The 57671-nt window shown below is 44.7% G+C and carries 57 protein-coding genes (2 of these 57 cut by a window edge); 56 read left to right on the top strand and 1 reads right to left on the bottom strand.

The features are described 5' to 3' along the window. The 8 genes from AAAT93_RS11840 to AAAT93_RS11805 form a co-directional block, all read left to right on the top strand. On the top strand, positions 1-387 hold the 3' portion of the coding sequence (locus AAAT93_RS11840; RefSeq protein WP_117780285.1) for a CinA family protein. Its footprint begins 285 nt before the window's first position; the window shows 387 of its 672 coding nt (coding positions 286-672); its start codon lies beyond the left edge, outside the window; its stop codon occupies positions 385-387. 172 nt (positions 388-559) lie between these two features. Further along, on the top strand, positions 560-1645 hold the full coding sequence (locus AAAT93_RS11835) for an iron-containing alcohol dehydrogenase family protein (protein ID WP_021984408.1): 1086 nt from the start codon (positions 560-562) through the stop codon (positions 1643-1645). Between the two features lie 323 nt (positions 1646-1968). Beyond that, a complete protein-coding gene (locus AAAT93_RS11830) occupies positions 1969-2670 on the top strand; it encodes an ABC transporter ATP-binding protein (protein WP_021984407.1) in 702 nt (233 codons plus the stop codon). 51 nt (positions 2671-2721) lie between these two features. Then, entirely contained in the window at positions 2722-5301 is a 2580-nt protein-coding gene (locus AAAT93_RS11825) for an FtsX-like permease family protein (protein WP_227573447.1), read from the top strand. A 122-nt stretch (positions 5302-5423) separates the two neighbouring features. After that, positions 5424-6452: a 3-deoxy-7-phosphoheptulonate synthase gene (locus AAAT93_RS11820; RefSeq protein ID WP_021984405.1), complete on the top strand. Its 1029-nt coding sequence runs from the start codon at positions 5424-5426 to the stop codon at positions 6450-6452. A 72-nt stretch (positions 6453-6524) separates the two neighbouring features. Continuing rightward, positions 6525-6908 carry a CBS domain-containing protein gene (locus tag AAAT93_RS11815; RefSeq protein WP_117780288.1) on the top strand — a complete coding sequence of 128 codons (384 nt, stop codon included), beginning with the start codon at positions 6525-6527 and terminating at the stop codon, positions 6906-6908. 1 nt (position 6909) lies between these two features. Further along, positions 6910-7569: an HAD hydrolase-like protein gene (locus AAAT93_RS11810; protein WP_021984403.1), complete on the top strand. Its 660-nt coding sequence runs from the start codon at positions 6910-6912 to the stop codon at positions 7567-7569. Positions 7570-7656: 87 nt separating this feature from the next. Continuing rightward, positions 7657-7836 carry a DUF951 domain-containing protein gene (locus AAAT93_RS11805; RefSeq protein WP_117780289.1) on the top strand — a complete coding sequence of 60 codons (180 nt, stop codon included), beginning with the start codon at positions 7657-7659 and terminating at the stop codon, positions 7834-7836. Between the two features lie 22 nt (positions 7837-7858). On the opposite strand, the gene AAAT93_RS11800 is transcribed toward AAAT93_RS11805, so the two are convergent. Then, positions 7859-10165 (bottom strand): GGDEF domain-containing protein, encoded by a 2307-nt coding sequence (locus AAAT93_RS11800; protein ID WP_227573446.1) that lies wholly within the window; start codon positions 10163-10165, stop codon positions 7859-7861. 266 nt (positions 10166-10431) lie between these two features. Here AAAT93_RS11800 and AAAT93_RS11795 point away from each other — a divergent pair, with 266 nt between their 5' ends. From AAAT93_RS11795 to cobA, 48 genes are all read left to right on the top strand, one after another. After that, positions 10432-10932 carry a CarD family transcriptional regulator gene (locus AAAT93_RS11795; RefSeq protein ID WP_021984400.1) on the top strand — a complete coding sequence of 167 codons (501 nt, stop codon included), beginning with the start codon at positions 10432-10434 and terminating at the stop codon, positions 10930-10932. Between the two features lie 75 nt (positions 10933-11007). Beyond that, positions 11008-11871, top strand: coding sequence for a class II fructose-1,6-bisphosphate aldolase (fba, locus tag AAAT93_RS11790; RefSeq protein ID WP_117780290.1), 864 nt, complete (start codon positions 11008-11010; stop codon positions 11869-11871). A gap of 178 nt (positions 11872-12049) precedes the next feature. Continuing rightward, positions 12050-13624, top strand: coding sequence for a hypothetical protein (locus tag AAAT93_RS11785; RefSeq protein ID WP_021984398.1), 1575 nt, complete (start codon positions 12050-12052; stop codon positions 13622-13624). Next, the gene (locus AAAT93_RS11780) at positions 13624-14337 is read left to right on the top strand and encodes a DUF6063 family protein (RefSeq protein ID WP_021984397.1); all 714 of its coding nucleotides are present in this window, start codon (positions 13624-13626) and stop codon (positions 14335-14337) included. The genes AAAT93_RS11785 and AAAT93_RS11780 overlap by 1 nt, the downstream gene beginning before the upstream one ends. Next, positions 14330-18730 carry a hypothetical protein gene (locus tag AAAT93_RS11775; protein ID WP_227573445.1) on the top strand — a complete coding sequence of 1467 codons (4401 nt, stop codon included), beginning with the start codon at positions 14330-14332 and terminating at the stop codon, positions 18728-18730. The genes AAAT93_RS11780 and AAAT93_RS11775 overlap by 8 nt, the downstream gene beginning before the upstream one ends. 23 nt (positions 18731-18753) lie before the next feature. Beyond that, entirely contained in the window at positions 18754-19632 is an 879-nt protein-coding gene (locus tag AAAT93_RS11770; RefSeq protein ID WP_021984395.1) for an SPL family radical SAM protein, read from the top strand. Positions 19633-19662: 30 nt separating this feature from the next. Beyond that, positions 19663-20340, top strand: a complete 678-nt coding sequence (locus AAAT93_RS11765; RefSeq protein WP_117780293.1) for a hypothetical protein — start codon at positions 19663-19665, stop codon at positions 20338-20340. 31 nt (positions 20341-20371) lie between these two features. Beyond that, positions 20372-20632: a hypothetical protein gene (locus AAAT93_RS11760; RefSeq protein WP_021984393.1), complete on the top strand. Its 261-nt coding sequence runs from the start codon at positions 20372-20374 to the stop codon at positions 20630-20632. Between the two features lie 34 nt (positions 20633-20666). Beyond that, positions 20667-21839 carry an NAD(P)-dependent malic enzyme gene (locus AAAT93_RS11755; protein WP_021984392.1) on the top strand — a complete coding sequence of 391 codons (1173 nt, stop codon included), beginning with the start codon at positions 20667-20669 and terminating at the stop codon, positions 21837-21839. A 30-nt stretch (positions 21840-21869) separates the two neighbouring features. Beyond that, the gene (locus AAAT93_RS11750) at positions 21870-22805 is read left to right on the top strand and encodes an AAA family ATPase (RefSeq protein ID WP_227573444.1); all 936 of its coding nucleotides are present in this window, start codon (positions 21870-21872) and stop codon (positions 22803-22805) included. Positions 22806-22808: 3 nt separating this feature from the next. Beyond that, complete coding sequence (locus tag AAAT93_RS11745; protein WP_227573443.1) at positions 22809-23849, top strand: DUF58 domain-containing protein; 1041 nt, start codon at positions 22809-22811, stop codon at positions 23847-23849. Positions 23850-23857: 8 nt separating this feature from the next. After that, on the top strand, positions 23858-26194 hold the full coding sequence (locus AAAT93_RS11740) for a transglutaminase-like domain-containing protein (RefSeq protein WP_117780295.1): 2337 nt from the start codon (positions 23858-23860) through the stop codon (positions 26192-26194). A gap of 183 nt (positions 26195-26377) precedes the next feature. Next, positions 26378-27304: a cysteine synthase A gene (cysK, locus tag AAAT93_RS11735; protein WP_021984388.1), complete on the top strand. Its 927-nt coding sequence runs from the start codon at positions 26378-26380 to the stop codon at positions 27302-27304. 12 nt (positions 27305-27316) lie between these two features. Further along, entirely contained in the window at positions 27317-28318 is a 1002-nt protein-coding gene (locus AAAT93_RS11730) for a sulfate ABC transporter substrate-binding protein (RefSeq protein WP_117780296.1), read from the top strand. A 19-nt stretch (positions 28319-28337) separates the two neighbouring features. Further along, a complete protein-coding gene (gene cysT, locus AAAT93_RS11725; protein ID WP_021984386.1) occupies positions 28338-29174 on the top strand; it encodes a sulfate ABC transporter permease subunit CysT in 837 nt (278 codons plus the stop codon). A 96-nt stretch (positions 29175-29270) separates the two neighbouring features. Then, complete coding sequence (locus AAAT93_RS11720) at positions 29271-30140, top strand: sulfate ABC transporter permease (RefSeq protein ID WP_117780297.1); 870 nt, start codon at positions 29271-29273, stop codon at positions 30138-30140. A 5-nt stretch (positions 30141-30145) separates the two neighbouring features. After that, a complete protein-coding gene (locus AAAT93_RS11715) occupies positions 30146-31207 on the top strand; it encodes an ABC transporter ATP-binding protein (protein WP_021984384.1) in 1062 nt (353 codons plus the stop codon). Between the two features lie 29 nt (positions 31208-31236). Next, positions 31237-32955, top strand: a complete 1719-nt coding sequence (locus AAAT93_RS11710; RefSeq protein WP_227573442.1) for an adenylyl-sulfate reductase subunit alpha — start codon at positions 31237-31239, stop codon at positions 32953-32955. Continuing rightward, complete coding sequence (locus AAAT93_RS11705) at positions 32939-33253, top strand: 4Fe-4S dicluster domain-containing protein (RefSeq protein WP_021984382.1); 315 nt, start codon at positions 32939-32941, stop codon at positions 33251-33253. Before AAAT93_RS11710 ends, AAAT93_RS11705 begins: the two co-directional genes overlap by 17 nt. 22 nt (positions 33254-33275) lie before the next feature. Next, positions 33276-34175: a sulfate adenylyltransferase subunit CysD gene (gene cysD, locus AAAT93_RS11700; RefSeq protein ID WP_021984381.1), complete on the top strand. Its 900-nt coding sequence runs from the start codon at positions 33276-33278 to the stop codon at positions 34173-34175. 1 nt (position 34176) lies between these two features. Further along, the gene (locus AAAT93_RS11695; protein ID WP_117780299.1) at positions 34177-35802 is read left to right on the top strand and encodes a sulfate adenylyltransferase subunit 1; all 1626 of its coding nucleotides are present in this window, start codon (positions 34177-34179) and stop codon (positions 35800-35802) included. Between the two features lie 12 nt (positions 35803-35814). Next, the gene (locus tag AAAT93_RS11690) at positions 35815-37035 is read left to right on the top strand and encodes an O-acetylhomoserine aminocarboxypropyltransferase/cysteine synthase family protein (RefSeq protein WP_117780300.1); all 1221 of its coding nucleotides are present in this window, start codon (positions 35815-35817) and stop codon (positions 37033-37035) included. 39 nt (positions 37036-37074) lie between these two features. Then, positions 37075-37935: a 4Fe-4S binding protein gene (locus tag AAAT93_RS11685; RefSeq protein ID WP_117780301.1), complete on the top strand. Its 861-nt coding sequence runs from the start codon at positions 37075-37077 to the stop codon at positions 37933-37935. After that, positions 37928-38173, top strand: a complete 246-nt coding sequence (locus tag AAAT93_RS11680; protein WP_021984377.1) for a sulfurtransferase TusA family protein — start codon at positions 37928-37930, stop codon at positions 38171-38173. Before AAAT93_RS11685 ends, AAAT93_RS11680 begins: the two co-directional genes overlap by 8 nt. A gap of 9 nt (positions 38174-38182) precedes the next feature. Next, a complete protein-coding gene (locus tag AAAT93_RS11675; RefSeq protein WP_021984376.1) occupies positions 38183-38503 on the top strand; it encodes a thioredoxin family protein in 321 nt (106 codons plus the stop codon). Positions 38504-38752: 249 nt separating this feature from the next. Beyond that, positions 38753-38962, top strand: coding sequence for a sulfur carrier protein ThiS (thiS, locus tag AAAT93_RS11670; RefSeq protein ID WP_021984375.1), 210 nt, complete (start codon positions 38753-38755; stop codon positions 38960-38962). Further along, positions 38962-39768: a thiazole biosynthesis adenylyltransferase ThiF gene (gene thiF / locus AAAT93_RS11665; RefSeq protein WP_118373935.1), complete on the top strand. Its 807-nt coding sequence runs from the start codon at positions 38962-38964 to the stop codon at positions 39766-39768. Before thiS ends, thiF begins: the two co-directional genes overlap by 1 nt. Positions 39769-39776: 8 nt before the next feature. Further along, entirely contained in the window at positions 39777-40190 is a 414-nt protein-coding gene (locus tag AAAT93_RS11660) for a M67 family metallopeptidase (RefSeq protein WP_118671337.1), read from the top strand. 353 nt (positions 40191-40543) lie between these two features. After that, positions 40544-41704, top strand: a complete 1161-nt coding sequence (gene hemA / locus AAAT93_RS11655; protein ID WP_227573441.1) for a glutamyl-tRNA reductase — start codon at positions 40544-40546, stop codon at positions 41702-41704. Beyond that, complete coding sequence (gene hemC / locus AAAT93_RS11650) at positions 41688-43145, top strand: hydroxymethylbilane synthase (protein WP_227573440.1); 1458 nt, start codon at positions 41688-41690, stop codon at positions 43143-43145. The genes hemA and hemC overlap by 17 nt, the downstream gene beginning before the upstream one ends. A 54-nt stretch (positions 43146-43199) precedes the next feature. Next, positions 43200-43925 carry a hypothetical protein gene (locus AAAT93_RS11645; RefSeq protein ID WP_196021265.1) on the top strand — a complete coding sequence of 242 codons (726 nt, stop codon included), beginning with the start codon at positions 43200-43202 and terminating at the stop codon, positions 43923-43925. 53 nt (positions 43926-43978) lie between these two features. Then, on the top strand, positions 43979-44434 hold the full coding sequence (locus tag AAAT93_RS11640; protein WP_227573439.1) for a hypothetical protein: 456 nt from the start codon (positions 43979-43981) through the stop codon (positions 44432-44434). A gap of 87 nt (positions 44435-44521) precedes the next feature. Continuing rightward, the gene (locus tag AAAT93_RS11635) at positions 44522-45418 is read left to right on the top strand and encodes a Fic family protein (RefSeq protein WP_196021269.1); all 897 of its coding nucleotides are present in this window, start codon (positions 44522-44524) and stop codon (positions 45416-45418) included. Between the two features lie 210 nt (positions 45419-45628). Beyond that, the gene (locus tag AAAT93_RS11630; RefSeq protein WP_227573438.1) at positions 45629-45865 is read left to right on the top strand and encodes a hypothetical protein; all 237 of its coding nucleotides are present in this window, start codon (positions 45629-45631) and stop codon (positions 45863-45865) included. After that, positions 45862-46128, top strand: a complete 267-nt coding sequence (locus AAAT93_RS11625; protein WP_021984367.1) for a YhdT family protein — start codon at positions 45862-45864, stop codon at positions 46126-46128. Before AAAT93_RS11630 ends, AAAT93_RS11625 begins: the two co-directional genes overlap by 4 nt. After that, complete coding sequence (gene panF / locus AAAT93_RS11620) at positions 46118-47605, top strand: sodium/pantothenate symporter (protein ID WP_021984366.1); 1488 nt, start codon at positions 46118-46120, stop codon at positions 47603-47605. The genes AAAT93_RS11625 and panF overlap by 11 nt, the downstream gene beginning before the upstream one ends. Positions 47606-47639: 34 nt before the next feature. Next, on the top strand, positions 47640-48476 hold the full coding sequence (locus tag AAAT93_RS11615) for an antitoxin VbhA family protein (RefSeq protein ID WP_227573437.1): 837 nt from the start codon (positions 47640-47642) through the stop codon (positions 48474-48476). Positions 48477-48723: 247 nt separating this feature from the next. Next, entirely contained in the window at positions 48724-49188 is a 465-nt protein-coding gene (locus tag AAAT93_RS11610) for a GNAT family N-acetyltransferase (protein ID WP_227573436.1), read from the top strand. 454 nt (positions 49189-49642) lie between these two features. Continuing rightward, positions 49643-50980 carry a S41 family peptidase gene (locus AAAT93_RS11605; RefSeq protein ID WP_227573435.1) on the top strand — a complete coding sequence of 446 codons (1338 nt, stop codon included), beginning with the start codon at positions 49643-49645 and terminating at the stop codon, positions 50978-50980. 101 nt (positions 50981-51081) lie between these two features. Further along, positions 51082-51795 (top strand): helix-turn-helix transcriptional regulator, encoded by a 714-nt coding sequence (locus AAAT93_RS11600; RefSeq protein WP_227573434.1) that lies wholly within the window; start codon positions 51082-51084, stop codon positions 51793-51795. 85 nt (positions 51796-51880) lie between these two features. Next, positions 51881-52696, top strand: coding sequence for an MBL fold metallo-hydrolase (locus AAAT93_RS11595; protein WP_196021279.1), 816 nt, complete (start codon positions 51881-51883; stop codon positions 52694-52696). A gap of 23 nt (positions 52697-52719) precedes the next feature. Then, complete coding sequence (locus tag AAAT93_RS11590; RefSeq protein WP_227573433.1) at positions 52720-53262, top strand: CPBP family glutamic-type intramembrane protease; 543 nt, start codon at positions 52720-52722, stop codon at positions 53260-53262. 185 nt (positions 53263-53447) lie between these two features. Then, positions 53448-54245 (top strand): PfkB family carbohydrate kinase, encoded by a 798-nt coding sequence (locus tag AAAT93_RS11585; RefSeq protein WP_227573432.1) that lies wholly within the window; start codon positions 53448-53450, stop codon positions 54243-54245. A 23-nt stretch (positions 54246-54268) separates the two neighbouring features. Continuing rightward, positions 54269-54586 carry a hypothetical protein gene (locus AAAT93_RS11580; RefSeq protein WP_195522934.1) on the top strand — a complete coding sequence of 106 codons (318 nt, stop codon included), beginning with the start codon at positions 54269-54271 and terminating at the stop codon, positions 54584-54586. 107 nt (positions 54587-54693) lie between these two features. Next, positions 54694-55371, top strand: a complete 678-nt coding sequence (locus tag AAAT93_RS11575; RefSeq protein WP_227573431.1) for a hypothetical protein — start codon at positions 54694-54696, stop codon at positions 55369-55371. Positions 55372-55460: 89 nt separating this feature from the next. Then, positions 55461-55967 carry an SMI1/KNR4 family protein gene (locus AAAT93_RS11570; RefSeq protein ID WP_227573430.1) on the top strand — a complete coding sequence of 169 codons (507 nt, stop codon included), beginning with the start codon at positions 55461-55463 and terminating at the stop codon, positions 55965-55967. A 174-nt stretch (positions 55968-56141) separates the two neighbouring features. Continuing rightward, positions 56142-57173: an ATP-binding protein gene (locus tag AAAT93_RS11565; protein WP_021985884.1), complete on the top strand. Its 1032-nt coding sequence runs from the start codon at positions 56142-56144 to the stop codon at positions 57171-57173. Positions 57174-57187: 14 nt separating this feature from the next. Next, positions 57188-57671 carry the start of a uroporphyrinogen-III C-methyltransferase gene (gene cobA, locus AAAT93_RS11560; RefSeq protein ID WP_227573429.1) on the top strand. Its footprint extends 1034 nt past the window's final position, so 484 of the gene's 1518 nt are visible here — the first part of the coding sequence; its start codon is at positions 57188-57190; the stop codon falls past the right edge of the window.

Genomic DNA, 57671 nt, shown 5'->3' with positions numbered 1-57671 from the left:
TCTCTGATTACGGATACAGAAGGGGCATCTGCCATCTTCAAAGGTGCGAGCATTACATATAGCAATGAGACGAAGATCATGCAGGGTGTGTCCGCTGAGGTGATTCATAAGTATACGGTGTATTCGAAGGAGACAGCGGAAGCCATGGCGACCGCCTGCGCGAATATGTATGGTGCGGACATCGGAATCGGTGTCACCGGAACGATGGGAAATACGGATCCGGACAATGCGGATGCATCGGTTCCCGGACAGGTTTATTTTGCGATAAGCCTGAAAGGTACTGTTAGGTCCTATGTTGTCGAGATTCCACAGCAACCAAGCAGGTTAATGTACAAACTGGCGGTGGCGAAGGAAGTCTATGATGTATTGATGAGATTGTTTGAGTAAAAAGAAAGACATGATATACACATCAAAATGTATGTCATGTCTTTTTGGTTGCGCAAAACACAAACAATTCACAAAACAACGCTTGAAAAATATGGATATCCATTATAACATATTATTAGAAGTCTGTACCGCGGGGAAACTTCGGAATCAGGCAGATGATTGGAGACAGAATATGAAATATTACATACCAACAAAAGTATACCAGGAGATAGATGCAGTAAAGGTACATGCAGAGGAATTGGCAGGCTATGGAAGCTACGCACTGATTGTGACAGGAAAATATTCCGCACGCGCGAATGGAGCGCTTGCAGATGTGGAGGCAGCACTTGATGCATATGGAAAGAAACATGTGCAGTATGATGGGATCGAAGAAAATCCCTCTGTGGAAACGGTTATGAAAGCGACCGAGTTTGGAAAAAGAAATGGCGTGGATTTCGTAATTGCGATTGGCGGTGGTTCGCCAATGGATGCGGCAAAGGCGATTGCGATTATGCTTGCCAACCCGGAGAAGGATGCGGATTATCTGTATGAGAATGTCGCGCATACAAAGGCGCTCCCAGTTGTAACGATTCCGACGACCTGTGGAACCGGCTCAGAGGTGACTGGTGTCGCAGTGCTTACCGTCCATGCGAAGCGGACAAAGGCATCGCTGCCACACCGTGTATTTCCGGTGCTTGCATTGGCAGATCCGAAATATCTGAAGACCGCATCGAAGAAAGTCATTGGACAGACCGCGATTGATGCGCTTGGACATATGATTGAGAGTTATCTGAATACGACCGCGACGGATTACAGCCGGATGTTCGTTGATCAGGGCCTAAAGGTATGGGCGAGAAGCAAGGATGCCCTGCTTGGTATGAGGGAGATGACAGACGAGGATTACAGCAATTTCCTGTTGGCATCGACACTCGCAGGTATGGCGATTGCACAGACAGGAACGACGATTCCGCATAGCTTAAGCTATGCGATCACGTATGAACTTGGCGTGCCGCATGGCATTGCAATCGGATATTTCCTGCCGGGATATATCCGTGAAGCAGATGTGGCAGATCAGGAATATCTGTTGTCGACAATTGGATTTTCTTCTGTGGACGAGTTTGCAGATTTCTTTCAGGTGGTGAGCGACTGCGGCATCCTGCCGGAAGAAAACATCCGTCAGGTCGTTGATATTGTAGTAGAAAATAAAGCGAAGCTTGCGCTTTGTCCATATCCACTTGACAAGGAAGTATTGTTAAGAATCGCGAGCTGGAGGAAGTAATATTAGTTATAGATAATTGCAAAATATAATTGGATATGCCTGAGATATAACATGATTGTTCACCTTCAATATATCATTTCATGAAGCATATGATATGTTTGCAACTTAGAAATACTTGATGTTCCATAAATAGAGCCAAGGATGGCGAATTGGCAGCGGCTGCGGAAGCATGAGAGATTGTAGATTGGAACATTTAGTATTTCTTGGTTGCAATACATTATATGCTTCGTGAAATTGATATATCGCAGGGAAACAGTATGTTATACTCGGGTATATCGAATTATTTTGCAATTATCACAGATAAATTAGAAAGGAACACGCAAATGAGTTATGTAGAGTTTAAGAACGTAAGCAAAACCTATAAGACCGGTGATGTCAGTGTTGAAGCCTTAAAGGATGCATCCTTTGAGATCGGGAAAGGCGAGATCTGTGTCATCGTGGGACAGTCCGGTGCAGGTAAGACCACCCTGCTCAATATCCTTGGCGGTATGGATCGCCTGACTGAAGGAGAGGTGTATCTGGATGGCACAGCGGTTTCGGATTACAACAAGAAACAGCTCGCGACGTACAGACGGCGGGATATCGGATTCGTATTTCAGTTTTATAATCTGATCCCGAACCTGACTGCACTGGAGAATGTCGAGATCGCGTCTCAGTTGTCCAAGGATCCGATGAATCCATCGGAGGTGCTTGCCCATGTCGGATTGGAAGAACGTATGAATAACTTCCCGGCACAGCTATCCGGTGGAGAACAGCAGCGTGTGGCAATCGCACGCGCACTCGCAAAGAATCCGAAGCTTCTGCTCTGTGATGAACCGACCGGTGCTCTCGATTATGAGACGGGAAAGGCAATTTTAAAGCTGCTGCAGGATTGCAGCCGGAAGCGTGGCATGACCGTTGTGATCATCACCCACAATCAGGCACTTACGGCTATGGCAGACCGGATCATTAAAGTAAAGAGTGGTAAGATTGCTTCGGTGAAGATGAATGAACAGATTGTACCGGTAGAAGAAATTGAGTGGTGATAGAAGATGCGGGCATATAGAAAAAATATACGTAGAACAATTGGACAGAGTATGGGACGGTACCTGGCAATTCTTGCAATCATTGCGCTGGGCGTTGGATTTTTCTCCGGACTGAAGGTGACAAAGCCGGGCATGGTGGAAACCGGAAATAAGTATTTGCGAGAGCATAACTTCTATGATTTCCGGCTGCTTTCTTCGATTGGATTTGATGCAGATGCGGTAGAGGAAATGCGGAAGCAGGAGCATGTGCTGGCGGCAGATGGCTCTTACTACGAGGATATGATCTATGAAGATGCGGATGGTAAGGAGAAGGTGTTGCGCGCACAGTCCATTACGGAGCATGTGAATACACTGGAACTGCGGGATGGTCGTATGCCGGAAGCAGACGATGAATGTGTGGTGGATGCATATCAGTTCAAGGGACAGGATATCATCGGACAGGAAATTGAGATTGCGGACAGCAACACGCAGGATACAAAAGATGCATTTGCACACAAGAAATACAAAGTTGTCGGTACGGTGAATTCGCCAATCTATATCAATATCGAACGTGGAACGACGGATCTTGGAAATGGACGGATCAGTGCATTTATCTTTATTCCAGAAGGCGGATTTTCCTTTGATGCATATAAGGAAATCTATGTACAAAGTCAGGATTCCTATGATATCTATACGGATGCGTATGATGATTTTATCGATGATGTCACACCGGATATGGAGACTGCATTGAAGGCGGTTACCGATGATCGGTATGACCGGCTTGTGACAGATCTGGGCAGGACACTTGTGGAGGACGCGGTTGAAAAGCAACAGCAAGAATTACAGGCGATGATGCAGGATGCGCAGAGCGGAACGCTCACACAGGAGCAGATAGCCCAGATGGAACAGTTACAGCCTCTTACGCAGGAACAACAGGATGCACTCGTACAGGAATATGGAGAACAGGCGGCGAAGAAAGCATTTGGAGATGTAAAGACGTATGTGCTGGATCGTTCGACGAATGTCGGTTATATGTGCTATGACAATGATACGAACATCGTCGATGGCGTAGCAAAGGTATTCCCGATTTTCTTCTTCCTGATTGCGGCACTTGTCTGTTCGACGACGATGACACGTATGGTGGATGATGAGCGTGGACAGATCGGAACATACCGGGCACTTGGTTATACGAATGGACGCATTATGGCGAAGTATCTGATTTATTCCGGAAGCTCGGCGTTCCTTGGCTGCGTGATCGGATTTTTCGGAGGAAGCTATCTGTTCCCATATGTAATATCTGAGGCGTATAAGATGTTGTATGACTTCGGAACAGGCATTGACTTTTATTTTTCACCAGGACTTCTGGTAATCTGCCTGATCGTGTCGCTGCTTTGCTCAATGGGAACGGCATTCCTTGCCTGCATCAATGAACTTCGGTGTATGCCGGCAGAGCTGATCCGGCCGAAGGCTCCGGCAGCAGGAAAACGTATCTTACTGGAGCGGATTCCATTTATCTGGAAGCCGATGAAGTTCTTACATAAGGTAACCGCACGAAATGTATTCCGATTCAAGAAGCGTATGTTCATGATGCTGCTTGGTATCGCCGGATGCACGGCGCTTGTCCTGACGGGGCTTGGAGTGAAGGATTCAGTATCAAATCTGGCCGAGTTTCAGTATGGTGATATCGATACTTACGATATGGAAGTAACCTTGAATGGCACATATAACGAGGATATACAGCAGGAGGTGGAGGATGCTGTCGGTGATGGCTTTGAGGATTCCACAGCAATCCTCAAAAGCACGGTAGAATATCATGCAGCTTCTGCAATTAAAACAGTGTATCTGATTGCTGCAGAGCCGGAAGATTTAGAAAGCTTTGTGAAGTTTGACATGACAACCAGCAATGGCACTTATCCGGGAAACGGTGAGGTGATGTTGTCAAAGAAGATTGCGGAGATTGCGGATGTGACGGTTGGCGATCCGATTACCTTGCATGATACGGATGCGGGAGATGTGACGCTGACCGTATCGGGAATCTTCGAAAACTATGTATGGCACTACGCATATATCACACCGGAATGCTATGAGCAGTATTTTGACAAAGCATGCGAGGCAAATACAATGTATTTGCATGTCGATACAGACAGTACCGCTTATGAGGCAGGCGGGAAATTATCTGCACTCTCCAATGTGATGAGCGTCTCAGTTGTTGCAGACATCAAAGACCGTGTGGAGAATATGATGAAGATGATGGATGCGGTTGTCGGACTTGTAATTGGCAGTGCGGGTGCGCTTGCATTTATCGTGTTATTCAACTTAAGCAATATCAATATTACGGAGCGTGTGCGGGAGATTGCAACAATCAAGGTACTTGGTTTTTATCCGCGAGAGACAGGATCGTATGTTTTTCGGGAGAATTTCATACTGACGCTGATGGGAATCGTTGTCGGACTTCCACTTGGCTGTTTGCTGCATCGGTTTGTTATGTCCCAGATTCAGGTCGATATGGTGGCATTTGCAACGAGAATCATGAATATCAGTTATCTGTATAGCGTTCTGATTGTACTGGCATTCCTGATTATTGTGGATCTGGTGATGCGCCGGAAAATTGATAAAATAGATATGGCGGAATCATTGAAGTCTATTGAGTAAGTATGTTATAATATAAATTGTGTCTGTGTGTGCAAGTCAGGCTGTGTATGCAATAAAGCAGCTCAGATATGTATTTACGAATATTGACAAAGACGCATAAGTAATATTTGGAGGAAAAAGAAATGGGTTTACATATGGTAAAGGCGGTTCCAACGCCGGAAGAGATTCGCGCAGCGCATCCGATGGACAAAGAGTTACAGGAGATCAAAGCAAAAAGAGATGCTGAGATCAAGAAGATATTTACCGGTGAGTCTGATAAGTTTATTGCGATCATCGGTCCTTGCTCCGCAGATTATGAGAATTCCGTACTTGATTATCTCTGCAGACTGGCAGCTGTTGCAGAGAAGATCAAGGATAAGGTTTTTGTAATTCCTAGAATCTACACTAACAAACCACGTACAAATGGTTCCGGATATAAGGGCATGCTGCATCAGCCGAATCCGGAGGATAAGCCGGATTTCATCGAGGGTGTGAAGGCAATCCGAAAGATGCACATCAAAGCAATCCGTGAGACAGGACTGACTGCAGCCGATGAGATGCTGTATACGGATAACTGGCCATATCTCGAGGATATTTTATCTTATGTGGCAATCGGTGCAAGAAGTGTGGAGAATCAGGCACATCGTCTGACATCGAGCGGTATTGACGTTCCGGTTGGAATGAAGAATCCGACAAGCGGTGATTTCGCTGTCATGCTCAATTCCTGTGTGGCGGCACAGGCAAAACATACATTCCTGTTCTCCGGTTATGAGGCAAAGACCGATGGAAATCCATTGGCACATTGTATCCTACGTGGATCTTTGAGCAAGAGCGGACGTTCCATTCCAAATTATCATTATGAGGATCTGAAGTACCTTGCTGAGGCGTATGGCAAGTATAAGCTTGTGAATCCTGCATGTATTGTGGATGCAAATCACAACAACTCTGGTAAGAAGTGGGATGAGCAGCCTCGTATCGTAAATGAGATTCTGCACAGCAGAAGACACAGTGATGAGGTAAAGCATCTGGTCAAGGGTGTTATGGTAGAGAGCTACATCGAGGATGGAAATCAGCCAATCGGTGGTGGATGCTATGGCAAGTCAATCACAGATCCCTGCCTTGGATGGAAGAAGACAGAGAGACTGCTTCTGGAGATGGCAGAGCAGCTGTAAGCAAAATGAGACTTATGGATAAGCTGCTGGTTCGAATCAATCAGCAGCTTATTTTGAGCCAGGAGGTTACATATGAATATATTTAGTATTTTGATTCCGAAGCACACATTGACGTACTTAAATGCAAATGATCCTCTGGATCAGGCAGTTGCATTTCTGCTTGGTGCCACATATACGGCAATCCCTGTGGTGGATGACCAGGGACGGTATGTCGGGATCGCCAGTGAGGGTGATTTCCTGCGTGCGGTCATGGAACACGGACGTGAGAACCTCGCAAAGTATAAGGTAGCAGATATCGTCAACAAAGACGAAGGCGCGAAAGTATTAAATACTGTAGAAAAAGATGAGATTATGGAAAGGATTCTGGATCGGAATTTCCTCTGCGTGGTAGATGACCGGGATTGCTTTATCGGCATTATCACACGAAAGAGTATCATTCTGTACCTGAAGAACTGATATGTATAAGTATGTATTTTTGGATCTTGATGGGACGATTACGGAACCGGAAGAGGGCATCATCAATGGTGTGTTGTATGCGCTTTCGAAGTTTGGAATTACAGTAGAAGATCGGACGACGTTGTATCCTTACATTGGACCCCCACTTCGGGATTCGTTCCGGGAATTTCATGGACTCTCGGAAGAAGAGGCAGAACAGGCGGTGTTGTATTACCGGGAATATTACAGCACGAAGGGTATCTACCAAAATGGTATTATGCCGGGGATGGAAGCTGCATTTCAGACGCTTCAGGAGCGTGGTTGTCATCTGTATGTGGCAACGTCGAAGCCGGAGCTTTATGCAAAACAGATTCTGGAACATCTGAAGTTGGATGGATATTTTGATATCATTGCAGGCAGTACCTTTGACAAATCAAGAGATACAAAGGCAGCGGTGATTGAGTATCTGCTTGCCGGGATTGCGGCAGATCAGGGAAAACCTTCGATGGACGATATCATTATGGTTGGTGACCGGGAGTTCGATGTAATCGGTGCCAGAGCATTTGGAATCGAGACGATCGGTGTACTGTTTGGATATGGCAGTAAAGAAGAGTTTGAAGCCTGTGATTGCAGATATCTTGCAGAGAATGCGGAAGAGATGGTGCAGATCATCCTGCGATAATACATGAGAATACGGGCGGTTATGTTTCTGTATAGTGTTAATACTGTTGGGGATGATCGATGTAACATAGGAAAGAGGTTATAATAAATGGATTTTCAGATTGGACAGATCATTCGAATGAAGAAGCCGCATCCGTGTGGTGGAAATACATGGGAGATCCAGCGTGTTGGCATGGATTTCCGGTTGAAGTGCCAGACTTGTGGACATATGGTGATGATTCCAAGACGTGTTGTGGAAAAAGGCTTCCGTGGATTTGTAGAGGAATAAAGAAAAAGTAGAGCGGTTGGCTCTACTTTTTTTGCTTTTCTTTCTTCGCTTTCTTTTCGATGTACAGTTTTTTATCTGCCTGTTCCAACACCTCTTCGATATCCAGATCTTTTGTACAGGCAACTTCACAGATACCGATACTCATCTCAATCCGGTATGGCTTTTGAACCATCTGATTATGGCGTTCTGTGATTTCTGCGATACGATGCTTCATGATCTTTTCGTAGTTTGGAATACCAAGCAGTGCGAAAGCTACAAACTCGTCTCCGCCGAAGCGGGAGATAACATCGGTATTTCGGAATGCTTCTTTTAAAATCATACCGATTTCCCGGAGGGCAAAATCACCTTCGTCGTGCCCGTATTTATCGTTGATCATCTTCAGGTTGTCCATGTCTGCATAGAGAACAAGTACCTCTCGGTTCTGGTTCATCGGATTCTCAATGATCGTCTTGACGTAGTCTAAGAATCCCCAGCGGTTGTATAAGCCGGTCAGCTGATCGGTCTTGGAGATCTCCTTTAAGATCAGATTATGCTTGGACATCTGCTCTAAGTTTTGTTGCAGATGTTCACTGATTTCTTTCTGCTGTTCTAACAAAAGCATCGTCTTTAACGCGGCAGAAATATGGATGCCAAGGGATGGAACCATATTGAAATAATCAAGCTCCGTATCACAGACAATCAGACCAAGCAACTGTTCCTGTGAGAACAGCGGTGCAAGGATGTAAGTTCTCCGTTTATCCTGCTGCATCTTTGTGTTGTTGAAAATGCTGTTAATTGTTACAAGCTGTTCGTTCTTCGGTACACCGAAGGACTGGTTTTCAATCGTATAGGCACGTAACAACAGCGAATCCGGTTTGCGGAATACTGTGTCGTGTGGATGATTGATCGGCTGTTTGAACGTATATAAGAACGAAGAGTGGATACCAATCGCACTCATATTTTTCAGGATGGATTCAAATGGAAGATCCATCAGTCTGGATTGTGACAGGTTTGCGCTGATTTCGTCCACCAGATGTGTGATCTGTGCCATACTGCCGTACTGCTTCTGGTAGGTACGGAAGTTGGAGATGGAAAGCTGCTGATACATCGATGAAAAGACATCGACGAACGTAATCCGCTTCTCTGGATCTTCAATCTGACGCTCCAATACAAATTGTAAGGAGAACAGCAGATTCACAAAAAGCTCTACCGAAGTATAGGAGAAAATCGGCTGTTCGATAATCTGTGTGAACAATGTCTGGACATCCATTCGATCTGATGCAATATCGTTTGATGTTGTCAGATCGCAGATCAGACGGAAAAATACGGACAGGTCATCCTTTAACTGGAGGATGATGTTTGTGTCAGCGTAAGTGCTGAACAGATAGTTCATAATATGTTTCAGAATCTCTGGACGTTTCTTCTCGTCGAGAAGTCCAACCAATTGCAGTTTTGCTGCCAGAGAATCATAATCGTAGTTCGCACAGCCACAGGAGCAGCGGTGAATATAATGGGTTGCAACACGCTGTGCGACAGGTGCTGTATTCTCATCTAAGAAATCCGCCATATGGAGGATTGCCTTGTATGCAAGCTCAGCTGCGTTTGCCTCGACGGTTGTGAGAGGTGGATTTAATGTGGACGCGTAAGGCGCATTATCAAAGCCGATTGCTAAGATGTCCTTGCCGACCTTCAGTCCAAGCTTGGCAAATACACGATATCCGCCTTTTGCCATTTCATCATTTGCAAATACGACGGCATCTAATTCCGGATGGGTTGAGACGAAAGCTCCGATCAGCTTTTCACTACTATCCTCGAAATTGCCATAGACAACATAGTTTTCGTTATATGGAATATTCTGTTCTTCCAGAACCTTGCGATAGGCATTCAGACGTTCCATCGCGTCAATATTGGTCTTTGGACCGCTGACGTAACCGATGTTCTTCGCACCGTGATCGACGATCAGATGCCGGATGCCCTGCATGAAGGCGCCCTGATTATCAAAAATCATAGATGGATACCCTGGCATATCGGTGTAGAGGATGACAACCGGAATTCCAAGAAATTGTGCAAGGAATCTGCGGCGGGCGTCAAGATCAATACGACAACCGATCAGTCCCATCATAATATATAAAATATCCAGGTGATTATCATTTGCAAACTGGAACAGGGTATTATACTGATATTCGTACTGTAAATGGTCATCAGAAATAAGGGTATTATCAAGATACATACCCGGAAAGATATACATATTTGCATCGATGGCACGTGCGCCAAGCTCGGCACCTTTGACTGCCTCCGATGTAAATGGAGTATTCAAATCATTGATTAGCAATCCTATATTTTTTCGCAAAGAAAATTCCCCCTTGTTCCATAAAACAAACCACGACCCTTATAATTTCATTATCGACATTTTAACCGAAAATTCAACATAATTTTCAAAAATTGTAAAATTTGTAGCATACTATTGTGAAAAAACACAAAAAAATAGGAAACTATCTTTGCAAAAGTGCTGAAAATCTGGAGATTCAGAAAAACCGACTTACGATTTGCCTGAAAAAGTGATATTATAAATAGGTAGAATATAAGAGGGTTTAATAGAAAGATGGAGGCGAGAGAGTGTTTCATGTAGGCGATTATATCGTATATGGAAGCAATGGTATATGCCGGGTGGAGGAGATCACACATCCGGATATAGCGGGAATTGATGAAGACAAATTGTATTATGTGTTAGTGCCGGAAAAGACAAGGGACAGTCGGTTGTTTTGCCCGACAGACAATAGCCGGGTTGTGCTTCGGAGTGTGATCACAGCCGATGAGGCGGCAGCTTTGATGGAAGAGGTCAAGGAAATCGAACCATTGCAGGTAGAGAGTGAGCGGATGCGGGATGACAGTTACAAAAAGGCAATGAAAAGCTGTGATCTGCGCCAGTGTGTCAAGGTAATCAAGGCACTTCTGATCCGGAAAGAAGAGCGTGAGTCACATGGCAAGAAAGTGACGGTAACTGATGAACGGTATATGAAGCTCGCCGAGGAGGGCTTATACAGTGAGCTTTCTCTGGTTATGGGAAAAGACCGGGAAGAAATCAAAGAGAAATTTTTAGATTATTGTAAGCAATAGTCTTTTATTTTTTCGGATAGTATAGTATAATATGCTTATCTAGGATAAAATTAAAGAAAAATGGAGGAATTACAAATGTTAGTTTCAGCTACAGAAATGTTGAAAAAGGCTAAAGCTGGTCATTATGCAGTTGGTCAGTTCAACATCAATAACCTTGAGTGGACAAAGTCAATTCTTTTAACAGCACAGGAATTAAACTCCCCAGTTATCCTTGGTGTATCTGAGGGTGCCGGAAAGTATATGACAGGATTCAAGACAGTTGCAGCTATGGTTAAGGCTATGGACGAGGAACTTGGAATCACAGTTCCAGTAGCACTTCATTTGGATCATGGAACATACGAAGGATGTTATAAGTGTATCAAGGCTGGTTTCACATCTATCATGTTTGATGGTTCTCACTATCCATTCGAAGAGAACCTTGCTAAGTCTACAGAGCTCGTAAACGTAGCTCATCAGCTTGGTCTTTCTATCGAGTGTGAAGTTGGTTCTATCGGTGGAGAAGAAGACGGCGTTGTAGGTATGGGTGAGTGTGCAGATCCTGAAGAATGTAAGACAATCGCTGATCTTGGCGTAGACATGCTTGCTGCAGGTATCGGTAATATCCATGGTAAGTATCCGGCAAACTGGAAGGGACTTTCTTTCGAGACATTGGATGCTATCCAGCAGAAGACAGGCATTATGCCTCTCGTACTTCACGGTGGTACAGGTATTCCTGCTGATATGATCAAGAAGGCAATTACACTTGGTGTATCTAAGATCAACGTAAATACAGAGTGTCAGCTTTCATTCCAGGAAGCTACAAGAAAGTACATTGAAGCTGGTAAGGATCTCGAGGGTAAGGGATTTGATCCACGTAAGCTCCTTGCACCTGGTGCAGAAGCTATCAAGGCAACAGTAAAAGAGAAGATGGAACTTTTCGGATCTGTTGGTAAGGCTTAATAAGTAACTTCTTTAAAAAAGACTAGATGCGAGTCGCTCTACATCATGTAGGGCGACTTTTTTCAACGTTTTTCTTCTGTATTTCTCTTGTTTCCTGTGTCTGCATGTATTATAATTATTATAATTATGCGGCAGTATGCCCATTTATGTAAACTACTGCCGAACCAGGAGAAAACGCATGGCTTTAAAACACGTAATGATCAACGATATAATTGCAGAACATAGTGCGCGGATGCAGAATCTGAAAAAGTACTATCCGTTTTTCGTGTTGAATGAGACGACTTTTACACAGTACAAGGAAGGTAAGTATGCGTTTTTAGATATGGGATATATCACGATGGCGTCCTTGCGGTTTTTCATCAATGAAAACAATTTCCACGAAAAGGACGTCACGTATGAAGAATATGAGGATTTCCTGCGGGAACTTCTGACGCGGGATTTCAAGCTGGAAGAGGAACTGGTAGAGCTGCGCGAACTGATCTCCTATATTTTTGATAAGATTAAAAATGACGGGCGGGCGTTTGAGTTTCATTTCTATGATCCGGAAGTGCGGGAAAACAAGGTCGCACGCGTGAAGCTGATTGACAGTCATATCGCGCAGGGGACGGTTTATTATACGATTACGCCAGAGGGCATTGAGTTCTATCTGGATACGAAGGAAATCAAAGACGAGAGCAAGATCAATGTATCCCAGTTGTTGCTTGAGAAGATGATCAATGCGAACAACTTCAAGGGCGGTATCGATGTGGTTCGTCGGATCAACAGTCAGGTGATCTCGCTGATTGAGCAGAAGGAGCAGGTCGTAAAGCTGCTTGGAGTGGATGTGTTCGAGGGTGCAAAGGCGTATGAACATTTCATGGACACGACGGCAAAGTGGTTTACCGAAGAGCAGAAATTATTTGTGAAGAACAAGGCGCTGGTCGATAAGGCGATTGAAAAGGCAGAGTTTGAACGCGATACCGATGGAGGTTCACCGACCCTGCATTCGAAGGCACTCTCGGAGATCAGCCAGTTGGAGACAGAGTTAAAGAAAACAATCTACAATCATAGCCGCCTGATCGGTGAGACAACCGAGCTGTCACAGTTGTCCGATCAGATCATCAACCGGGCGAAATTACGGAAATTAAGACCAGTCTTTGATTTTAAGCAGGCGTTAAATACGATCATGAAGCTGGATCAGCCGGATCTGCTGGCACATGTGCTGGAACCGCTGTTTGCGCCGCGGATGGATAAGTATTTCACGATGCGGAACATCGACAATATCCTGACGCTTCGAAGTGATGAGAAGCAGGAGACAGAGAAGATTGAAAAGCGGGAACTGACACCAGATTTCAAGTATGAGGACGAGATTCTGGAGGAGAAGATCGGACGAAACTTCGCCCACCTGTTCTACGAGCTCTGCGATCAGTTGAAGAAGTGGAATCGTGTTACCTTGAAGGAATACAATGGAATCCTTGAAATAAAATTTGGCGAGGAAATCTATACAAACCGCGATTACTATGCGTTCCTGGTACATTTATCCGGGAAGCGGTCGTATCGGGTTGATGAAATGCTCGAGAAGCAGGAAACGATGTTAGAAGAGATGGTCGTCGAACATCTGACAGAGGAAGAAAAGGAACGCATTCGAGATATTCGATTCACAATCACATTTGGAACGGATGAGGTAGAGATCAAACCACAGATGCAGGATATAGAAGCCGTCGAGCCGTTTGTGGTAACGGATATGAATTTTGAAAGGGAGGCAGCCGAGTAATGGAACAGCGAAATCTGGAAAAAGCATTGGATGTATATGCCGCGTTGATTACCGGGCAGGAAATCTCCAGAAGCAATCCGGACACACGGGATCTGTATGAAGAATTTTATGCAAATGCTGCTGTGTACGACATTGTAACCAAGATGATGAAAAAACTGAATTTGAATTTATATGAATATCAGGATGCGGTCTATCTGACTGCCGGTGAGGGAAACCGCGTGTTTGGATATACAAACGATGATATGAAGCGTCTGCTTGGGCTACGGTTAAACCGGGAGCTGTATATGGTATATTTTATCATGTACAATTTCCTGTTACTGTTCTATCAGGATTCCGCATCGTATCAGGTGAAGGAATATGTGCGGCTCGAAGATATTTTAGAGCAGGTAACAACGTATCTTGCGTCAATTACAAAGGATCTGTCTGTGTATTCCATGAGTGATGTGGAAGCGGACAGTTTCAAGTCACTGGCGCTTTTGTGGGATGAGCTTCCACTTGTGACTTCAGATGAGAAGGACAAGAACCGTGCCAGCCGTGCGTCCCGTACCGGATATGTGAAACTGACGTTTAATTTCTTACAGGAACAGAAATTATTTATCGCGGTGGAAGACCGCTATTATCCAACTGACCGTTTTCATGCGATCGTGGAGAACTATTTCGAGGAGTACAAAGGAAAAATCTACAAAGTACTGGGAGGAGAGACAAATGCCTAGTATCAACCGTATTCGTGTCAACAATGTAAAATATAATTTTGGAACGCAGTACTACGATGATTTTACCATGCGGATGTATGGAAAGAACACTTTGTACGATCTGGCAAATGGTGGTGGAAAGAGTGTGCTGATGCTGCTTTTGATGCAGAACATGATTCCAAACTGTACACTCGATGAGAAACAGCCGATTGAAAAGCTGTTTCGTACCGGAAATGGAAATACAACCATCCATTCTCTCGTCGAATGGAAGTTGGACGAGCAGGATCGCAAGGAAGGCTATCGCTATATGACGACGGGATTCTGCGCGCGCAAAGCGAAGGATGTCGAGGGCGAGACGGCGAAGAAGGATGTGGCAGCGATTGAGTATTTCAATTACTGTATTTTCTACCGGGAGTACAATAAAAATGATATTATCAATCTGCCGTTGTCGAAGGACAAAGAGCGCATCACGTTTCAGGGATTGCGGAATTATCTGAAAGAGTTAGAACATCGTGATATGTCACTGAAGGTCTGCATCTTTGACCGGAAGGGTGAATACCAGCGGTTTATCAGCGGATATGGTCTGCATGAGAGCCAGTGGGAGATCATCCGAGGAATCAATAAGACCGAGGGGCATGTGCGTACCTACTTCGAGACGAATTATAAGACGACGCGAAAGGTCGTGGAGGATCTGCTGATCGAGGGCATCATCGAGAAAGCGTATGCAGTAAAGACGATGCGTGACGGCGAGGATTCTGACACAATGGCGAAGATGCTCATGGATATCAAGGAGCAGCTTACGATCCTTGCTAAGAAGAAAAAGGATATTACAAGCTATGACCATCAGGCGGAGCTGATCGAGGTGCTGCGGGATAAAGTCGCGTCATTTATGAGTCTGTATCAGGAGCAGACGAATATGGAGAAGCTTCTGGCGGATATCTGCGTGACTGGAGAAGAGTTTGTAAAAAATGATGCCGAGACGCTGGAAAAGCTGGAGCAGACGCGCAATGGGAAGCGTGCGGCAAAGGACGACCAGAGAAAACGGATGGAATGCCTGAAGGTTGCACGGGATAAACGATATCTCGAACAGCTTTACGGACAGATTAAACAGGCGGAAAAACAGCTTGAAATGGAACAGAGCCGTCTGGAGACTGAGCAGGCGGAGTTCGCAAAAAAAGAGAGTATTAACGAGTATCTCGAATATGTGGATGACCGCAGGAAAAAGGATGAACTGGAGGCGTGGGTAAAGGCGCAGATGAATGCGTCAGCCTTTGATGAGACACAGTTATATACCTATGCCTATAATATAAAGATGCGCATGGATGTGCAGATGACGAACCTGCGCAACCAGATTGTAGCCGATACGGAAGAATTAAAGCGTGAGGTCGCAAAGCAGAAATATAATGAGAAGATGCTTGCTGAGATGCAGGTGCAGCAGGCAGTGTATGAGCATAGCAAGCAGGAGGCTGAGACGCAGATCCGGCAGTTATCCGAACAGCTTTCCGCAATCCGTATGGAGATGAATGAGATCCGGTTTACGAAAGTGGATGAGCAGCTTGCAGAGTCCAAAGAGTTACTGGCATCTTTGCAGGAACAGCAGACACAGGAGGAAGCGCTTGTCGCAGATTGCAGGAAACAGGAAGAAGCGCAGAAGGAACGGCTGATGCAGCTTCGCTTGCAGCAGGCAGAAAATGAGAAGCAGCTTGCGGAGCTTCTGACGAAGGAACAGGCATTTGAGGAAGCAGCAGAAAAACTGCATAAGATACAGACAATTTACGGGGCATCCGAGATGGAAGCACTGTCGGATGTGCTGGCAGATCGTATCCGTGATGCGGTGCTCAAGATAGAGGCACTGAAAAAGCAGGGTGTGGAATGCGCCAAGAATGCGGAGCGACTGGCGGAGGGCAGATTGATCGGAGTATCCGAGGCTGCCAAGAAGGTATTGGATTATATTGAGACACGGCATGGAAGTGCAGCTATGTACGGAATGGATTATGTATCGGCTCTGCCGGCGGACAAGCAGGCGGCGGTACTTTCAGCAAATCCACAGCTTGTTTATGGGATTGTGGCAGAGGACTACGATACCCTGGCAGAAGATCCGAATATCCGCACAATTGATACAGGCGAAGTTCCAGTCTATATTTACGACCGTGACCGGATGGAAGAGATGGCGATGCATCTCGGAGACAATGTGTTTGCGGTGTCGGCAACACCGGAGTATCTGCTGGATGCCGAGACGATCAGCACACTGGTCGCAAAGGAGCGGCAGCGGGAAAAAGAGATTGGCGATCAGCTTGCCATGCAGGAGGAGATGCTTTCTGCATACCGGGAGGATCAGGCATTTTTAATCCGTCTGTCTGACCGGGATCTGTTGGAGGCAGGAAAACGTCTGGCAGATGCAAGAAAGACGGCGACGGAATTAGAGACGCAGCTTACCGCATGCATGGATGAGCTCGAAATAATCCGCAAGAAGATTGCGGCATCGAAAGAAAAACAGGAAAATTGTAAGCAGGAATACGAAGCATGCATACAGGATGTGAACCGGTTATATACCGTGGAGCAGTTAACCTCTGTGATTGCTACACAGGAACAGCGGCAGGCAGAGGCAGAAAAGGCACTGGAGCGTCTGGAAGAACAGAAAGCATCGTTCGTGGCACAGGGCGGAGACAGCCGGCTTGATACAGAGCAAACAGAAGCGAAAATACGTTTCATGCAGGAACAGCTGGATACGCTTGTACGTGAATGGAAAGATAATTATGAGTCTTATTATAATGTCGATCAGGAATACGAAGTATTAACGATTTCGGATGAGGATTTACGGGCGAGATTCCGGACAATGGTTGATGAGAACCGCGGCGATATGCGTGCGATGGAAGATAAGCAGCTCGTGATCGCCACATTGCTTGCTTCGATGGAAAAATCCAGAAAATCAATCGAGCGCAGAGGTGTTGATTTTAAAGAACTGGCAGATCTGGAAAGCCGGAATCTGCTGTATTTCTCGGATGATGCGGTGCTTACCGTATGCCGGGAGAATATTGCACAGACGAAGGAACAGTTAAAGAAAGAGGAACGGCAGCTTTCCGAGATCCGCTCCAAAGCAGATAAGTTAGATGGAAGCATTCAATATGCAATCGAGAATATCCAGAATGGATATGGTTCTTACGAGGAAGTGGATGCAAGTGAGTCAGAGATCATTGCCAGTCTTGAAAGCGGGCAGACATTGCTGGCACGGCTGGAGGCGGAAGCAAAGGCGTGCGACGAAGAGTATCGTACCTATGAGAAACGGCAGCGGTATATGACAGATCTGTATAAGGATGTCAAGCGGATCGTAACGACACATGAGATCAGTCTGGAAGATGCGACACCGATGTTAGAGGATAAAGAGACATTACGGGAGATGTTTGAATCCCAGCTTATGAATTTCGACCGGACATGCAAACAGCTTGACCGTGCGAAAAATGAGCTGCTCAAATTTAAGGGCAATACGGCACAGGCGTTTGATGAGATGCATGCGTATGAGCTTGCGGGAACGATCCGGGACGATGTGCGGATTCCAGAGAATTATGCAGAGGCAAAGGCATTGGTGGACAATCTGGAGTCTATGGTTGGATATGTGCGTCTGGAACGTGACCGTGTGGAGAAGAGTCTGACCGATATGGAGGGGCTCAAAGCAAACTTCGAGGAGCAGTGCCTGCAACGGTGTTTGGATGTGCGGACGGAGCTGGATAAATTACCGAAGCTTTCCCGGATTATCATGGAGGATGAAGTGATCCAGATGGTAGGCTTACAGGTGCCATATGTGAAGGATGAGTTTTTGAAACAGCGGATGTCGGATTATGTAGACCGCATCGTGGCACAGGCAGATGATTATGAGCAGGATCGCGACCGGATGAAATTTATTCGGAACAGTTTGACTTTAAAGAAATTGTTCAGTGTGATTGTAACCGATATGAATGCGATCAAGCTGAGTCTGTATAAGCGGGAAAGAATCAAAGAACAGAGCCGTTATCTGAAATACGAGGAGGCCGTTGGAAGTACCGGACAGTCGCAGGGTATTTATATCCAATTCCTGATTTCCATCATCAATTACATTTCCGGTATGTACCGGATTGGAAATGAGGATACAGGAACAAAGACGATCTTTATTGATAACCCGTTTGGTGCGGCGAAGGATGTGTATATTTGGGAGCCGATCTTCGCATTGCTTGCGGCAAATCATGTACAGCTGATCGTGCCGGCACGTGGGGCAACACCAGCAATCACCGGACGATTCGATGTCAATTATATTTTAGGACAACAGATGGCAGGCGGAAAGCAGCTGACCGTAGTTGTCGATTATACAAGCAAAGTCGAGCAGGAGGAACTTGTTTATCAGGATCTTGAATATGAACAGGTGAGCTTCGATTTTATATAGTAGGGAAAGACAGAGGATAAGTTATGCATTACAAGGAAGTAAAAGCAATTTTATCTCCGCAGAATGGTCTGAATATCTATCGGGGATGCAGTTATTCGTGTGTGTTCTGCGATGCACGCAGTACCTGCCACCGGATGGATCACGAATTTGAAGATATCGAGGTAAAAGCCCATGCTGTGGATATGCTGGAGTATGCATTGAAGAAAAAGCGGACAAGGAGCATGATACAGATCGGTTCTTCGTCGGAGCCGTATATTCCGCTCGAAGAGGAATTGCAACTGGTGCGGCGGTGTCTGAACCAGATCGAGCGGTTTGATTTTGGATTGGTATTACATACACATTCAATGCTTGCACTGCGGGATATTGATATCTTAGATAAGATCAACCGTAAGACCAAATGCATCGTGATCGTGCGGCTGAGTACCTATGATGATTCGCTCGCGAAAAAGTTAGAGCCTGGAACGTCGCTTCCATCAGAGCGGTTTTCGCTGATGCAGCAGCTCACGGAGCGGGGCATCACAGTGATCGTCAACCTGGCACCAATCCTGCCGTTTATCAATGATGACATGGAGAACATACAGGGGTTGTTGTCGTACTGTGTGAAAGCGGGCGTATATGGAATCCTGACGGACAAAATGTGTCCGGTTTTAAGAGAGGGAAACCGGGAGCGGTTTTATCAGCAGCTCTATAAGAATTTCCCGGATATCTACGATCAGTATGAGGCAGTTTACGCAGACGAGAAGACATTGAAGACAAAAAATTATACCGAGATTATGGCGTGCATCCGTGAGACCTGCGAGGCGCATGGAATCCAGTATGATAAGGAAGAACTGCTTCGGTTCACGCGGGAGTATAAGAATAAGACGATTGGAACACAGCTCAGTTTGTTTGACATGATGTAAAAATGGTAGATATATGAGGAGATGGAGAAGATGAGTAAGAGCAAAAAAGAAAGACAACAGGAAAAAAAGGAGCTGAGACAGGCACAGGAGAAGGCGCAGCCAAAACAGCCGCAGGCAGAGAAAAAGCCAGAACCGAAACCAGTAGAAGCAAAGAACGCGCAGCCGGAGACAGCCGCAGATGTGAAGATGAATTTCTATTCCGGCATGTCTATGATCATGACGATTATGGCAGCTGCTTCCGCAGTGGTTGCGATGATTGTAGCAGCAAGAGGATTTTATTATATTCTGCAGACTCTGTATGATGAGACTCAGACCGATATCGTGCTTTTGAGCGATAATCTGGTTGCGGCGGATTTCAGTCCATCGATCCGCATCTTTCTGTATGTGATGGGACTGCTGATGGCGGTACAAGTGGTGTTATCTCTGGTAGGTACGGTAACAGCAATCAATCCAAAGAAGAAACCACTCTTCCCAATCTCCGTTGCGATGACGATACTGGCGGTAGCAACACTGGTGCTTTATTTGATTGGACATTCGAAGACCGGAGATATCGCCAATATGTTCTCCAGAGTGGAGATGCATAAGCAGATCGGACTTTATACGATTTACCTGTATGTGCTGATTGCAAATCTGGTTTGTGCAGTGGTAAATCTGTTTGGACAGATGTATGGTTTGAAGTTGTATAAAAAGACAGGCAGTACCTGTTAGTAAAATAGAAAAAGTGTAGGAGGGTATGAAAATGGCATTTAAGGATTTTGTAAAGACAGTGAAGAGTGAAGCTGGTGACGCAGTGGAGGTTACAAAGCTGAAAGCAAAGATCAGCAAGGAAAAGGCAAATATCAAGGAGACATATGAGGCAATCGGTGAGATCTTCTACAATAAGGTAAAAGAGGGTGCGCAGATGGATCCGGAATTTTCGCCGTTGGTAGAGAAGATTGACGCTGCAAAAGAGTCAATCAAAAACTGCAATGACGAAATTGATCATGTAAAGATGAACTAAAATAAATGAAATAAGAAAGCCGAGGGAAACAAAGATGGACTATAATCAGATGAGCTTGAAGATGCATGAAGAAAATCACGGAAAGCTGGAGGTTGTCTCCAAGGTCGCAATCAATGACCGCGATGACTTAAGCACCGCTTATACACCAGGTGTTGCAGAGCCATGCCGTAAGATTCATGCGAATCCGGCTGACGTATACAAATATACCTGCAAGGCAAATACCGTTGCTGTTGTATCCGATGGTACGGCTGTACTTGGACTTGGCGACATCGGACCGGAGGCTGCGATTCCAGTTATGGAAGGAAAGTCTGTGCTGTTCAAACGGTTTGCAGGCGTGGATGCATTTCCAATCTGTCTGGATACAAAAGATGTCGATGAGATCGTGGAAACAGTAAAGCGGATCGCACCGGTATTCGGTGGTATCAATCTGGAGGATATTTCTGCTCCACGTTGTTTTGAGATTGAGAGCCGTCTGAAGGAAGAGCTGGATATTCCGGTATTCCATGATGATCAGCATGGTACAGCGATTGTTGTATCGGCAGGATTGATCAATGCATTGAAGCTGGTTGGAAAGCCATTTGATAAGGCAAATGTTGTGATCAATGGAGCTGGTTCCGCAGGTATTTCTATCTGCAAGCTGTTGCTCGCACTCGGTATCGGGAATGTTGTACTGGTCGATAAAAACGGAGCACTTTGTCCGGGTGAGGACTGGATGAATCCGGCACAAGCAGCGATGGCAGAGGTGACAAATAAAGATAAGCAGACTGGGGCGCTTGCTGAGATCATGAAGGGCAAGGATGTCTTTATCGGTGTGTCTGCACCGAATATTGTAACTGCAGAGATGGTCGCATCGATGGCAAACGATCCAATCGTATTCGCAATGGCAAATCCAACACCGGAGATCATGCCAGAGGAAGCAAAGAAGGGCGGCGTGCGCGTGATGGCAACCGGTCGTTCTGATTATCCAAACCAGATCAACAACGTGCTTGTATTCCCTGGTATTTTCCGTGGTGCGCTGGATGCGAAGGCAAAGGCAATCACAGAGGAGATGAAGATTGCGGCAGCCAAGGCAATTGCTTCGATCGTAACAGATGAGGAATTAAATGAGGAGTATATCATTCCGGGTGCTTTTGATGAGAGAGTGGCAAAGGTCGTTGCCAAGGCAGTATCGGATGAGGCAAAGAAGCTCGGAATCGTAAAGGAATAAGATAGTTGTAAAGATGCGGGAGGTGTGCAGATGGACGGAATGAGTCAGAAGCTCGAACAGGTGCAGGCGGAAGTAAATAAAGTGATCAAGGGCAAGGAGGATGTTGTAAAGAAGGTTCTTGCTGCCGTGATTGCAGGCGGACATATTCTGATGGAGGATATTCCGGGTGTAGGTAAGACGACGCTTGCAACAACCTTTGCAAAGAGTATGTCAATGCACTATAAGCGTGTGCAGTTTACGCCGGATGTACTGCCGAGTGATATCCTGGGATTTTCCATGTATAACTCTGCCACCAAGGAGTTTGAATACCGGGAAGGTGCGGTATTTACGAATCTGTTCTTAGCGGATGAGATTAACCGAACCTCGCCGAAGACACAGTCCGCATTGCTTGAAGTTATGGAAGAAAAAACGGCGACGGTTGACGGTGTGACCCGGCCGTTGCCAGATCCATTTGTCGTAATCGCAACAGAGAATCCATATGGTTCTTCTGGTACGCAGATGCTGCCGGAATCCCAGCTTGACCGTTTTATGGTGTGTTTGTCCATGGGGTATCCAAGTCATGCAGATGCAGTGGCAATTCTGAAAGGAAATGCAGGGAAACCACTTTCGAAGGTGCAGGAAGTCATCTCGATGGAAGAGGTGCTTGCGTTGCGTGCGATGACAAATGATCTCTATGTGAAAGATGAAATCTATGAGTATATTGTAAATCTGGTGGAGGCAACCCGGACGATGGAGATCTTTTCGATGGGTGCCAGCCCGCGAGGTACGATCGCACTTTTGCGTATGGCAAAGGCAATGGCAGTGATCGACGGCAGAGATTATGTCTGTGCCAAGGATGTGCAGGATGTAGCGCGTGATGTATTAGGACATCGAGTGAAGCTGTCAGCACGTGGAAAGGCACAGGGTATCACAATGCAGCAGGCGATCGGAATGGTGATCGCAAATGTTACAGCACCGAGGGTATAAGGATTGGCAGAATATATTGTTCGGATAATTGGATATGGGTTATTGCTCTTTGTAAATGGGATGATCTACTATTTTCTGCATAGCCAGTTTTATTTTCTGGTGCTTGTGCTGATGGTGGCTGGACCAATCCTTTCCGCAATGTCGGTGTGGGTATTGCGGCATTATTTGCAGGTAGAGATTCATCATGCGCAGGATTCCTATGGGGTACAGGGGGAGACTGCGTATTTTACGATACAGATCAAAAATCCAACGTGGTTTGTCTCGCTGGATACGAAGCTGATCGTAAATGTGGAGAACACTCTGATGGAGACGATCGGGCAACAGGTATTTTCCGTGCCGGTACATGCGGGAAAAGGATATACCCTTACGCTTCCGGTTGTGGCGACGTATCCGGGACTGTTAAAGATCAGTGTGTCACGTGTGTATATCAAAGATCTGATGGGATTTTTTCGATTGAAGAAAAACGTGGAGCAGACGGCGGAGCTTAGTATCCTGCCGCGGGCTGTGACGGATATCGCATATGAAAAGACGGCACTTGAACAGGGCATGTTGGAGAGCGAGGAAAGCTCAAAACGGGGCAATGATTTCTCTGACGTGCAGGAAGTCCGGGAGTATATTCCGGGCGATAAGCTGATGAGTATCCATTGGAAGCTGTCGGCAAAGCGGGATATCCTGATGGTGAAGGATCGCGTGAGTATGTCGGATCACCAGCTTGTGATCGTGCCGGAGCTTTTTATCGATCAACCGGTGAATCTGGCGGCGATTCTGACGATGACGTATTCCGTGATTCTGGAACTGATACAGGAGCAGACGACCGTGCGGCTTTTGTATTGGAGTACAAACCGCTATGAATATGAAGATGTGAGGATTGATTATAAGGAAGAACTAGATGCGGCGTTTGCCCGTTTGTATTATGAGAAGGCATATAAGAATCCGAGTGAAGCGGCAGATCATATGGCACTGGTGTACCCGGAAATGCATGCATATCTGCATGTATTTAGTGATGGACAGGGTGCGCAGATGCAGGTGCGGGAAAATGAGTAGGTTATAATATGGCAAAAAAGAAACATGCAGATACAATTGAATCGATGGAACTGTGCGAGGGTGTGTACCTGCAGGAGGAATTCTTCGAGAAGAAGGAAAACCGGGTGCTTACTCTGTTGTTGAAGGGCTTCATTGTCTATCTTCTTTCGATGGGAAGTATCGGTTTTTATCTGACGGCATTTGACATTTCGTTTCATGTCGGGCTTTGCCATGCTTTGATTTTACTGACATCGCTTGGCTGTGCAATGTTGTATTACCGATTGATGGTGGAAAACCTCGGTTATCTGTTTTTGTTTGTCACCTTTGCATTTCTGGTATTTACATTCCGCGATTACATCAACAGTGGATTTTATGCGATCGTGAACATCACGGTCGATAATGCAGCCCAGTATTTCGATGTGGATATTCAGAGGTTATATGAGGAGAAAATTGGCAACCGGTATGTGACAGTCACGTTTGTGGCACTCTTTATCGGTATTGTGCTTGACATCTTATTAAATGTCTATATTTCCCGACGGATGCAGTATGTGACGGCAATCGTGATTATCATGTGTCTGAATCTGATTCCGCTTTATCTGACGATGGAGCCGGATCTGTTGTATGTGCTTATGATGCTTGCCGGTGTGGCTATGGCGATTATATTTAAGGCGGGAAAGCATTACAGTCCGCAGGTATCAGTCAAGCGGAGCAATGCACAGTTTCAGGTGCAGGGAAAAAAGAAAAAAGAGGTTGCCTATGTCTATGACGTGAAAGCAATGGTGCAGGCAGGGGTACTGGCGGTAGTTACTGCAATACTGGTCGTGACGGCGGCAAGCAGCTTTCGCCCGAAGGAGTCATTTAATGTCGGATACACCGGAAACAAATATAAAGATCTGACAATGGCGGCGATGTCGACGTTACTGGTCGACGGTTTTGAGGGCTTGTATCACAGAACTGGTACCAACGGCGGTGTTGGAGGTGGAAAGCTGGGAGAGGTTTCTACGGTTTATCTGGATAACCAGACCGATCTGGTTGTGAAGATGGCACCATATACATCAAACCGGATCTACCTGAAATCTTTTACTGGCGTCCGATATAACCCATATGCGAACGAGTGGACACCGATGAGTGAAATCCGGAATTATGATGGCATGGACACGAGTGCGGAGGTAAGATCGCTGAAAGAACAATACGAGGAGAACCGTGAGGGCAGTGCCAAAGCAACGATGGAGATTCAGTGTGTGGGTGTGTATCCTCAGTTGTATCAGCCGTATTATACTGCGGACGCAGAAGCGATACGGAACGGTTATACGATCACCTATTATCCGCGTGTGGCAGGAAACCGTGCATCCGTGACGTCAGAGTCTGTGGCGTATAATGATATGGATCTGTATGTGCCGGAGGAGAATTTAGAGGCGGTGTCACAGGTTGCATCGGAGCTTGGAACAATCGGAACGACAGATCATGTGATCGAGGAACTGAAAAATTATTATCAGGAGAATTATCCGTATACCGTCCGTCCGGGAAAGACACCAAAGAAAAAGGATTTTGTCAACTATTTCCTGTTGGAAAATAAGAAAGGCTATTGTTCTTATTTTGCAAGTGCGGCGGTGCTGATCTTCCGATACATGGGAATTCCGGCACGGTATGTGGAAGGTTATGCGATTGATTACGATCAGATATTAAGTGGCGAGCTGGTCGATGGCGCGGATTATGCAGATTATTATGATGGCTATTCTGAGATTGGTGAGACTGCATATGTAAAAGTGGATGTGACTGATGCCGATGCACATGCATGGGTGGAGGTGTACGATCCGGTAATCGGCTGGTATCCGGTGGATGTGACACCGTCGTCAAGCGACGATGAGGATATCACGAATTTCTGGGATGAGTTTGCAGATTTCATGGGCGGCGACGAAAGTGGTTCCGATACGGTTACAGAGAATGGAAATGCACTGACGATTCCGGACAATCTGATGCGGAATATCGTGTATGGACTGGCTGTGATCGCTGCTGGATTTGTTGTATTTCTGCTTGGAAAACAGTTTGTACTATGGATGTTATTCTATATCCGATTTGCCAAAGCTTCCTATAATGATAAGCTGATCTTATATTACAGCCGGATGGTGAAACGTTACGAGAAACGGCATACGGAGTTTGCAACATGTAAAAACTATGAGAATCAAATCCAATATATGCTTACCCATATGGCACAGGGAGAGGCGAGAACAGAGTTGGAACCGCAAGCCGGAACAGTAATTGAAATCTTGAACATCGCGGGCTTCTCGAATCAGTCCGTGGAAGAAGCAACCTATAAAAAGACGCAGGAATATCTGAAGAAACTGCGGCGGGCAGCAGAAAAATAGACATGCAGGAAATTGCATGTCTGTTTTTTTCTAAATTTTTCTAATTTTCCTTTGAAAACCTATTGACTTTGTAGGAATTGAGTAGTAATATCTTCTCAACGAATGCATACTATTCCTACTAAATAGGTATGAAATGTAGGAAATGGCAAAAATAGAAACGAAAAAGAAAAGGAGAAAACAAAGATGAAGATTGCAAAACAGTTAACCGAATTGATTGGAAATACTCCGCTTCTGGAGCTTACAAATTACGAGAAGGAGCAGGACTTAAAGGCAAAGATCGTAGTCAAGCTTGAGTACTTCAACCCACTTGGAAGTGTGAAGGATCGTGTCGCAAATGCGATGATCGAGCAGGGAATCAAGGATGGCAAGATCAATCAGGATACGATCATCATTGAGCCGACAAGCGGTAACACCGGAATCGGTCTTGCATTTGTATGTGCGGCAAAGGGACTGCATCTGATCCTGACAATGCCGGATACGATGAGCGTGGAGCGTCGGAAGATCGTAGGTGCACTTGGCGCAGAAATTGTCCTGACACCTGGACGCGATGGCATGAAGGGAGCAATCGCCAAGGCAGAGAGTCTGAAGGAGGAATATGGAAATGCATTTATTCCACAGCAGTTTGAGAATGCTGCAAATCCAGCCATCCATAAGGCAACGACAGCACAGGAGATCTGGAATGATACAGACGGACAGGTTGACATCTTCGTATCAGCCGTAGGTACAGGCGGAACCGTAACAGGAACCGGACTTGGGCTGAAAGAGAAAAATCCGGATGTGAAGGTGGTTGCAGTAGAGCCTGCAAGCTCCCCGGTTCTTTCCGGAGGAAAGCCGGGTCCACATAAGATTCAGGGTATCGGTGCCGGATTCGTACCAGATGTGCTTCGTATGGATATCTTAGATGAGATCATCCCGGTAGAAAACGATGCAGCATTTGAGACATCCAGAGATGTAGCAAGAACCGATGGCGTACTCGTTGGTATCTCTTCCGGAGCTGCACTGTTCGCTGCAACCGAGCTTGCAAAGCGTCCGGAGAATGAAGGAAAGACAATCGTTGTATTGCTTCCGGATACCGGGGAGAGATATTTATCAACTTCACTCTTTGTATAAAAAAGGAACATTATGAAGAAAAAACTGATGCTCGGACTCCTTGCATTTGCGCTCCTTCTGACCGGATGCGGAAAGCAGGAGGACGGGACAATCCGAATTACAAATGTGTCATATGATCCGACGCGGGAATTCTATGAAGCATATAATCAGATGTTCGAGGAACATTATCAGGATACATATGGCGAGACTGTGGAGGTTATCCAGTCGCATGGTGGTTCCGGTGCACAGGCGCGATCCGTCGTGGAGGGCTGTAATGCGGATGTTGTAACACTCGCACTCGAACATGATATTACACTGATCCAGAATACCGGATTGATCGATGCGGGATGGAAAGAGGAATTCAGCGATGATTCCTCTCCATATACATCGACCATCGTATTCCTTGTAAGAAAGGGTAACCCGAAGCAGATTCAGGATTGGAATGATCTGATCCGTGAGGATGTGGAGGTTATTACGCCCGACCCGAAGAGCAGCGGTGGCGCGTGCTGGAATTTCTTGGCTGCTTTAAGCTATGCGAAGACGGTAAATAAGGAAGAATCTGGGCAACAGGATTTCATGCGGAAGTTATACAGCCGGGTTTCTGTGATGGATTCCGGTGCCAGAGGCGCTACAACGACCTTCGTAGAGAACAAAAAGGGCGATGTGCTTGTGGCATGGGAGAATGAGGCAATCACAATCCAGAATTCTTATGCCGGTGAATATGAGATCATCAATCCTTCCGTCAGTATACTGGCACAGCCGAGTGTGGCAATCGTCGATGACAATGCAGATGCCAACGGCACGCAGGAAGTAAGCAGGCAGTATCTTGAATATCTGTACAGTGATGAGGCACAACGGTTGATCGGAACCTATGGATATCGTCCGGCCGATGCAGAAATCCTGAAGGAATATGCAGATAAATTTGAACTGACTATCGATCTGTGGAGTATCGATGACTTTGGCGGATGGGACAACGCCTATGAAACGTATTTCGATGATGGTGCATTGTTCGATCAGATCTATAACCATTCGTAGAGGAAAGAGTACAAAAGCGATGAAGAAAGCAAAAAAGACGCGTGTGATTCCGGGATATCATCTGACATTTGGAATCGTAATTACATTATTATCCCTGATCGTACTGATCCCGCTTGCATCGGTGCTTGTCTATGCACTGAAGCTTTCGCCGGGGGAGTGGTTCCGGCTTATCATGAAGGAAAATGTGAGAAATGCATTTCTGACAAGTGTTGGATGTTCCTTCCTGGCAGCTGTGATCAATACCGTGTTTGGATTGATCCTTGCATGGACACTTGTCAAATATGAGTTTCCGGGGAAGAAGCTGTTAGATGGATTCATCGAGCTGCCGTTTGCGCTTCCGACTGCGGTTGCAGGTATCACGCTTTCAAAGCTTTTTACGGACAGTGGATTTTACGGGAAGATATTCGCGAAGCTTGGAATCCGGATCGCTTATACGAAGGCAGGACTTGTGATTGCTCTGATCTTTGTCGGAATCCCGTTTGTTGTGCGGGCGGTGCAGCCGGTATTAGAGAAGATGGACGGACAGTATGAGGAAGCAGCATTCATGCTTGGCGCAAGCCGCAGGAAAACATTTCTTGCTGTGATCCTTCCGGAGTTACGACCGGCACTGCTGACCGGATTCGGGCTGGCATTCGCCAGAGGCATCGGAGAGTACGGAAGTGTCATCTACATATCGGGAAACAGCGCGAAGGACAAGACGCAGGTCATCTCGTATGTGATCATGCAGAAGCTTGGAATGATCGATTATGAGAGCGCCACAGCGATTGCACTGCTGATGTTAATTATATCGTTTGTATTGTTGTTATTTATCAATATCGTTCAGGCGAGACAATCTGCCAGAACGAATCTGCTTTAATTAGTGTCCATGGGACGAAGTCCCATATTAGGATGACGCTGACAATCTGCCGCCGAACGGATGTGAGGGGCGATACATTAGGAAGGAGGAACCAGCATGAGTGAAAATGAGAAATTAGAGCGAAGCAGACGCCGGACAAAAATCATACTGATCACAATTACGGTACTGTTTATCGTGTTGATGCTGGTTGTGCCATTACTTTCTGTAATCGTCAATTCCCTGCGGGAGGGATTCACATTTTACATTGAGTCAATCTCGACAGAATATGTGCGTCACTCGCTACTTGTGACGCTGCTTGCAACCGGCATTGCGGTTGTAGTGAATACGATATTCGGAATCTGCGCCGCATGGCTGCTCACGAAGTTTTCCTTCCGGGGCAAACAGATTCTTGCAACTTTGATTGATATCCCATTTTCGATATCGCCGGTCATCGTAGGACTTGCCTACCTGATGACCTTCGGCAGACTTGGATGGTTCTACCCGGTGCTCCGGGCGTTTAATCAGCATTTTGGAACGGATGTGAGAATCGCATTTGCAATTCCGGGCGTAGTGCTCGCCACAGTATTTGTCACATTTCCGTTTGTCTCAAGAGAAATCATCCCGGTATTAAATGTACAGGGAAAGGATGAGGAAGAAGCCGCTGCACTGATGGGCGCAAAGGGATTCACGATATTTCGAAAGATCACATTCCCACATATGAAATGGGGACTGATCTACGGCATCATCCTCTGTACGGTGCGGGCACTGGGAGAGTTCGGTGCGGTGAATGCGCTCTCGAAGACGAGAGGCGAGACATTCACCCTGCCGCTTGAGATCGATGCCCTGTATATGTCAGGCACGAAGACCTCGATCACCGCGGCATTTGCGGTATCTTCGATTCTTGTGATCTTAGCGATCATCTTACTGATCGCAAGAAATATTATCGAGCATAGAGGAAAAGAGAAGGAGCCGAAAGGAACAAGGTAGAGACTATGTATGTGGAAATGAAAAATATCTATAAAAAATATGGTGATTTCCTTGCATCGGACAATGTGAGCTTCGGCGTCGAGAAAGGAAAGCTGGTCGCTCTGCTTGGACCATCCGGAAGCGGAAAGACAACACTTCTTCGGATGATCGCAGGACTGGAGAATCCAAATGAAGGTGATATATTTATTGACGGCAAACGCGTCAATGATATCCCGGCGTCAAAACGTGGAATCGGATTCGTATTTCAAAGCTATGCGCTGTTTCGTTATATGACGGTATATGAAAATGTAGCATTTGGATTGGAGCTTCAGAAGATGCCGAAGAAACAGATTAAGGAACGTGTGACCGAGCTGTTATCGCTGACCGGACTTGCCGGCATGGAGAAGCGGTATCCGAATCAGCTATCCGGTGGACAGCGGCAGCGGGTGGCATTCGCCAGAGCATTAGCTCCGAATCCACAGGTACTGTTGTTGGACGAACCATTTGCAGCGATTGACGCGAAGGTGCGGACCGAGCTTCGGACATGGTTAAAAGAGATGGTTACAAAGCTTGGTATCACAAGTATCTTCGTCACACATGATCAGGATGAGGCGGTCGAGGTTGCGGATGAGATTATCATCACGAACCACGGCGTGGTTGAGCAGATGGGAACACCGCTAGAGATCTACAAATCCCCGGATACCCCATTTGTGGCACAGTTTATCGGACGGTCATCTGTAGTGGAAGATTATGACCGGCTGAAAGGATTTGAACGAATCCCACATGCAGACAAGGCGGTGATCCGGCCGGAGTTCGTGAAGATCTCGAAGAGTGGAAAGCTCGATCAGTATATCAGTGCTGCGGAGCTTGGGACGGTCAAGGAAGTGATCTTCAAGGGAAACCGCATGGATGTGGTTGTGGATATCAACGGAATTGAGTTAACCGGTGAGCGGTCGCTCGAAAAAGATCTCGTATCCGTCGGGGAGACGGTACATGTGCTGATCTACCGGTTATATGTATTTGATGAAGAAAAGACGTATTTGTTAGAGAATAAAGAGATGCAGGAGCAGGATGTATTCTACATCTAGTGCAAAGGAAAACTGGAAGGGAGTCGCTTATGAATATCGAGAACACAGAGCTTCTTCATACGGACGTGCTGATCATCGGTGGCGGAACCGCCGGATGCTATGCGGCACTTACCGTAAGGGAGAATTCCGATTACAAGATCATCATAGCGGAAAAGGCGAACATCAAGCGGAGCGGATGCTTAGCTGCCGGTGTCAACGCAATCAATGCTTATATTGTGAAGGGCAGAAAGCCGGAAGATTATGTGGACTACGCGAAGAAGGACGCGGACAACATCGTACGGGAGGATCTGCTGCTCACAATGTCCGAGGGGTTGAACCGTGTGACGGCGAAGATGGAACAGCTTGGACTGGTCATCTTAAAAGATGAAGATGGAGAGTACGTCGCCAGAGGCAACCGGAACATCAAGATTAACGGTGAGAACATGAAACCGCTTCTCGCATCGGCAGTGGAAGCGCTTCCGGATGTCACGATCTTAAACCGGGTGAATATCACTGATTACTTAATCGAAGATAATGAGATCAAAGGTGCGATTGGATTTTCCATCGAAGAGCACAAAGCCTATGTGATCCGGGCGAAGAAAGTGCTTTGTGCAACCGGTGGTGCGGCTGGCCTGTACCGACCGAACAATCCGGGATTTTCGAGACATAAGATGTGGTACCCGCCATTTAATACCGGAGCGGGATTCGCGATGGGGATCCTCGGTGGTGCCGAGATGACAACGTTCGAGATGCGGTTTATTGCCCTTCGTTGTAAGGACACGATCGCACCGACCGGAACGATCGCACAGGGCGTTGGCGCGAAACAGGTAAATTCCCTTGGCGAGGTCTATGAGACAAAATACGGACTGACAACTTCCGAGCGTGTGTATGGCACGGTGATGGAGAATTTGCAGGGCAGAGGTCCTTGTTATCTTCGTACCGAAGGTATTTCAGAGGAACAGAACGAATCGCTGAAAAAGGCGTATCTGAACATGGCACCGAGTCAGACGCTGAAATGGCTAGAATCCGGCAGGAAGCCGAGTGAGCAGAATGTTGAGATCGAAGGAACCGAGCCGTATATCGTAGGCGGACATACCGCGAGTGGCTACTGGGTTGACACGAACCGCCAGACGACAATCAACGGATTATATGCAGCCGGGGATGTGGCAGGTGGCTGCCCGCAGAAATATGTGACAGGCGCGATGGTCGAGGGCGAGATCGCGGCGAAGCATATCGTGCAGATGCTCGACGAGCAGGAAAGTGCTTCGGATGAGAGATTTGAAGTTGAGACACTTGATGCAAAGCTTCAGACGGTTGTGGATGATAAGATCACCGAATACAGTCATTACCTGAACAATCCATCCGGGATGTTTACAACAGAGGCACTTGAGGAAGCGATGCAGAAGGTCATGGATAATTACGCAGGCGGAATCTCCACCCATTATCAGTTCAACGCGAAGCAGTTAGAACTGGCAAAACAGAAGATCAGGCAGCTACAGGAACTTCTGTCAGATGTGAAAGCGGACGATATGCATGAGCTGATGTTTGTCTATGAGCTGCGGGAGCGATTGGTTGTATGCTTATCCGTGATCGCACATCTCGAAGCGAGAAAAGAGACACGCTGGCACAGCTTCGCAGAGAATCTGGATTATCCGGAAAAGAGCGATGCGTGGTTAAAATATGTAAACTCCAGATACGAGGACGGCGAGATTAAAATCATCTTCCGTGACTTAGTAGGAAGGGAGGACGTCTATGAGCATCTTTATTGATAAAGAAAAATGTAAGAAATGTGGTAAATGTGCAGCCGTCTGTCCAGGCAGCCTGATCGGCAAAAATCCGGATGGAACCGCATGCATGCGCTACCCGAAAGACTGCTGGGGCTGTTCTTCGTGCATCAAGGAATGCAAGTTCGGGGCGATCGCCTTATACCTTGGCGCAGACATTGGCGGCATGGGAAGTAAGATGACCGTGAATGCAGAGGACGGCAAACTTTATTGGAACATCGAGAAACGGGATGGCACAACCGAACAGGTTGTGATCAACCAGAAGGAATCGAACAAGTATTAGATCGAAAGGAAGGTACAAGAGGATGGGACAGTTATCACATCTGGATGAATTGGAAGCAGAAGCGATTTACATTATCAGAGAAGTGGCAGCCGAGTGTGAGAAGCCGGTTATGCTTTATTCCATCGGAAAGGACAGCTCCGTCATGCTGCATCTGGCGATGAAAGCATTTTACCCGGAGAAGCCGCCATTTCCGTTCCTGCATGTCAACACGACATGGAAGTTCAAGGAGATGATCGAGTTCCGCGATTACATGGCGAAGAAGCTCGGAATCGAGATGATCGAATATATCAACGAGGAAGGCGTAAAGCAGGGTATCAATCCATTTGACCACGGCAGTGCTTACACTGACATCATGAAGACACAGGCATTAAAGCAGGCACTCGACAAATACGGATTTACCGCAGCTTTTGGTGGCGGCAGAAGAGACGAGGAGAAATCAAGAGCCAAAGAGCGTATCTTCTCCTTTAGAAATGAGCATCACGCATGGGATCCGAAGAACCAGAGACCGGAGATGTGGAAGCTTTACAATTCCAAGATCAAAAAGAAAGAGGAAGTCCGGGTATTCCCGCTTTCGAACTGGACAGAGAAAGACATCTGGCAGTATATCAAGCGTGAGAACATCGAGATTCCATCGCTGTATTTTGCAAAGGTAAGACCGGTCGTATACCGGGATGGAAATATCATCATGGTAGATGATGATCGTATGAAGCTTCTGCCGGGCGAGAAGATTGAGTACAAGAGCGTGCGTTTCCGTACCCTTGGATGTTACCCGCTGACTGGTGGATGCGAGTCAACCGCAGATACACTGGATGCAATTATAGAGGAAACACTTTCAGCAGTTTCTTCCGAGCGTACAACGCGTGTCATCGACAACGAGGCAGCCGGAAGCATGGAACGAAGAAAACGGGAGGGATATTTCTAAGATGAGCGGATTATTAAAATTTATCACTTGCGGTAGTGTGGATGATGGAAAATCTACATTGATCGGACATATCTTATATGATTCCAAGCTGCTTTACGCAGATCAGGAAAAGGCACTTGAATTAGACAGTAAGGTCGGAAGCCGCGGCGGTGCGATCGATTACTCCCTTCTGTTGGACGGACTGATGGCAGAGCGTGAGCAGGGTATCACGATCGACGTTGCCTACCGGTATTTCACAACAGACAAGCGAAGCTTTATCGTGGCAGATACACCGGGACATGAAGAGTACACAAGAAACATGGCAGTTGGAGCATCCTTTGCAGACCTTGCCGTAATCTTAGTGGATGCCAAGCAGGGCGTGCTTGTCCAGACAAGACGGCATGCAAGAATCTGTGCATTGATGGGTATCCGGTACTTTGTATTTGCAGTTAATAAGATGGACCTTGTCGGTTACGATGAGACACGTTTCCGTGAGATCGAGAAGCAGATCGAGGAGCTTACAAAAGAGCTTTCACTTCCAAATGTAACGATCATTCCGGTTTCCGCAACCGAGGGCGATAACGTTACAACAAAGTCAGAAAATATTCCTTGGTACACAGGCAAGGCATTGCTTCCGTATCTCGAGGATATTGATATTGCAGAGGATGACAGCGAGCAGGGATTTTATATGCCGGTACAGCGTGTGTGCCGTCCGGATCATACGTTCCGTGGATTCCAGGGTCAGATCGAGCATGGAAGCATTCATGTGGGCGATGAGATCACAACACTTCCAAGCAACGAGACAGCGAAGGTAAAGAGCATTTACATCGGTGACAAGGACAGCGAATTCGCAGTGAAGGGACAGCCGGTTACCATCCAGCTTGACCGAGAGGTGGATGTATCAAGAGGTTGCGTTCTGACTGTCGCATCTGGTGCGAAGGTTGCATCTTCCATCACAGCAACACTGCTTTGGATGGATGATGAGGAGCTGCAAAACGGCAAGAATTTCTTCTTTAAGCTCGGCACGAAGATGATCCTTGGTGCCGTGACGGATATCGAATATGCGATCGATGTCAACACCGGTGAGAAAAAGAAGGTTAGCAGCTTAAGCAAGAATGAGATTGCGGTCTGCAAGATCTCTCTGGCAGATAAGATCGTGGTCGACGAATTTAAGAATCATAAGACACTGGGTGAGTTCATCCTGATAGACCGTGTTACAAATATGACTTCTGCCTGCGGTGTCGTAGAGCAGGTACACACCGAAGAAACCGGACTGTACGAGGGCAGAGTTGACAGAAATACAAGAGCCGCATTAAAGAGCCAGAAGGCAATTACAGTGAAGTTCGTGGAAGGAAAGACGATTAACCGTGCGTATGTCGAGGAAGTGGAGAAGGCACTGAGCATCGAAGGACGTCATACATACCTGTACGCACCGGCCGATGGCGAGGCGATTGAGACCGTTGTGAAGCATCTGCACCGTGCCGGACTTGTCGTATTACTGCTTGTCAATGAGAAGCAGGACAAGACACTTACCGGAACCTATGATCTCGTATTTGCAGGTGATACAAATGAGGAAGAGGTCAGCAGGCAGATAAGAACCGCAACCGCATATGAGGGTACGATCGTTGCAGGAAGAGATTATATTTAGGGGGTGCCCATTATGAGGTTTAATACGAAACTTTTACATGGAAATAAAATGGGCGATGCCAATACCGGCGCGACACTCACACCTGTGTATCAGTCAAGTGCCTTTTACCAGTCATCTGCGGAACAGCACGAGAAGCTGTTTCACAATAAGGCAACCGGATTTTCGTATACGCGAATCAACAACCCGACGATCTTTGCCTTTGAGGAACGCATGACGACACTGGAAGGCGGACTTGCATCGGTTGCCTGCGCATCCGGTATGGCAGCCATCACGAACGCTCTTTTGAACATCGTGACATGCGGACAGGAGATCGTCGCATCGACGAGTCTGTATGGCGGTTCGATTGATGTGTTCCATGATTTCGAAGCATTTGGAATCAAGACGGTGTTCGTGGATATCAGCGATGTGAATGCGGTTGAGGCAGCTATCAATGAGAATACGCGTGTGATATTCGCAGAGACGATCGGCAATCCGAAGCTCGATGTCGTGGATATCGAGGCACTTGCCGAACTGGCACATCAGCACAATCTGCCGCTTGTGATGGATAACACCGTGGCAACGGCATATCTGGTAAAGCCGATTGAGAAGGGCGCAGACATCGTTGTCAATTCCACATCGAAGTACATCAATGGTAACAGCAACGCAATCAGCGGAGTGATCACAGAAAGTGGACGGTTCAAATGGAACAAAGAGAAATATCCGGGGGTTGCAGAATACGCGCGATTTGGTAAAATGGCTTATACAGCAAAGCTTCGGAATGGGTTGTTCCGCAATACGGGAGCCTGTATGGCACCGCAGACGGCATTTTACAACCTGATTGGAATGGAGACATTGGGACTTAGGATGGAGCGTGCCTGCAGTAATGCAAAGGCGCTTGCAGAGTTTTTGAATACATACCCGGATATCACGGTGAACTATCCGGGGTTAGCCTGTAGTCCTTGGCATGAGGTGGCAGATAAGGTGCTTGCAAATGGATATGGCGCGATCTTAACAATCCGGGTAGGTTCGAAGGAACGTGCATTTTCCATTATCAACAACCTGAGCATTCCAAAGATCGTATCGAACATCGGAGACACGAAGACGTTGATCATTCATCCGGAGTCAACGCTGAATGCACATAGCACAGAAAAAGAAAAAGAAGATGCAGGCGTCTTCAACGATCTGATCCGAATCAGTGTGGGCATAGAGGATATCGAGGATCTGATCGAAGATTTCAAAGCGGCACTCGCTTAGACGTCGTGGTATGCATTACCAACAGGAGGATGAAAAGAGATGGCAGTTGATTATGCAGCATTAAAAAAAGGTGGATTTATGAGACAGAAGCAGAAGAACAACTTCTCGCTTCGTTTACAGGTAGTCGGAGGAAATCTGACAGCGGAAAATCTGAAGAAGATTGCCGAAGTAGCAGAAAAATATGGAGATGGACATGTCCATCTGACATCGAGACAGAGTGTGGAGATTCCATTTGTCAAGCTTGATGATGTGGAGGAAGTAAAGGCAGAACTTGCCAAGGGCGGCTGTAAGCCGGGCGTGTGTGGACCGCGTGTGCGTACCGTAACTGCATGTCAGGGAAATCAGATCTGTCCGAGCGGAAATATCGACAGCTACGACATTGCGAAGAAATTAGACGCACGGTATTATGCGAGAGAATTGCCGCATAAGTTTAAGTTTGGTGTGACTGGATGTCAGAACAACTGCTTAAAGGCAGAGGAAAATGATGTCGGAATCAAGGGCGCATGTGTTGTTTCTTACGATGAGCCAAGCTGTATCATGTGTGGTGTCTGTGTGAAGGCGTGCCGCGAGAATGCGATCACAATCGAGGATGGCAAGCTGACACTTGATACAAGCAAATGTAACTACTGTGGCAGATGTGCCAAGGCGTGTCCGACAGATGCATGGAAGGGCGAGAGCGGATATCTCGTATCCTTTGGTGGTTTGTTCGGAAATCAGATCTGCAAGGGAGAATCCTTCCTTCCGGTTATTACATCGGAGGAACAGTTATTCCGTGTGACAGATGCAGCCATTCAGTTTTTTGATGATTACGCAAATCCAAGTGAGCGTTTCCGTTTTACACTGGAGCGTGTTGGAATCGATAAATTTAAGGAAGTTATAAAGGAGGCTTATAATGGGTGATTTTGAGATTGATGAGAGAGTTGATATCACAGATGTTGTCTGCCCGATGACATTTGTAAAGGCAAAGGTAGCGATGGAAGAACTGGAGATTGGTCAGGTGCTTGCAGTTACCATGAACGATGGTGAGCCGGTGCAGAATGTACCACGAAGCTTCAAGGAAGAAGGACAGCAGATTTTAAAGCTGATCGACAACGAGAACGGCACATACGATCTGATCGTGAAGAAGGTCGAAGAGTAGGAGGCAGCGATGGCAAAACGAGTAGGAACCGCAGAGTTTGAAGCGGAAGTGCTGAAAGAGAAGCTTCCGGTGATTGTAGAGTTTTATTCTGACAGCTGCATCCCATGTAAGCAGTTATCACCGATCCTTGGCGGAATCGAGGATGATTACGAGGATCAGGTCAAGGTTGTCAAGGTCAATGTGAATTTCGATGCAGACCTTGCCGGGGAATATCAGGTGATGGCATCCCCAACGATACTCTTCTTCAAGGATGGCAGGGAAGTTGACCGTATCCGCGGACTGGTAAAGCGACCGGAGCTGGAAGATAAAGTGAAAACGATATTGGAGTAAGACACACAAAGTTAATTACAAACAATAATGAAGTTTAATTCGGTAAATAGAGTTGTATATAATTACTAATTCTAAAGCAGACCATTGGAACACGCTGGTACTTAATGAATGGCAAACTCGTTTGTCATGAATTTAGTACCACTGCGTGTGGAAGTGAGCGAGAGCGGGTCTGCGTAGAATAGTAATTATATACAACTCATAGATAGGCTAAAAACTTCATAATTGTTTGGAACAAAGGAGGATAAATAAATGACAGTTGTAGTGGCAGGCGTTAAGAAGGAAGTAGAAGCAGGAACAACCATCGCAAAGCTCATCGTAGACGAGAAGGTGGAAAATCCGGATTATGTAACAGTTACCGTCAACGATGACTTTGTTGACAGCGACGCATTTGACAAGACAGAACTGAAGGACGGAGATACGGTAGAGTTCCTGTACTTCATGGGAGGAGGCGCATTTTAATGGCATTTACGAATGAACAGATGGAACGTTACAGTCGTCATATCATTCTGCAGGAAGTCGGTGTAAAAGGACAGAAGAAGCTGATGAACGGCAAGGTTTTAATCATCGGTGCCGGAGGTCTCGGCGCACCTGCAGCAATGTATCTGGCAGCAGCCGGCGTTGGTACGATCGGTATTGTCGATGCCGATGAGGTTGACCTTTCAAATCTGCAGAGACAGATCATTCATGGAACTGCAGATGTAGGCAAAGCGAAGGTAAAATCCGCAAAAGAGACAATGAATGCGATGAACCCGGACGTCACAGTCAATACATACCGTGAATTTGTAACCTCAGAAAATATCATGGATCTGATCAAGGATTACGATTTCATCGTTGATGGAACCGATAACTTCCCGGCGAAGTTCCTGATCAATGATGCCTGTGTTATGGCGAAGAAGCCATTTTCCCATGCAGGTATCATCCGTTTCAAGGGCCAGCTTATGACGTATGTGCCGGGAGAAGGCCCTTGCTATCGTTGTGTATTCAAGAATCCACCACCAAAGGATGCAGTTCCAACCTGTAAGCAGGCTGGCGTCATTGGTGCGATGGGAGGTGTCATCGGAAGCTTACAGGCGATGGAAGCAATCAAGTACCTGATCGGCGTCGGCGATCTGCTCACAGGCAAGCTTCTGACTTTTGATGCATTGAAGATGGAATTCCATACGATCAAGCTTCCGGATAACCATAAGACATGTGCAATCTGTGGCGACCATCCGACGATTCACAAGCTGATTGATTATGAACAGGTCGAGTGTGACGGAAAGTAGGTAGAGCCATGTTAGTGATGACAAAAGCAGATTATGAGAAGATTCTGGAGCATTGCAAGAAGGGGCTGCCGAATGAATCCTGTGGATTGATCGGCGGTGTCGTTGAAGATGGAAAGAGATACATCAAGAAGGTATATCTGCTCACGAATATCGATGCGAGCAACGAGCATTTCTCGATGGACCCAAAGGAGCAGCTTACCGCAGTCAAGGATATGCGCGCAAATGGATACCAGCTTCTTGGCAACTTCCATTCTCATCCGGAATCCCCATCACGCCCGTCCGAGGAGGACAAGCGTCTGGCATATGATTCCAAGGTGAATTATCTGATCCTTTCTTTGATGGATTTAGAGAACCCGGTATTGAACGCATTCAATATTGACGAGGAAAAAAATGTGACCAGGGAAGAACTTGTAATCGAATAAGATTATTTGAGCGGCAGGAAGGGGATTCCTGCCGTTTCTGCGTGGTGAGCTGACAGGATGTGGGCGTAGCGAGCGGGAAACTGGCTGAAAAACCCACGAGTTGGGTTCGGGAGACAGAAAAGCCGGCAGAAAACCCAGAACCGGAAACTAAATCGTAGAAGTGGAGCAGGATGTGGGCGTAGCGAGCGGGAAACGGGCTGAAAAAACCACGACGTGGGTTTCGGAGATAGAAAACCAAGCAGAAGACCCAGAACCGGAAGCAAGAGCAATTTCTAAGGTTGAATGAAAGAAGAATGTCAATTATAATATGTAGTATGTATATGAATAAAAACAGTTAACAGGAAGAAGCACATATGATATGCATCAGTATCACACATAAGAATTTAACAGCGGCGAAGCGGGAGTGCTTTGCCTGCAATGATGAGGAACAGATAAAACTGGCAGGTGCCGTGGCAAAGGCATATCCGGAAGCCGGGTTGGTTTTACTTATGACATGTAATCGAAGCGAGATCTATATGAGTGGCACAGACACGGATTTTGTGTGGCTGGAACAGCAGTTTGCGGATACAAAGAAATTCCCGGTCGAGGCGTTGAAAGGTGCGGCTATGCGGTATGAAGGTCGAAGCTGCCTGACACATCTGTGCCGCGTAGTCTGTGGACTGGATTCTGCTGTGCTTGGAGAGGTTGAAATTATAAGACAGGTCAAGCAGGCGTATCTTGCGGCGAAAGAGCGCGGGCAGACCGATGCGGAAATGAATATGGTATTTCAAGGGGCACTGCGGCTTGCCAAGGAAGTGGCTGAGACTTCACAGATGACGCATCTTCCGGTATCCGTCGGAACACTTGCATGTACGGCGGCGTTGGAGTCTGGTGCGGGAAAACATATCCTCATCATCGGAGCTGCCGGGCAGATGGGAAGCATCGTGATGCGGGATCTGCTCGATGCGGATACGCAGGTACAGATCGTCGGGACGAGCCGGAAGCATAAGCAGGCATTGCAGAAAATCTTCTCGCATGAGCGGGTGCAATGGGTGCATTACGACCAACGGTATGAATATCTAAACTGGGCGGATGTGATTATTAGTGTGACGGACAGTCCGCATTATACATTTCTTGCAGATAAGGTAGCGGAAGTACGGAAGGAAACGAAACCACAGTTGTTCTTAGACCTTGCGATTCCACGGGATATTGATGCAGAGATCGGAAGACTTTCCAGCTGCGTCGTGAAAGATCTCGACTATATCAAGTCGCTTGCGACGGAAAATAACCGAAAGAAACTTTCCGAGGCAAAGAAGATTGAATTACTGATTGAAGAACATGTGGACGAGATGCAGAAGCTGCTTGCATTTCGTGCATTTGTCGGGACGAGGAAGGACATCACGGAGAAGCTTGGCGAGAAATCCGCGATGTGGCTTTTGTACCAGTTGAAAGACGTTCTGGATGCACAGGACTTAAATCACGTATTAAAGGGGATAGAAGATGGCGTATTTTCCATTCATGATACAACTCGATGATAAACAATGTCTGATCGTAGGCGGCGGTGCAGTTGCAGCGCGGAAGGCGGCACAGATGTGTGAGTTTGGCGCATGTGTAACGGTGGTAGCACCGGAGATCTGCGCGGAACTGCTGGCTATCGCAGATACGGAACGAATAGATGAAACAGCAGGCATAGTAGAAAATATTGATGGTAATTGCCAGAAAAAGCCGGAACGAATCCGGGTGTGGAAGCGGGAAGTCACAGAGGCAGACATTTCCGGCATGGACGTTGTAATCATGGCGACAGATGATGCGGAGCTTAATTCGCAGTATGCGGAGCTTTGCAGAAGTAAGCATATATTGGTAAATGTGGTCGATGTGAAGAAGGATTGTGATTTTTATTTCCCGGCAATCATCAAGCAGGGGGAGGTCGTTGTTTCGGTGTCGACCGGAGGCAACAGTCCGATGCTTGCATCTAAGATCAAGAAGGATATCCGGCAGACACTTCGGACAGACTATGGTCAGATCGCGGATGAGCTTGGAGCTATCCGGGAGAAAATTCTGGCAGAGGAGCCGGATGAACGGGCAAGAAAACGAAGATTTGCAGCAATTGTGGAGGCAAAAATGCAGGAACAGAGAATCCGGATCGGGACGCGGGGAAGCAGACTTGCGCAGATTCAGACAGATATGGTGATCGAACAATTAAAGAAGAATTACCCGGATGTGCAGTTTGAGAAAGTGATCGTGACAACGAAGGGGGACAAGCAGAAAGATGCGGCAATCAGCTCCTTTGGTGGCAAGGCGGTGTTCGTAGAGGAAATCGAGGAAGCCTTGCTGGACGGTACGATCGATCTGGCGGTACACAGTGCGAAGGATATGCCGAATCCATGCAAGAAGGGACTTGGCATCGCGGGCGTTCTGCCGCGTGCCTGCGTGCAGGATGTGCTGATCTATCGTGTGGATACGGATATCCGGTCGAAGGATGCATTTACCGTGGGAACCGGAAGTCTGCGCAGACGTTGCCAGATTAAAGAGATATATCCACAGGCAGAGTGTATGGAGCTGCGCGGGAATGTCACGACGCGGATACAGAAATTGCGGGATGGTATGTACGATGCAATCATCCTTGCGGCGGCGGGAATCGAACGGTTAGGTATCGAGAAGGAACCGGATCTTGTCTATGAATATCTCGATGTGGATGTGATGCTTCCGGCAGCCGGACAGGGGATTATTGCGATGGAAGCGTGTGAGGGGACTCTTCCGTATCATATGGCAGAGACAATCAGCGATGTGGAGACAGAGGGCTGCCTGCGTGCCGAGCGTGCGGTTGTCCGTGAGATGGAAGCGGGCTGCCATGAGCCAATCGGTGTATATGCGACATGGAAAAATGAAAAGAAGCTTTGTGTGCGCGTGATGAACGCCAGAAGTGGAAGTGTCAAGCGAGAGACGTTTGAACGTGAAATGGAAGACGCGAATTAACTTGGATAATGGGGCACAGCTTATAACGGTGTCAGCAAAGAAAGGCGGAGGGATATGAAAATTAAATTCGATCGAATAATTGCAAAAACTGCAAAATGCTGTGCGCTTATATGTACGGTTCTTTTTGTAATTGGTGTAGTCTTTTCGTTTCTTGAAATTGATGGTACAGAGTTTTTCTATATCATGACAATCTATGCAAGCGTGCTTGTGGGGGTTCCATGTTATGTAGTCCTTCTCTCTGCGAAATTTTATTTTATCCGTCTGCGGGCCTACGGCTACGAAATCCCGGATAATAAAAAAATATATGGGAATAATCTGAACAATCTTCCGAAGACGCGCGAGGCAGGAAGATCGCTTTTTGCAAAGCACAGCCGGATTGGGATGTGGATGTATTTCGCATTCTTTGTCCTGTTTCTGGTGGTGGATGTGATGTATCTGATCAAATGGCATTTTATGAAAGATATCTGTACATTTCTGTTCACTGTGTGTCTGGTTCTGGATATCGTCTGGCTTATTCTTGCGGTAATTATGTGGCGGCAGAGAAATACAGAGAAGTACCGGGATGATGTGGAATGTGACAAAACGCGCAAAGAGCGTCTGAATCTTGAGAATATAATTGTATTTGCAATCTTCTGGGCAATCGTCTGTGCGCTCGTGAGTAATCTGGCGGTGACGACAACAAAATATATGGATAAGGCGCAGAGGGAGAATGCACAAGTGGCTGCGTCTGAATTAAAAATGGCGGATAATACGGTGGAATTAGGAAATTATGAATCATAAAGAAAAACTATATCGAGAAATTAAAAAGTTCACAAAATGGGCGGATCCATGCATTGCTGTTTGTAATAGCCAGAGATAATGAGTGTGAGGAGCTTGTAGAAGAGAAACTGGTGTTGCGCAGGGACTGGTTTGAATTGCTTGCAAAAAAGAGCATTGGATCAAAATATGTGAATGCAGAGTGGCAGTTTGCGAAGCATCTTGGAGATTGCGAGGGTTGTGATCTGGAACTTATATTTTCATTTATTAAATCGGAGTATGAATATACTTCCAGAATGGCACTTTGGACGATGGTGGAATTAAAGCCGGAATGTGCGGAACGCTATGCGTTTGAATTTTGGGATTGTGGGAAATATCCGGCGGGTTCTTCGGAAGATGAATATCAAAAAATCATGGCGTTGCATGTATTGGCGAAGCTCAACTCACCGAGATTAGAAGCGTATCTGGAGCGGGCGAAGCAATCGGATTATAAGTGGTTGCGGAAAAATGCAGAGGAGCTATCGGCAAAATAAAATTGAAAATCAAGGCCAATATCATTGAGATAAATTGCCGATAATGCTATAATTATTCCGATAAACGTTTGTTTTATGGAGGTATGTATGAGATATATTGGCGTAAAAGAAGCTGCTACAAAATGGAATATATCAGAGAGAAGTGTGAGAAATTATTGCACAAATGGAAGAATACCGGGAGCTGTTTTAGACGGGAAAACGTGGGATATACCGGAAGATGCAGTAAAGCCACAGAGGAAGAAACGGACAGAGAAGATAGAAACAGATTTACTGTCACGTTTGAGAATGGAAAAAGAATCGGGTATTTCGGGTGGAATATATCATAAGATACAGATTGAATTAACATATAATTCAAATCATATAGAGGGAAGCAGACTTACGCACGATCAAACAAGATATATCTTTGAAACGAACACAATTGGGATACAGGATGGTACCGTAAATGTTGATGATATCGTAGAGACGGCAAATCATTTTACATGTATAGATCTGATTATCGAACAGGCGCATTATAAGTTAAGTGAAGCCTTTATTAAGCAGCTTCATGCTATTTTGAAATCGGGCACATCGGATAGTCGCAAATCATGGTTTGCGGTTGGTGATTATAAAAGATTTGCAAATGAAGTTGGTGGGAGTGTGACGACGAAACCGGAGCAGGTTGCAAAAGAAATGAGACAATTATTAAAACAGTATAATGCCGATTCTGCAAAAACATTGGAAGATATTATAGAATTTCATTATATGTTTGAAAAAATTCATCCGTTTCAGGATGGAAATGGACGTGTTGGCAGATTGATCATGTTCAAAGAATGTCTTCGTAATGGAATTACACCTTTTATCATTGAGGATGATATCAAGGAATTTTATTATCGGGGATTGAAAGAGTGGAAGAATGAGCGGGGGTATTTGATAGATACATGTTTGACCGCACAAGACAGATTTAAGGCGTATATGGATTATTTTCAGCTAGAGTATCAGGATTAGGATGTCATGTTTCCGGAGTGCCGGGAGTTCCTTTCGTATTCTTCTTGCTGGCAGGTTTTTTCTCACCGAATAAATGGTTGATGCTTATTGCACTGCTTGATTTTAGTCTTACATACTTGCCGGTCTTTTTGTTGAAAGAACATCTGAAAAAAAGAAAAAGCGAGAGAAAAAGCAAGGATATTAAAAGGTGAGGCACAAAAATTCCCAGGTATGTATATTTTCGATTCGATCATGCGGCGCACATTTGAACGAAGCGTGAAGCTGGTATCCTATTATGGGCCGGTACAGATGTGTGTGTTCGGACTGGAATATGAACAAAATCCGGACGCGGTAGGATTTTACGAGCATCTGGGATTTGCGACGTATAAAAGAACGGATCTGGATGAGGAAGGAAATCCGTACCCGCTTTTATATATGAGATCGGAAGAGAGGGAGCGTGGAGAATGAAGAAATTAACGAAGGAAGAGAAACATAAGCAGTGTGTAAAAGAAATCAGAGCCACACTGATCGTTGTCGGAATCTGCTTTTTGTGGCATGTGCTGACGGCGTTCTTGTTGAACTCGGTGGATTGGACGTTGTTCCATATGCCGGCGTGGTTTGTGGTTTCTGTGTTAGGGACAGTTGTGATTGCAATCATAGGGGTATTCTGGTTGCTCAGATTCGTGTTTGTAGATTTTTCGTATGAGGAGGATGCAGAAGATGAGCAGTAATCAGATTATCATTTTATCCGTGTTTCTAGGATATCTTTTATTCAATGTTGTAGTGAGTTTTGCGTACAGTAAAAAGGCAGAGAAAAGTTTGCATACATCTGAAGAGAACAAGTATTTTATCGGCGGAAGAAATATGAACGGTATTGTGCTTGCGATGACGATTATGGCGACATATACATCTGCCAGTTCCTTTATTTCTGGTCCGGGAGCGGCTGGACTTACCTATGGATATGCACAGGCGTGGATCGCCGCAATTCAGGTGCCGGTTACATTTCTGGTGCTTGGCGTGCTTGGAAATAAACTGGCACTTGTATCCCGTAGAGCTGGTGCGGTTACGGTTGTCGGTTATTTCAAGGCACGATACAAAAGCGATGTGCTTGTGATATTTACAAGCCTTGGACTGATTGCATTTTTCATTGCACAGATGATCAGTCAGTTCACAGGTGGCGCGACGCTGATCGCATCCATAACAGGACTCGATCATGTGACATCGTTGTTGATCTTTGGAACGGTCGTGATTCTGTATACGGCGATCGGCGGATTCAGTGCGGTTGTGATTACGGATACGATACAGGGAATCGTTATGTGTATTGGAACATTCCTGTTTATATTTTTCGTCTTAAAAGAGGGCGGCGGGCTTGCATCAATCGATGCGGGACTGGCTGCAAATCTGCCGGACGTGTACGACGATATCTTCTCGAAATATACGCCGGGAGGTTTGCTTAGTTATTGGATTCTGGTTGGATTCGGAACATTGGGACTTCCGCAGACAGCCGTGCGTGCGATGGGATTTAAGGATACCAAGAGTATGCACAAAGCGATGTGGATTGGTGTGCTGACATGCAGCTTTGTAATCATTGGCATGCATCTGGCTGGAACATGGGCAGGCGCGCTGGTCGATACAGACAACCTTCCGACGTCCGATTATTTTATCCCATATATCGTGCAGAAGATCATGCCGCCGGGAGTTGCAGCAATCTTCCTTGCTGCACCGATGGCAGCTGTTATGTCGACCGCAGATTCCCTTCTGATTCTTGCGACCGCGGCAATCGTCAAGGATTTATGGAAGAACTATGTGGTGAAGGATGATCCGGTGAAAAATGAATCTTATCAGAAGCATGTAAAGCTTGTGAGCACTATTCTTACGATGGTGCTTGGCGCAGTTGTGATGGTTCTGACAATCGATCCGCCGGATATCATCTTCTTGTTAAATATGTTTGCGTTTGGTGGTTTGGAATGTACCTTCTTCTGGCCGCTTGTCGGTGGTTTGTTCTGGAAAAAGGGAACAAAACAGGCGGCAGTATGCAGCAGTATCGGCGCGGTTGCGACTTACATTTTCGCCACATACAACATCCATGTCGGAGGAATCAACGCCGTTGTATGGGGACTTCTTGTCGGTGCAGTCCTGTATTTTGTGATTGGGGCGATTACCGGGCGAAAAGGACTGGATGCGGATATTCTGGATAAGTGTTTTTAGAAAGTTATGATTTTGGGAAAAGGAGAAGTATTGTATGGAACAGGATCCATTCAAGGAATATATAAAGGAAACAGAGCCTGAAAAAAGAGACAAGGGATATGCGTGGCATACCGCAATAGGACTGCAAGCTGTAGATGGGCTTCGACCATCCAAATACCTGATTGATACAGCAATCAAGAATATTGAGGGTGATATCTCGATTGATGAAGCAGGAGAATTATTAAATAGCTATTATGAGGAAAATCCGAAGTCAGATGCGACAGACAGAGCAGAGGAAGCAGATAAGGTATCATTGCGAATAGTCAAAATTGTATCTGAAAAGGCATTTAGTTTTACACCAAATGAATACATTTCAATTCATAGAAAACTGTTTACGGGTATTTACAGCCATGCAGGAAGGATTCGGGATTATAATATCACGAAGAAAGAATGGGTACTAAATGGCGCAACGGTGATGTATGGAAGTGCATCAGAATTGCGTGCGACTTTGGAGTATGATTTTTCTGAAGAGAAAAAATTCAGTTATAAAAACCTGAATATGGATCAGATCATTCATCATTTGGCAGTATTTGTATCCAGACTGTGGCAGATTCATATATTTGCAGAAGGAAAAGCGGACATTGGGGAAGAAAAAGCGGACATTGCAATAAAGATAGCGAATATTGATGAAGCGATAAATAGCAAAACGCGCAGTAATATTTTAGCATTATATCAGTATTGTGGTAAAGAAACATTTTTTGGACGTACAGTTGTAGAATCGGTTACAGGATTAAAGTCAACACGGGCTTCAGAAGTGCTACAACTCCTGCTAAGAAATAATATAATCGAGAAAGTTCAAGGGCATGGAAAAGGAAAATATCGTTTTCTGTAATGCATGAGAAGTGAATGCTATGTTGTATGAAGGAGGATACAAAGTGAGAAAAGTACCAGAAAACAATAGTTACAAAAAGGAAATTGAAGAAATTGTAAAGCTATGTGAGAAAGCGAAACCTGAATATGGTGAAAGAAATAATCCGAATGCTTAAAGAAGAAAGCAAAATTTCAAAAGCAGCGGAGGACTTGTTTATGAAATTTATGAAAAATGCTGAGGAAAGAGAAAAGCATTCGGAGGAATGACAATGACATTTGAAAAAGCAACTGCTCAAGATACAGGTATGTTGACAGAACTTAGAATCGCATATTTGCAAGAGGATTTAGGAGAAATTGAGGCTGCGGATTTAAAATTGATAGAGTCATTATTGCCAGGTTATTATGAAAAACACCTTAATAAGGATCTGATGGTCTATGTTGCACGCAATGAGAAGGATATCGTTTCCTGTGCATTCTTGTTGATCGTGGAAAAACCTATGAGCCCATCATTTATTACTGGGAAGACGGGGACTGTTTTGAATGTTTATACGAAGCCAGAGTATAGGAAAAAAGGATATGCTAAGAAATTAATGAATATGATGTTGGAGGACGCAAAAGCAGAAAATGTGAGCATTATTGAATTAAAGGCAACAGAGGATGGATATTCCTTATACAGATCTGTTGGTTTTGATGATGTTGCAGCCAAGTATCATAATATGAGAATTTCGTTGTAGGATTTGGCAGGGATCTGGTAAGGACGTAGAGTTGTTCCACGTAAGGAGGAAGCGGATGTATCTTTTTTATTTGACATTGAAAACCGGAAACTGCATAATTGCACTTGGTATATTCGCATATTCCGTTGTATTGGCTGTCATATGCCCTGCTCTTAGACGAAGAGAAAAGTATCTTGTACCCCGCATTCTTTGTATTTTGCCTGCTATAGCTGCATTCGTACACTGGGGTATTTATGGGAATCTTTTCATTCGTCATTTTAAGCTTTTTTATCTGGAGGCACTTATTCCCGTACTATTTATTTTTAACATTAAATCAGTCTTCATCCGCGTGATCAGATCGGTTATGGTTTGTCTGTCATCAGCAGTATTATGCTTTGTTTTTATACTTAATTCCATCTCTGCGCCAATGGTACACAATTATACCCGATACAGTTATACAGAGAGCTTTAAGAAAATGCTGAAAACAATGGAACAGGAATACTGTCTTAACTCATGGAAAGAGATCGACTATGATGAGTTGCTTGAGACATACCTGCCAAGGGTTGAGGAGGCTGAAAGAAACAGGGATGAAGCAGCTTATTCGGCAATCGTTACTGAGGTTACATATTATTTCTATGATTCGCATGTTGGACCATATCTTACAGATGACACAAGATTCGCTACGTGTGAGTACCTTTCCGGAAACGATTATGGTCTGTCCATGATCCGCATTGACGATGGCAGTGTAATTGCTGTTTTGGTTGAGCCCGGATGTGAGGCAGCCACAAAAGGTATTCACGATGGAACGACGATTATTTCATGGGACAACCGGGACATCAATGAAGCCGTTGAGGATGTAGAATGTATCTATCCCGGATTATCATTTCCGGTAGAGGAAAATGAAGATATCTTCCGACCTATTTTCCTTGCCGGAAAGGGAGGAGAGAGTGTTTCCATTACATTCCTTGATGATAACGGAGACGAACGGAGTATTTCGGTTCAGAAAACAGGCAATTATGAGGATAGATTATCAGTAGCTATAAAATGCTTATTGCATGACGATGACGATTACCAAAACTTTTATTCCTGTATGCTCGATGACAGATGCGGGTATCTTCAAATAACAAGTGAAAGCTATGATGCGTTGGGGGATAATATTTCTGCAATGAAAAAGGGCTATTATCCTGAACTTACAGAATACTATGCAGATTTAATTGAGAATCTGGAGAATAAGGGCATGAAATATCTTATAATAGATATTCGCAATAACGGAGGCGGTTACGATTCCGTAGCAGGTGCGCTTGCTTCACTTTTCACTGATAAAAAGTCTCATATGGTTTCATTTGGATATGAGGATGCACAGGGATATCATGTTGTGGAGAGCCAATATATATTTCCGGATGGAAGATATGCGGATATTCCGGTTGTCGTGCTGGTCAATTCCAATTGTATGAGCGCAGGCGACGGAATGGCGAAATTCCTCGGAGACTGTCCGAATGTGACCTTGATGGGAATTACTGCGAGCAGTGGTGTCAATCAGAATAATGGAGGGTATATTTATCTTACAGATCATATCTGTGTGAACTATCCGGTGTTTTTGAGCCTTTCCGAGGATGGGGAGCCTTTCATTGACACGGATCATACCCGGGAAAACAAAATCCCTCTTGATGTTGCAATTCCGATAACCGGTGAAAATGCAAAGACCATTTTCTCTATTGATAATTATGATAGAGAAGCCATGGAAAAAGGTAAAATCGTGTTTGAAAGAGATGTTGAGTTAGAATACGCAGTCAGGTATCTGCTGAACCGATAATAGAGTTTTGCCCACGTATCGAGACAAAAATTGCAGAGCTTTAATTAGCGTACCGCAATAGAAAGTTTGGACAGATGGGCAGGGAGTATGAGGACGAAAAAATGAGTAGTCTTATTTTTCAAAGTTCATATATTGTTATTATACCATCATATTATAAGACGGACATTCATAAACGTCCATTTCTGCATTTGTTTGCAGGGAAAAAGAGCTGCAGAATTACAGTGGGTAAAGAAAATATATGGGGAAATATTATTCTGCTTGATTCAAGAGTCAGGCATGCAGTTGAAGCAGGAAACAATTGCGCTTTTTTTCTGCTGATTGATCCCACAAGCATTATTGCGGAACAGATTCGTGAGCAATATATAAAAGGTGGTTCCTACTGCAATGTTTCGGATGAAATTGCAGAGATATCAGAAGATATTCAAAATTTGCCGGAGAATGAAATTATACGCATCGTTGAAAATATGTTTCTTGCCATGGGTATTTCAACAGGAAAAAACAACGTAAGAGATGAAAGGATTGAACTGATAATCAGCAAAGTTATTTCTGGGGAATGGTTAAGTTACAGTGTTAAGCAGATTGCGGAGAAAGTTTTCCTTTCTGAAAGCAGGTTGACGCATTTATTCAAGGAAGAAGCGGGAATTTCGCTAAAAAGTTATATTCTGATGCGCAGAATGGAATATGCATACAGATTGATAAGCACGGGTAGTAAAATTACCTGGGCAGCGCAGGAAAGCGGTTTCTCAAGTTCGGCACATCTTGCATACACTTGTAAGAAATTAACGGGTGTTTCTATTACGGATGTATTAAAATAAACAGAAAAACAGCAGATTTTTGAAAGCAAAAAATTTTCCCTTCGGTTATAGTGGCTAATATAATTATAAGGAGGAGAAAATTGCTATGAAGTTTATGTATTTTTTTGATGATAAAATAAAGCGCCATATTATGAAGGGGAAAAAATACTGCAATCCGGCAGAAACAGGAAATTATGAATGTGGAATAAGTTGTATCAGGCAAGGGGATGTAAATCTTTGGTTTTATACCAAAAATGGCGTGACAATAGCTGTTGATTCAGGACATTTGAATTATCGTGGTGTTGAAAATTCTTTTCAACAAATAGGTATTAATCCAGAAGAAATTAAACATGTTTTTATTACTCATGCCGATGTGGATCATTGTGGTGGAATTGACACAAGCGGAACAAATATATACCCAAATGCACAAGTGTACCTGGGGAGAGCGGAAAGCGCATACTTGAATGGAAGCATCCATCGTATGACAAAATTAGGGGTGAAGATTAAAAATTGTGTCAGAATTAAAGAAGGATATTACGCCATAGATAACAATGAAAAGTTTGATATCGGAGGCATTAAGGTACAATCTATTCCTACACCCGGACATACTCTGGGGCATACCTGTTATATTGTTGATGATAAGATTTTGTTTACCGGAGATTGTCTTGCAATAAATGAAAAAGGTGGATATAGTTTTTTTGATTTTTTCACCCAATATCCGGATATGAACAAAAAGTCTCTGGTGAAATTGAAGGCATTGATTGATAATATCCAACACATTCAATTGGAATATGTCTGTACAGGGCATAGTGGTATCAGAAAATATTCTGACGTTATATTTGCACACATTGATGAATCAGCGCAATTTAGTAAAAGAAAGCCATTTGATGATAAAGCACCTTATGATGCTTTCATCCGGTAATTATGAAAAGATTGGAGACCATTATGAAAAACAAAAAGTTGATAGGTATTATTCTGGCTGTATTGTTTTTATTATTGCTTTACTACACATCACCTCTGATAAATAACAACTTTGATGGTGCTTTGGGATATATGATGAAAAGCGTTCAAAGAATACTATTTTTCGCTGTCGAGCTTATTATATTTGTAAAATTGTTTAAGAAAGACAGTATGAGAAGTATTGTCAATATGAACTGCTTTAAGGATGCTGTTCCTGCTTGCTCTGCTATGTTTATTTATGTGGTGTTTGAGGTCATTACATATGTGGTGATAGGGGCAAAGAGTTGGTTAAATACAACCATGCCTATAGTTGTGTCCTGCCTTATTTTTATGCAACTTGCGACAGGATTATGGGAAGAACTTACATTTAGAGCATTTGTTTGCGAAGGGTATTATCAAGGAGCAAATGCCACGTTTAAGAGAAGGCTTTTATATGCGGGCATAAGCATGGTGATATTTGGTATAGCACATGCTGTTGAATGTGATTCTTTGGAACATTTATCCATTTCTTTACAGACATATTTTTAAACATACATATATTTATATCTGATTGGAATGATTCGCCACTTTTTATAATTCTTGATAATTATGTGCAGTGGGTGATGTTGGCTATTATTCTGATAGTGGCGATTGTATTTCTTTATAAGAAACCGGTTAGAAAGTAAAATACTTTAAAAACCAATCGACAACATTCAATTTGGGGAGGTACAAGAATGATAAATTTAGTGGCACTTCCGTGCCTCTGTGTAGATGTTTTTGATGGAACAGATGAATTGCGTGCAGGTGGTGAAGCCCTTAATTTTGCAGTTCATGCATCAAAATTTGAGGAGTTTAATGTTTCAATATTGGGTGCAGTTGGACAGGATTCCTACGCAAAATTTATTATGGATTCTATTTCTGATAAGAGAATAGATGTAAGCCATGTAAGAGTTGAAGAGGATAAAGTAACTGCAAATAATCGTACATATCTTACGGCTGATGGAGACAGATATTACAAAGATGATTCATGGACGGGTGATATTGTTGATAAAATGATATTGAATCAAGATGAATTGAACTTTATAAAAAAATCAGAGGTTGTATTTATACATTTCTGGGCAGGCTGTTTTGAACAAATTATAGATTTAAAAAAGAATAATAACTTCAGATTGGCTGTGGATTTTGTAGAATATCGTAATTTTAAGGAGATGGAAAAATATGCACCATATATAGATTATTTCCTGATTAGTGGAGAAGAATCAATTCTCCCGATATTTGAAGCATTTTCCAAGAAGTATAAAGGACTATTTAATGCATCTTTAGCTGATAAAGGAAGTGTTACATATTATAATGGTGAAAAGTATTTTGTCCCGGCTGATGAAGCTTTAGAAATAGTTGATACTACTGGTTGCGGAGATAGCTACCATGCAGGCTTTGTGTGTTCTCATATGTTAATTGGTGATATTTACGAGGCTATGAGAGTTGGTACAGAATTTGCAACAGAGACGTTGTCCCATTATGGTGGCTTTTAATTCGATTTGTAGGGAGAAACAATATGATAGGGTTTATTATATGGTCACTTTTCGGGGTGTTTATAATTGGATTAGGAATAAAAGATATGTTTTCTAAGAATCCGGTTGGATTCTGGGCTAATACCGAAACAATAAAAGTAAAAGATGCGAAAGGTTACAATCGCGCAACCGGACGATTGTTTATAATCTATGGAATCGTTTTTATTATATTAGGCATTCCGCTGTTAGAAGGCCAAAATACTCCATACATTCTGTTGTCAGTTATTGGTGTGATGGTGGAAACGATTGCAATTATGGCTGTTTATAGTTTAGGTATCGTTAAAAAATATGAAGAAAAGTAAATAACTTCCAGTTTGTCAAATTAAAGATAGCGAGTTATTGCCCAAATGGGATATAGAGAGGAAAAATTAAGAGAAGTTCGCAGTGCTATAGAAAAATAGGTGGTACTATGCCGGAAGATTTACCGACACCTGAGAAAAGCATACAAGAAATTGAAAAGGAGCATTCAATCATGCGAAAAATGGGATTACCCAAACCGACAGGGGAATATGCAGTCGGAACATTTACGTACACAGTCAAAGACGATAGGAAAGAAATTATGCGTCAGGGAGGCATGCGAAGCGTGGCGGCAAGGGTTTATTATCCGGTGCTTAGGGAAAGCGTAAAGGGACTTACGAAGGCGGTGGCATTATCGGATAATATGCTGAAAGGCTTAAAGGATACTTTTAATGTGGTGCCTGACTTTAGAAAGAATCCGGAGTCTAATCTGACAGAATGTTATTTAAATGCAAATAGGATACCGGGAAAAAAGTTCCCGCTGATTATGTTTAATCATGCCTATAATTCGTACAGAGAAGGAAATTCCTGTCTTTGTACAGAACTTGCTTCTAACGGATACGTTGTAATATCTGTGGATCATTCCCATGAGGCTGTATGTAGTGAGTTTGATGACGGAACCGTTCTTTTTTTCGACAAAACCATAAAAAAGAAAATGTATAAGCCTATGATTGGTGGAATCATTACAATGCTTAAACTGGTGAGGTTGGCTATCTTCGAGAGTTGCTCACAAATGATGGTCCGGAGTTTAGCTATACAGTTGTTTTCTGGGAAAAGAATAGAAGTTTAAGAAAGTATAAGATCGGCGTATGCATATGGGGATTACCAATCTGTAAGCCAGTGGAGGATTGAATTTAACGGCACGGAAAGGAAGTCGGAATGAGAAAAGTACCAGAAAACAATAGTTTAAAAAAGGAAATTAGGAAACTATTAGAATTATGTAAAAAAGATGAAAAAGATAATGGAGAGAAAAGAAATTATTTCAATGCCCCTATTACTGAAGAAGAGATGATAAATTGGGAGGAGAGAAACAGAGCGAAAATACCAGAATCATATAAGGAGTGGCTTAGATTTTCGGGAAAATGTCGTATAGCAGGTAACACAGCAACATTTTGGGAACCAAATGAATTTCATTCTGAATATGTACCCGAAGGATTGGTTGCAATAGGGGAAATTAATGATGATGGAGAAGTGGTGTGCTTTTCAAAGAATGAAGGTATTTTTGTACGGGTATTTGAAGGGAAAACAACGGAGATTAATGATTTTGCATGTGTTCTTAAGGAAGTAATAAAATTAATGGATGATAAACCTATCTTATCTCAAGAAAGATATTTAGAAATATTGCAGAAAATCAAAGAAAAAAAGGATAGGGAGAAAAATAAATAAGCGAGCAGGGACGAAGCGAGTAGGGACGTAGCATCTGTCATGAGGAGCGTCCCTGTGTACTGTATAATAATGGAAATCTCTTGACAAAACAGTAAAGAAGAGTAAAAATAAATAAAAAGAGTAAAGAACAGTAAAAATAATAAAAAGAGTAAAGAACAGTAAAAGAGGTGCGCAATGCAAAATCCATTTACATTAGTTTTTGGTAAAAGTCCGTTGGAATCAATCTCCAGATTGGCACAGACGAATGAGATTATTGGTTCGTTTTCGTCAGAATGGATGAACCAGCAGATTTATATGATTACGGGAGTCCGGGGCAGCGGAAAGACTGTAATGCTGACAGATATATCGAAGCATTTTCGTAAAGACAAGGATTGGATTGTAATAGAACTGAATCCAGATCGTGACTTGCTGCATAGTTTTGCTGCAAAGTTATACGATCAAAAAAATCTGAAGGATTTGTTTATAAAAGCAAAGCTGGATTTATCAGTATTAGGGATTGGAGTGTCTATTGAAAAATCGAATCCTTTTTTTGATATAGAAAATGCAATTCAGGCGATGCTGGAGGTTGTAAAGGATAAGAAGAAACGTGTACTTATCACAATTGATGAAGCAACAAGTAATGAAGAGATGAAAATATTTGCAAGTGCATTTCAGATTTTTGTTCGAAATGAATTGCCAGTATTTTTGCTCATGACAGGACTTTTTGAAAATATAGATGCCTTACAGAATGAAAAAAATCTGACGTTTTTATATCGGGCACCGAAGGTTAAGCTGCAACCATTAGATAAAGGTGCGGTAAAACAGAAATATCAGGAAATCTTTGGTTTTTCAAGTGATGATGCGTTAGCGATGGCGGATATGACAAAAGGCTATCCATTCGCATTTCAGGTATTAGGATACCTGACGTGGCAGAAGGATGGAGATTATAAGTCTGTGGTTGGTATGTACAGACAGTATCTGAGCGAATATGTATATGATAAGATCTGGTCAGAGTTATCGAACAAGGATAAGAAAATATGCTATGGAATTGCAGAGACAGCTTCGGGGAAAATAAAGGAAATCCGGGAGAAATTATCACTTAAAACAAATGAGTTCAATCCTTATCGTGACAGATTGAAAAAAAGAGGAATTATAAATTGTGAAGAACATGGATATGTACATTTTGTATTACCGGAATTCGACGAATATGTATTGACACATGTATAAAGGATGAATTGGAAATGGTATATTTAATCGGAGCAGGTCCCGGTGATCCGGGATTAATTACATACAAAGGCTTGCAGATCTTAAAATCGTGCGATGCGGTAATCTACGACCGGCTTGGGACGGGGGAGCTTCTCGATCTTGTGCGACCGGATTGTGCGAAGATCTATGTTGGCAAGCAGGCAGGTGCGCATTATAAGAAGCAGGAGGAAATCAACCGGATTCTGGTAGAGACCGCAGGAAAATACGAGAATGTTGTCCGCTTAAAGGGCGGCGATTCATTTGTATTCGGACGTGGCGGTGAGGAAATCCTTACATTGCAGGAATCAGATATTCCGTTTCAGGTGATTCCGGGTGTGACTTCTGCGATTGCGGTGCCGGAGGTGCTTGGAATTCCTGTGACGCATCGGGAGATGAGCCGGAGTTTCCATGTGATTACCGGACATACGAAGAAGGGCGAGGCAGATGCACTTGCGAATATTCATAAACAGGAGGGAACCA

The organism is Coprococcus hominis (ex Arizal et al. 2022), from assembly GCF_040094675.1.
GTDB classification, from domain to species: Bacteria; Bacillota; Clostridia; order Lachnospirales; family Lachnospiraceae; genus Coprococcus_C; species Coprococcus_C hominis.
This window is presented reverse-complemented; position numbering and strand designations above follow the sequence as displayed.

Bases quoted from the DNA above. Each gene is read 5' to 3' on its own strand.
- AAAT93_RS11810 (WP_021984403.1), top strand. From the start codon at position 6,910: ATGTATAAGTATGTATTTTTGGATCTTGATGGGACGATTACGGAACCG.
- AAAT93_RS11685 (WP_117780301.1), top strand. From the start codon at position 37,075: ATGGCAGTTGATTATGCAGCATTAAAAAAAGGTGGATTTATGAGACAG.
- AAAT93_RS11605 (WP_227573435.1), top strand. From the start codon at position 49,643: ATGCTGAAAACAATGGAACAGGAATACTGTCTTAACTCATGGAAAGAG.
- AAAT93_RS11755 (WP_021984392.1), top strand. From the start codon at position 20,667: ATGGACTATAATCAGATGAGCTTGAAGATGCATGAAGAAAATCACGGA.
- hemA (WP_227573441.1), top strand. From the start codon at position 40,544: ATGATATGCATCAGTATCACACATAAGAATTTAACAGCGGCGAAGCGG.
- panF (WP_021984366.1), top strand. From the start codon at position 46,118: ATGAGCAGTAATCAGATTATCATTTTATCCGTGTTTCTAGGATATCTT.
- AAAT93_RS11690 (WP_117780300.1), top strand. From the start codon at position 35,815: ATGAGGTTTAATACGAAACTTTTACATGGAAATAAAATGGGCGATGCC.
- AAAT93_RS11580 (WP_195522934.1), top strand. From the start codon at position 54,269: ATGATAGGGTTTATTATATGGTCACTTTTCGGGGTGTTTATAATTGGA.
- hemC (WP_227573440.1), top strand. From the start codon at position 41,688: ATGATACAACTCGATGATAAACAATGTCTGATCGTAGGCGGCGGTGCA.
- AAAT93_RS11750 (WP_227573444.1), top strand. From the start codon at position 21,870: ATGGACGGAATGAGTCAGAAGCTCGAACAGGTGCAGGCGGAAGTAAAT.
- AAAT93_RS11835 (WP_021984408.1), top strand. From the start codon at position 560: ATGAAATATTACATACCAACAAAAGTATACCAGGAGATAGATGCAGTA.
- AAAT93_RS11785 (WP_021984398.1), top strand. From the start codon at position 12,050: ATGGCTTTAAAACACGTAATGATCAACGATATAATTGCAGAACATAGT.
- AAAT93_RS11565 (WP_021985884.1), top strand. From the start codon at position 56,142: ATGCAAAATCCATTTACATTAGTTTTTGGTAAAAGTCCGTTGGAATCA.
- AAAT93_RS11825 (WP_227573447.1), top strand. From the start codon at position 2,722: ATGGGACGGTACCTGGCAATTCTTGCAATCATTGCGCTGGGCGTTGGA.
- AAAT93_RS11695 (WP_117780299.1), top strand. From the start codon at position 34,177: ATGAGCGGATTATTAAAATTTATCACTTGCGGTAGTGTGGATGATGGA.
- AAAT93_RS11760 (WP_021984393.1), top strand. From the start codon at position 20,372: ATGGCATTTAAGGATTTTGTAAAGACAGTGAAGAGTGAAGCTGGTGAC.
- AAAT93_RS11815 (WP_117780288.1), top strand. From the start codon at position 6,525: ATGAATATATTTAGTATTTTGATTCCGAAGCACACATTGACGTACTTA.
- AAAT93_RS11830 (WP_021984407.1), top strand. From the start codon at position 1,969: ATGAGTTATGTAGAGTTTAAGAACGTAAGCAAAACCTATAAGACCGGT.
- AAAT93_RS11575 (WP_227573431.1), top strand. From the start codon at position 54,694: ATGCCGGAAGATTTACCGACACCTGAGAAAAGCATACAAGAAATTGAA.
- AAAT93_RS11595 (WP_196021279.1), top strand. From the start codon at position 51,881: ATGAAGTTTATGTATTTTTTTGATGATAAAATAAAGCGCCATATTATG.
- AAAT93_RS11610 (WP_227573436.1), top strand. From the start codon at position 48,724: ATGACATTTGAAAAAGCAACTGCTCAAGATACAGGTATGTTGACAGAA.
- AAAT93_RS11660 (WP_118671337.1), top strand. From the start codon at position 39,777: ATGTTAGTGATGACAAAAGCAGATTATGAGAAGATTCTGGAGCATTGC.
- AAAT93_RS11570 (WP_227573430.1), top strand. From the start codon at position 55,461: ATGAGAAAAGTACCAGAAAACAATAGTTTAAAAAAGGAAATTAGGAAA.
- AAAT93_RS11805 (WP_117780289.1), top strand. From the start codon at position 7,657: ATGGATTTTCAGATTGGACAGATCATTCGAATGAAGAAGCCGCATCCG.
- AAAT93_RS11590 (WP_227573433.1), top strand. From the start codon at position 52,720: ATGAAAAACAAAAAGTTGATAGGTATTATTCTGGCTGTATTGTTTTTA.
- AAAT93_RS11625 (WP_021984367.1), top strand. From the start codon at position 45,862: ATGAAGAAATTAACGAAGGAAGAGAAACATAAGCAGTGTGTAAAAGAA.
- AAAT93_RS11770 (WP_021984395.1), top strand. From the start codon at position 18,754: ATGCATTACAAGGAAGTAAAAGCAATTTTATCTCCGCAGAATGGTCTG.
- AAAT93_RS11780 (WP_021984397.1), top strand. From the start codon at position 13,624: ATGGAACAGCGAAATCTGGAAAAAGCATTGGATGTATATGCCGCGTTG.
- AAAT93_RS11715 (WP_021984384.1), top strand. From the start codon at position 30,146: ATGTATGTGGAAATGAAAAATATCTATAAAAAATATGGTGATTTCCTT.
- fba (WP_117780290.1), top strand. From the start codon at position 11,008: ATGTTAGTTTCAGCTACAGAAATGTTGAAAAAGGCTAAAGCTGGTCAT.
- AAAT93_RS11675 (WP_021984376.1), top strand. From the start codon at position 38,183: ATGGCAAAACGAGTAGGAACCGCAGAGTTTGAAGCGGAAGTGCTGAAA.
- AAAT93_RS11740 (WP_117780295.1), top strand. From the start codon at position 23,858: ATGGCAAAAAAGAAACATGCAGATACAATTGAATCGATGGAACTGTGC.
- cysD (WP_021984381.1), top strand. From the start codon at position 33,276: ATGGGACAGTTATCACATCTGGATGAATTGGAAGCAGAAGCGATTTAC.
- cysT (WP_021984386.1), top strand. From the start codon at position 28,338: ATGAAGAAAGCAAAAAAGACGCGTGTGATTCCGGGATATCATCTGACA.
- AAAT93_RS11820 (WP_021984405.1), top strand. From the start codon at position 5,424: ATGGGTTTACATATGGTAAAGGCGGTTCCAACGCCGGAAGAGATTCGC.
- AAAT93_RS11585 (WP_227573432.1), top strand. From the start codon at position 53,448: ATGATAAATTTAGTGGCACTTCCGTGCCTCTGTGTAGATGTTTTTGAT.
- cysK (WP_021984388.1), top strand. From the start codon at position 26,378: ATGAAGATTGCAAAACAGTTAACCGAATTGATTGGAAATACTCCGCTT.
- AAAT93_RS11710 (WP_227573442.1), top strand. From the start codon at position 31,237: ATGAATATCGAGAACACAGAGCTTCTTCATACGGACGTGCTGATCATC.
- AAAT93_RS11775 (WP_227573445.1), top strand. From the start codon at position 14,330: ATGCCTAGTATCAACCGTATTCGTGTCAACAATGTAAAATATAATTTT.
- AAAT93_RS11630 (WP_227573438.1), top strand. From the start codon at position 45,629: ATGTATATTTTCGATTCGATCATGCGGCGCACATTTGAACGAAGCGTG.
- AAAT93_RS11615 (WP_227573437.1), top strand. From the start codon at position 47,640: ATGGAACAGGATCCATTCAAGGAATATATAAAGGAAACAGAGCCTGAA.
- thiS (WP_021984375.1), top strand. From the start codon at position 38,753: ATGACAGTTGTAGTGGCAGGCGTTAAGAAGGAAGTAGAAGCAGGAACA.
- AAAT93_RS11705 (WP_021984382.1), top strand. From the start codon at position 32,939: ATGAGCATCTTTATTGATAAAGAAAAATGTAAGAAATGTGGTAAATGT.
- AAAT93_RS11730 (WP_117780296.1), top strand. From the start codon at position 27,317: ATGAAGAAAAAACTGATGCTCGGACTCCTTGCATTTGCGCTCCTTCTG.
- AAAT93_RS11600 (WP_227573434.1), top strand. From the start codon at position 51,082: ATGAGTAGTCTTATTTTTCAAAGTTCATATATTGTTATTATACCATCA.
- AAAT93_RS11635 (WP_196021269.1), top strand. From the start codon at position 44,522: ATGAGATATATTGGCGTAAAAGAAGCTGCTACAAAATGGAATATATCA.
- AAAT93_RS11645 (WP_196021265.1), top strand. From the start codon at position 43,200: ATGAAAATTAAATTCGATCGAATAATTGCAAAAACTGCAAAATGCTGT.
- thiF (WP_118373935.1), top strand. From the start codon at position 38,962: ATGGCATTTACGAATGAACAGATGGAACGTTACAGTCGTCATATCATT.
- AAAT93_RS11765 (WP_117780293.1), top strand. From the start codon at position 19,663: ATGAGTAAGAGCAAAAAAGAAAGACAACAGGAAAAAAAGGAGCTGAGA.
- AAAT93_RS11680 (WP_021984377.1), top strand. From the start codon at position 37,928: ATGGGTGATTTTGAGATTGATGAGAGAGTTGATATCACAGATGTTGTC.
- AAAT93_RS11720 (WP_117780297.1), top strand. From the start codon at position 29,271: ATGAGTGAAAATGAGAAATTAGAGCGAAGCAGACGCCGGACAAAAATC.